Annotated in this window: 58 protein-coding genes, 3 tRNA genes and 1 pseudogene (1 of these 62 running past the window's edge); 15 read left to right on the top strand and 47 right to left on the bottom strand. The window is 40.4% G+C overall.

The genetic code is table 11. The features are described from left to right. From C3007_RS10605 to C3007_RS10555, 11 genes are all read right to left on the bottom strand, one after another. Positions 1-1888, bottom strand: partial view of a DNA primase family protein gene (locus C3007_RS10605; protein ID WP_243397694.1) — the 5' portion only. The gene continues 14 nt to the left of window position 1, outside the view; 1888 of the gene's 1902 nt are visible here — the first part of the coding sequence; the start codon lies at positions 1886-1888; its stop codon lies off the left edge, out of view. After that, complete coding sequence (locus tag C3007_RS10600) at positions 1885-2136, bottom strand: hypothetical protein (protein ID WP_103854394.1); 252 nt, start codon at positions 2134-2136, stop codon at positions 1885-1887. The genes C3007_RS10605 and C3007_RS10600 overlap by 4 nt, the downstream gene beginning before the upstream one ends. Next, entirely contained in the window at positions 2133-2489 is a 357-nt protein-coding gene (locus C3007_RS10595) for a hypothetical protein (RefSeq protein WP_123772549.1), read from the bottom strand. The genes C3007_RS10600 and C3007_RS10595 overlap by 4 nt, the downstream gene beginning before the upstream one ends. Positions 2490-2652: 163 nt before the next feature. Further along, positions 2653-3099 (bottom strand): ash family protein, encoded by a 447-nt coding sequence (locus C3007_RS10590; protein WP_165779991.1) that lies wholly within the window; start codon positions 3097-3099, stop codon positions 2653-2655. 197 nt (positions 3100-3296) lie between these two features. Then, positions 3297-3506 carry a transposase gene (locus tag C3007_RS10585; RefSeq protein ID WP_103854391.1) on the bottom strand — a complete coding sequence of 70 codons (210 nt, stop codon included), beginning with the start codon at positions 3504-3506 and terminating at the stop codon, positions 3297-3299. Continuing rightward, on the bottom strand, positions 3503-3727 hold the full coding sequence (locus tag C3007_RS10580) for a hypothetical protein (protein ID WP_103854390.1): 225 nt from the start codon (positions 3725-3727) through the stop codon (positions 3503-3505). The genes C3007_RS10585 and C3007_RS10580 overlap by 4 nt, the downstream gene beginning before the upstream one ends. Further along, on the bottom strand, positions 3724-3909 hold the full coding sequence (locus tag C3007_RS10575) for a helix-turn-helix transcriptional regulator (RefSeq protein WP_103854389.1): 186 nt from the start codon (positions 3907-3909) through the stop codon (positions 3724-3726). Before C3007_RS10575 ends, C3007_RS10580 begins: the two co-directional genes overlap by 4 nt. Before the next feature lie 52 nt (positions 3910-3961). Continuing rightward, positions 3962-4951: a phage major capsid protein, P2 family gene (locus C3007_RS10570; protein WP_103854388.1), complete on the bottom strand. Its 990-nt coding sequence runs from the start codon at positions 4949-4951 to the stop codon at positions 3962-3964. A gap of 246 nt (positions 4952-5197) precedes the next feature. Further along, positions 5198-6298 carry a hypothetical protein gene (locus C3007_RS10565; RefSeq protein WP_103854387.1) on the bottom strand — a complete coding sequence of 367 codons (1101 nt, stop codon included), beginning with the start codon at positions 6296-6298 and terminating at the stop codon, positions 5198-5200. Positions 6299-6443: 145 nt separating this feature from the next. Beyond that, positions 6444-7124, bottom strand: coding sequence for a hypothetical protein (locus tag C3007_RS10560; RefSeq protein WP_103854386.1), 681 nt, complete (start codon positions 7122-7124; stop codon positions 6444-6446). 419 nt (positions 7125-7543) lie between these two features. Further along, positions 7544-7741 carry a helix-turn-helix transcriptional regulator gene (locus tag C3007_RS10555; protein WP_103854385.1) on the bottom strand — a complete coding sequence of 66 codons (198 nt, stop codon included), beginning with the start codon at positions 7739-7741 and terminating at the stop codon, positions 7544-7546. 475 nt (positions 7742-8216) lie between these two features. On the opposite strand from C3007_RS10555, the gene C3007_RS10550 reads away from it, so the two are divergent. Next, positions 8217-8450 (top strand): ogr/Delta-like zinc finger family protein, encoded by a 234-nt coding sequence (locus tag C3007_RS10550; protein WP_103854384.1) that lies wholly within the window; start codon positions 8217-8219, stop codon positions 8448-8450. 53 nt (positions 8451-8503) lie between these two features. Here C3007_RS10550 and C3007_RS10545 read toward each other — a convergent pair whose 3' ends face one another. The 9 genes from C3007_RS10545 to hflD all read right to left on the bottom strand — a co-directional run bounded on the left by C3007_RS10545 (position 8504) and on the right by hflD (position 15087). After that, positions 8504-9712, bottom strand: coding sequence for a tyrosine-type recombinase/integrase (locus C3007_RS10545; RefSeq protein ID WP_103854383.1), 1209 nt, complete (start codon positions 9710-9712; stop codon positions 8504-8506). Positions 9713-9924: 212 nt separating this feature from the next. After that, positions 9925-10001, bottom strand: a tRNA-Arg gene (locus C3007_RS10540). A 163-nt stretch (positions 10002-10164) separates the two neighbouring features. Beyond that, positions 10165-10240, bottom strand: a tRNA-Asn gene (locus C3007_RS10535). A 4-nt stretch (positions 10241-10244) separates the two neighbouring features. Beyond that, positions 10245-10320, bottom strand: a tRNA-Phe gene (locus C3007_RS10530). A 155-nt stretch (positions 10321-10475) separates the two neighbouring features. After that, a complete protein-coding gene (gene mltC, locus C3007_RS10525; protein WP_103854408.1) occupies positions 10476-11549 on the bottom strand; it encodes a membrane-bound lytic murein transglycosylase MltC in 1074 nt (357 codons plus the stop codon). Beyond that, positions 11549-11827, bottom strand: coding sequence for an oxidative damage protection protein (locus C3007_RS10520; protein ID WP_103854382.1), 279 nt, complete (start codon positions 11825-11827; stop codon positions 11549-11551). Before C3007_RS10520 ends, mltC begins: the two co-directional genes overlap by 1 nt. Beyond that, complete coding sequence (gene mutY, locus C3007_RS10515; RefSeq protein WP_103854381.1) at positions 11827-12945, bottom strand: A/G-specific adenine glycosylase; 1119 nt, start codon at positions 12943-12945, stop codon at positions 11827-11829. The genes C3007_RS10520 and mutY overlap by 1 nt, the downstream gene beginning before the upstream one ends. A 150-nt stretch (positions 12946-13095) precedes the next feature. Then, positions 13096-14463, bottom strand: coding sequence for an adenylosuccinate lyase (purB, locus tag C3007_RS10510; RefSeq protein ID WP_103854380.1), 1368 nt, complete (start codon positions 14461-14463; stop codon positions 13096-13098). A gap of 12 nt (positions 14464-14475) precedes the next feature. Next, positions 14476-15087 carry a high frequency lysogenization protein HflD gene (gene hflD / locus C3007_RS10505; RefSeq protein ID WP_103854379.1) on the bottom strand — a complete coding sequence of 204 codons (612 nt, stop codon included), beginning with the start codon at positions 15085-15087 and terminating at the stop codon, positions 14476-14478. 280 nt (positions 15088-15367) lie between these two features. On the opposite strand from hflD, the gene C3007_RS10500 reads away from it, so the two are divergent. Beyond that, positions 15368-15778 carry a copper chaperone PCu(A)C gene (locus tag C3007_RS10500; RefSeq protein WP_103854378.1) on the top strand — a complete coding sequence of 137 codons (411 nt, stop codon included), beginning with the start codon at positions 15368-15370 and terminating at the stop codon, positions 15776-15778. A gap of 132 nt (positions 15779-15910) precedes the next feature. Then, on the top strand, positions 15911-17218 hold the full coding sequence (locus C3007_RS10495) for an ATP-binding protein (RefSeq protein WP_103854377.1): 1308 nt from the start codon (positions 15911-15913) through the stop codon (positions 17216-17218). A 47-nt stretch (positions 17219-17265) separates the two neighbouring features. Here C3007_RS10495 and C3007_RS10490 read toward each other — a convergent pair whose 3' ends face one another. Beyond that, the gene (locus tag C3007_RS10490; protein WP_103854376.1) at positions 17266-19137 is read right to left on the bottom strand and encodes a monovalent cation:proton antiporter-2 (CPA2) family protein; all 1872 of its coding nucleotides are present in this window, start codon (positions 19135-19137) and stop codon (positions 17266-17268) included. A 276-nt stretch (positions 19138-19413) separates the two neighbouring features. Here C3007_RS10490 and cpdB point away from each other — a divergent pair, with 276 nt between their 5' ends. The 5 genes from cpdB (at position 19414) to C3007_RS10470 (ending at position 25832) form a co-directional block, all read left to right on the top strand. After that, positions 19414-21387 carry a 2',3'-cyclic-nucleotide 2'-phosphodiesterase gene (gene cpdB / locus C3007_RS10485; protein ID WP_103854375.1) on the top strand — a complete coding sequence of 658 codons (1974 nt, stop codon included), beginning with the start codon at positions 19414-19416 and terminating at the stop codon, positions 21385-21387. 90 nt (positions 21388-21477) lie between these two features. Continuing rightward, a complete protein-coding gene (locus C3007_RS10480) occupies positions 21478-22566 on the top strand; it encodes a 5-methyltetrahydropteroyltriglutamate--homocysteine S-methyltransferase (protein ID WP_103854374.1) in 1089 nt (362 codons plus the stop codon). Between the two features lie 181 nt (positions 22567-22747). Then, positions 22748-24211, top strand: a complete 1464-nt coding sequence (locus tag C3007_RS10475; RefSeq protein WP_103854373.1) for a sodium:solute symporter family protein — start codon at positions 22748-22750, stop codon at positions 24209-24211. Positions 24212-24220: 9 nt separating this feature from the next. Further along, a complete protein-coding gene (locus C3007_RS11620) occupies positions 24221-24364 on the top strand; it encodes a hypothetical protein (RefSeq protein ID WP_017806322.1) in 144 nt (47 codons plus the stop codon). Continuing rightward, a complete protein-coding gene (locus C3007_RS10470) occupies positions 24351-25832 on the top strand; it encodes a sulfatase family protein (RefSeq protein WP_172459844.1) in 1482 nt (493 codons plus the stop codon). The genes C3007_RS11620 and C3007_RS10470 overlap by 14 nt, the downstream gene beginning before the upstream one ends. Before the next feature lie 66 nt (positions 25833-25898). On the opposite strand, the gene C3007_RS10465 is transcribed toward C3007_RS10470, so the two are convergent. Further along, a complete protein-coding gene (locus C3007_RS10465) occupies positions 25899-26864 on the bottom strand; it encodes an ROK family protein (RefSeq protein ID WP_103854371.1) in 966 nt (321 codons plus the stop codon). A 185-nt stretch (positions 26865-27049) separates the two neighbouring features. Then, positions 27050-27817 (bottom strand): triose-phosphate isomerase, encoded by a 768-nt coding sequence (tpiA, locus tag C3007_RS10460; protein WP_103854370.1) that lies wholly within the window; start codon positions 27815-27817, stop codon positions 27050-27052. A 167-nt stretch (positions 27818-27984) separates the two neighbouring features. Here tpiA and C3007_RS10455 point away from each other — a divergent pair, with 167 nt between their 5' ends. Both C3007_RS10455 and C3007_RS10450 read left to right on the top strand, forming a co-directional pair. After that, positions 27985-28419 carry a GNAT family N-acetyltransferase gene (locus C3007_RS10455; RefSeq protein ID WP_103854369.1) on the top strand — a complete coding sequence of 145 codons (435 nt, stop codon included), beginning with the start codon at positions 27985-27987 and terminating at the stop codon, positions 28417-28419. 49 nt (positions 28420-28468) lie between these two features. After that, positions 28469-28849, top strand: coding sequence for a hypothetical protein (locus C3007_RS10450; RefSeq protein ID WP_103854368.1), 381 nt, complete (start codon positions 28469-28471; stop codon positions 28847-28849). 80 nt (positions 28850-28929) lie between these two features. Here C3007_RS10450 and C3007_RS10445 read toward each other — a convergent pair whose 3' ends face one another. The 4 genes from C3007_RS10445 to C3007_RS10430 are packed head-to-tail and all read right to left on the bottom strand — an operon-like array spanning position 28930 to position 31866. Beyond that, complete coding sequence (locus C3007_RS10445; protein WP_103854367.1) at positions 28930-29772, bottom strand: cysteine ABC transporter substrate-binding protein; 843 nt, start codon at positions 29770-29772, stop codon at positions 28930-28932. Next, positions 29756-30520 (bottom strand): amino acid ABC transporter ATP-binding protein, encoded by a 765-nt coding sequence (locus tag C3007_RS10440; RefSeq protein ID WP_103854366.1) that lies wholly within the window; start codon positions 30518-30520, stop codon positions 29756-29758. Before C3007_RS10440 ends, C3007_RS10445 begins: the two co-directional genes overlap by 17 nt. A gap of 12 nt (positions 30521-30532) precedes the next feature. Beyond that, positions 30533-31201, bottom strand: a complete 669-nt coding sequence (locus C3007_RS10435; RefSeq protein WP_103854365.1) for an amino acid ABC transporter permease — start codon at positions 31199-31201, stop codon at positions 30533-30535. A gap of 2 nt (positions 31202-31203) precedes the next feature. Next, positions 31204-31866: an amino acid ABC transporter permease gene (locus C3007_RS10430; protein WP_103854364.1), complete on the bottom strand. Its 663-nt coding sequence runs from the start codon at positions 31864-31866 to the stop codon at positions 31204-31206. Between the two features lie 331 nt (positions 31867-32197). Between C3007_RS10430 and C3007_RS10425 the strand changes: the two genes are divergently transcribed. Next, positions 32198-35602, top strand: coding sequence for a polysaccharide lyase 8 family protein (locus tag C3007_RS10425; protein WP_103854363.1), 3405 nt, complete (start codon positions 32198-32200; stop codon positions 35600-35602). 36 nt (positions 35603-35638) lie between these two features. Here C3007_RS10425 and yggU read toward each other — a convergent pair whose 3' ends face one another. The 7 genes from yggU to srmB form a co-directional block, all read right to left on the bottom strand. Next, positions 35639-35929, bottom strand: a complete 291-nt coding sequence (yggU, locus tag C3007_RS10420) for a DUF167 family protein YggU (RefSeq protein ID WP_103854362.1) — start codon at positions 35927-35929, stop codon at positions 35639-35641. After that, positions 35929-36492 (bottom strand): YggT family protein, encoded by a 564-nt coding sequence (locus C3007_RS10415; RefSeq protein ID WP_103854361.1) that lies wholly within the window; start codon positions 36490-36492, stop codon positions 35929-35931. Before C3007_RS10415 ends, yggU begins: the two co-directional genes overlap by 1 nt. A gap of 17 nt (positions 36493-36509) precedes the next feature. Continuing rightward, a complete protein-coding gene (corA, locus tag C3007_RS10410; RefSeq protein WP_103854360.1) occupies positions 36510-37457 on the bottom strand; it encodes a magnesium/cobalt transporter CorA in 948 nt (315 codons plus the stop codon). 245 nt (positions 37458-37702) lie between these two features. Next, positions 37703-37831 (bottom strand): hypothetical protein, encoded by a 129-nt coding sequence (locus C3007_RS11805; RefSeq protein WP_279325041.1) that lies wholly within the window; start codon positions 37829-37831, stop codon positions 37703-37705. After that, the gene (locus C3007_RS10405; RefSeq protein WP_103854359.1) at positions 37807-38028 is read right to left on the bottom strand and encodes a sulfurtransferase TusA family protein; all 222 of its coding nucleotides are present in this window, start codon (positions 38026-38028) and stop codon (positions 37807-37809) included. Before C3007_RS10405 ends, C3007_RS11805 begins: the two co-directional genes overlap by 25 nt. Before the next feature lie 27 nt (positions 38029-38055). After that, positions 38056-39111: a YeeE/YedE family protein gene (locus tag C3007_RS10400; RefSeq protein ID WP_103854358.1), complete on the bottom strand. Its 1056-nt coding sequence runs from the start codon at positions 39109-39111 to the stop codon at positions 38056-38058. Positions 39112-39279: 168 nt separating this feature from the next. After that, a complete protein-coding gene (gene srmB, locus C3007_RS10395) occupies positions 39280-40599 on the bottom strand; it encodes an ATP-dependent RNA helicase SrmB (RefSeq protein ID WP_103854357.1) in 1320 nt (439 codons plus the stop codon). Positions 40600-40681: 82 nt separating this feature from the next. On the opposite strand from srmB, the gene C3007_RS10390 reads away from it, so the two are divergent. After that, positions 40682-41395, top strand: a complete 714-nt coding sequence (locus tag C3007_RS10390) for a tRNA1(Val) (adenine(37)-N6)-methyltransferase (RefSeq protein ID WP_103854356.1) — start codon at positions 40682-40684, stop codon at positions 41393-41395. Positions 41396-41432: 37 nt separating this feature from the next. Here C3007_RS10390 and C3007_RS10385 read toward each other — a convergent pair whose 3' ends face one another. From C3007_RS10385 to C3007_RS10375, 3 genes are read right to left on the bottom strand one after another with little or no spacing between them, the layout of a single operon-like run. Beyond that, positions 41433-42350: a Dyp-type peroxidase gene (locus C3007_RS10385; protein WP_103854355.1), complete on the bottom strand. Its 918-nt coding sequence runs from the start codon at positions 42348-42350 to the stop codon at positions 41433-41435. Positions 42351-42395: 45 nt separating this feature from the next. Continuing rightward, a complete protein-coding gene (locus C3007_RS10380; RefSeq protein ID WP_103854354.1) occupies positions 42396-43238 on the bottom strand; it encodes a hypothetical protein in 843 nt (280 codons plus the stop codon). A gap of 12 nt (positions 43239-43250) precedes the next feature. Beyond that, entirely contained in the window at positions 43251-44063 is an 813-nt protein-coding gene (locus C3007_RS10375) for a Cof-type HAD-IIB family hydrolase (RefSeq protein WP_103854353.1), read from the bottom strand. 143 nt (positions 44064-44206) lie between these two features. On the opposite strand from C3007_RS10375, the gene C3007_RS10370 reads away from it, so the two are divergent. Next, positions 44207-44896: an amidophosphoribosyltransferase gene (locus C3007_RS10370; protein WP_103854407.1), complete on the top strand. Its 690-nt coding sequence runs from the start codon at positions 44207-44209 to the stop codon at positions 44894-44896. A gap of 108 nt (positions 44897-45004) precedes the next feature. Continuing rightward, positions 45005-45589, top strand: a complete 585-nt coding sequence (gene nfuA, locus C3007_RS10365) for a Fe-S biogenesis protein NfuA (RefSeq protein WP_103854352.1) — start codon at positions 45005-45007, stop codon at positions 45587-45589. A gap of 44 nt (positions 45590-45633) precedes the next feature. On the opposite strand, the gene trmL is transcribed toward nfuA, so the two are convergent. The 7 genes from trmL to uspA form a co-directional block, all read right to left on the bottom strand. Then, positions 45634-46116, bottom strand: a complete 483-nt coding sequence (gene trmL, locus C3007_RS10360; RefSeq protein ID WP_103854351.1) for a tRNA (uridine(34)/cytosine(34)/5-carboxymethylaminomethyluridine(34)-2'-O)-methyltransferase TrmL — start codon at positions 46114-46116, stop codon at positions 45634-45636. A 117-nt stretch (positions 46117-46233) separates the two neighbouring features. Continuing rightward, positions 46234-47535 (bottom strand): branched-chain amino acid transport system II carrier protein, encoded by a 1302-nt coding sequence (gene brnQ / locus C3007_RS10355; protein ID WP_103854350.1) that lies wholly within the window; start codon positions 47533-47535, stop codon positions 46234-46236. A gap of 264 nt (positions 47536-47799) precedes the next feature. After that, on the bottom strand, positions 47800-48687 hold the full coding sequence (gene galU, locus C3007_RS10350; protein ID WP_103854349.1) for a UTP--glucose-1-phosphate uridylyltransferase GalU: 888 nt from the start codon (positions 48685-48687) through the stop codon (positions 47800-47802). Between the two features lie 141 nt (positions 48688-48828). Then, positions 48829-50193, bottom strand: coding sequence for a phosphohexomutase domain-containing protein (locus C3007_RS10345; protein ID WP_103854348.1), 1365 nt, complete (start codon positions 50191-50193; stop codon positions 48829-48831). Positions 50194-50215: 22 nt separating this feature from the next. Continuing rightward, a complete protein-coding gene (gene csrA, locus C3007_RS10340; RefSeq protein WP_103854347.1) occupies positions 50216-50398 on the bottom strand; it encodes a carbon storage regulator CsrA in 183 nt (60 codons plus the stop codon). A gap of 149 nt (positions 50399-50547) precedes the next feature. Next, on the bottom strand, positions 50548-53172 hold the full coding sequence (alaS, locus tag C3007_RS10335; RefSeq protein ID WP_103854346.1) for an alanine--tRNA ligase: 2625 nt from the start codon (positions 53170-53172) through the stop codon (positions 50548-50550). Between the two features lie 180 nt (positions 53173-53352). Next, positions 53353-53778 carry a universal stress protein UspA gene (uspA, locus tag C3007_RS10330; protein ID WP_103854345.1) on the bottom strand — a complete coding sequence of 142 codons (426 nt, stop codon included), beginning with the start codon at positions 53776-53778 and terminating at the stop codon, positions 53353-53355. Positions 53779-54001: 223 nt separating this feature from the next. Here uspA and mazG point away from each other — a divergent pair, with 223 nt between their 5' ends. Beyond that, complete coding sequence (gene mazG / locus C3007_RS10325) at positions 54002-54787, top strand: nucleoside triphosphate pyrophosphohydrolase (protein ID WP_103854344.1); 786 nt, start codon at positions 54002-54004, stop codon at positions 54785-54787. Between the two features lie 170 nt (positions 54788-54957). Here mazG and C3007_RS10320 read toward each other — a convergent pair whose 3' ends face one another. From C3007_RS10320 to C3007_RS10310, 3 genes and pseudogenes are all read right to left on the bottom strand, one after another. Beyond that, positions 54958-55602, bottom strand: a complete 645-nt coding sequence (locus tag C3007_RS10320; RefSeq protein WP_103854343.1) for a tellurite resistance TerB family protein — start codon at positions 55600-55602, stop codon at positions 54958-54960. A gap of 160 nt (positions 55603-55762) precedes the next feature. Then, positions 55763-57244 (bottom strand): ketol-acid reductoisomerase, encoded by a 1482-nt coding sequence (gene ilvC, locus C3007_RS10315; protein ID WP_103854342.1) that lies wholly within the window; start codon positions 57242-57244, stop codon positions 55763-55765. A gap of 215 nt (positions 57245-57459) precedes the next feature. Further along, positions 57460-57671: pseudogene (locus tag C3007_RS10310) on the bottom strand (IS110 family transposase); the annotation flags it as partial.

Genomic DNA, 57671 nt, shown 5'->3' with positions numbered 1-57671 from the left:
ATTTTTCTATTGTTTTCTGCTTGTCTTTGAATGTGGCATTTGTGTAGTTGTACCCGCCTTTTAGCTGCTTATTAGTGAATTTGATTTTATAGCCAGCGGTTTTAAATGCTTGTTGCATTTCGGCGAGTAAATCTTTTGGTTTTAACCTTGCTTTATCTGTTCGCCCTAAGATGTCGCAAAAAAACAAATAGCACCAATAAAGGCGATCAAAAACAAAAGAGCTTTCAATGCTTGGCATTCCTTTCATACTTCCTAGAATTAAACCTTTATTGCTGACTTCGGGCAATAAATCGAACTCTTCGATAAATTCTAAAATATGATCGTTTTCGGTTTTCATCGCTAAGGCTTCTTTACTCTTTTGCTGTCGTAGTAAGGCTTGTTTAGCTTCTTCTGGTTGTTTAAATTCATCATAAAGTTTGCGGATTATCCCGCCTAATTCTTGTTGAATTTTCTCAAATAGCTGATCATCTCTTTCGCTATCTTCAACGGCTTTATAGAATGGAAATAGCACGCGTCTTCTTTCCATTCCGCCGCCGTCATTTTTATAAATTGGCAAGGTATTAGAACAGATAGCAATAATTGCGTTTACTTTACTACTAAATGATTTTTTATTTTTGGGGTTGAAAGAAATATCATCACCGCCAGAAATTGCTTTAATAATTGAAGCATCGCCAATGTAGCGGGATTGATCAGGTGAAAATAAAAACGTTTTATTTAAGATAATATCTCGCGCCTTATCGTCTTTTAAAAGCTCTAAATCTATCGCGGTATAATTTCCCTCGCCACTAATTAATTTTGCTACTTCTAGAAATGTACTTTTACCGCTTCCCGCTTCGCCTATTAATTCTAAGGTTAATTGCCAGTCATAACGATTATTTAAAATCATATAAAGAGCAGCTAATAAAGATTTTTTCCGCTCAATACTGTCATAGCTGATAAAATTGATCCATTTATCAAAATTAGGCGTAGGGGTTTGCGTTTCCAAATAATCGCAGGGGTTAACGCCTGTTAAATAGTAGTCTTTACTATGTGGCATAAATTGCAACGTATTTTTATTTAGTACGCCATTTTTAAAAGCTAAGAGTTTCACATCAGTTTGCATAAATAGCGGTAAATCTACATTAAGGCATTTGATAATATTGTTTAAACTCTCAACGCTTCCGTATTTTGTGCCGTATTCCTCAAAAAACTGCTTAATTTGACGTTGTAATTCATTTTCTTGGATTATTTCCCAAATAATACCGTTGTAACGGTAAATTATCCCTTGATCCGCGTGATAAGCTAAGGGAATTTTTAGCCATTTGTAAAAATATTCTGCTTTTTCAGCTGGGCTAAGTTTTTTCAGGGTTTCCGCGTCAAGCTCAATTAATTCAGGTGTTGCCGCTTCTAGGCTTGCTTCATTGTTACGAATGCGGGAAATATAGCCGCTTAAATCTTCTAAAAGCTCGCCAATATTGTTTCTTAACGTTAAATGCTGAATAGCTGTTGTTTTAGTTAAATGCGTGCATAAATCTGTTAGAACTTGCTGATTTTCTCTAATTGTGATGCCGTCAACACTTGTTTTAACTTTAAAAAACTCATCTGTATCAATAATGCTTGCAACTTGATGTTCTAACGGCAAAATATCCAGCTTATAAAGTTCTGATAGATTTGTATTGTCTAAAATAATTGGAATTTCTTCATAACGTTTAGCATTATCCGCATCAGTTAAATCTGCTAGCATTTTCCAGCCTGTGCCAAGCCCATTTGTTTTTAAATCTTTAGGATCTGAACGATAAAAATTCCAAACATTATCACCGATTAAAATAAATATTTCTTTTTGGCTATTGGGAGTAGTTTTCAATAATGCCCCTAAGTTAGGGGCTTTTTTTCTCTTTCCGTTCATCATAACTTAACCTCTGATGTAACCAATTCACTTAATTTAGAATGTATTTCCTCTTGCAGGCTTTCTAAGTGTTTTAGGTAAACTTGTTCTATCTGTGCCATTGCATTTACTCGCTCTAATTTTTCGCGAATGTCTTCACCTAAGTTGAACGCTGCTAAAGTTTCATAAAAATAGGGGAATGTTGCTAAGTTTCCTAATTCAGCGCTAAATTGCTCATTCAGAGCTTGAATGTGGTGTAATTTATTTTTCATTCTAGCCCCCTATTTTGGCTAATTTGAGTGGGTAAGCCGTTGATAATGGCTTGCAATGAATGTGTTACGCCACGCAAATTTCCATTATGTAAATACACTTTAGCGGCATTGAAGAAGTGTTCTACAAAGTGAACGCCTAGTTGGGCTTGCTCATCTGTTAATATCTCATCGATATAAAACTTTGCTTCTGTATTTTGTGCATAAGTTGGGATATATGCCGTTAATTCCACGCTTTTTAAGCAATGTTTTGCCTCTTCTAACTGGTTAGCTTTTAGCGCTTTCTTTGTTTCTGCGAGAAAGTGTTCAATGATTTTTACTTTTTCTGTAAGGTTTTCAGGGGAAAATTTAATCATTTTGTGCCACCTTTTATGCTTTGTTACCATACTTTGAATTTGATTATTATTGCCCTCAATCACTTGATGAATATTGTTATCATTGGAATAAATATTAATGGTTATATTTAAATGCGTTATAGCGTTGTTTTTAGTAAGTTCACAGAGAAAATCAAAAGTGGAGTTACGCATAGCGCACCCCCTTAATGCGGGCAAAACAAATCGCCTCTTGTGGGGTGAGGTTTAGGAATTGGCGCGCGTGCGCTTCGCTTTTGGCATAGGTTGAAACGTGTAGGCGAGAGCCGACTAATTGGAATTTGTAGATCATTGCTGATAGTCCTTTTCTAAATTGTTCAAGGGCTATCGCTAAACTTGTCACGGATTGGCGATAGCGTGTAGCAGGGTGACAAACTGGATAGAAAAGGGAATCCAGCCAGCCTAAAGGCTGCCCACTACACGCCATCATAGAGAGAATCACCGCTGAGCGGTTTTCTTTGGGTGTGTGAAATCTACGAACAAAAAAAGCACGTTTTGGCGTGCTGTTCGCCTCTTCTATATTCAGCTTGTCACGGCTGGCTTTCGATTTTGCGAAAGCGGGGAAAGCATAATTTGAAGCTTGGTCATTTGTCAATAAATATGCGTGAATAATTGAAAATAAGTTGTTATTTTTTCTTTTTAGTGTAATATTACTCATTGATTTATGGTTATTTTTAATCATAATGAAACAATACTTCATAAATCCTTACCTTGTTGGTTATTAAGGGGAACTTAAAGCGCACGATTGGCAGATCACAGGTGCGCTTTTTCTTTGCCTGAATTTTGCCCCGTTCATTTGGGATCTTGTTGCCATTTATGGCTGGGCGTTACAGGCTTAAATACGCCTTTTTTAATGTCGCTTAATTGGGCGGTGATTGTGCCTTTAATATCGCATTCCACGCAGTAAACAAGGGCTTGTGTTACGCACGCGCTAGGGCGTTCTGATGTGCGGATATTCAATGCTTTTCCACATTCTGGGCATTGAATTTTTAAACCTTTCATTTTTTTCCTGCCATTTCTTGCTTGCACATTTCAATTAATTGCTTTTTCTGTGCCGTGGTGAAGCCATTCATTAATTTGAAAAGGTGGGCTCTGAAAGATGCTGGATTTTTTAGCGTATCCTCTCTTTGAATATCCATATAAAGAAAAAACATTACAATTAATTGTTCCTCCATTCCCAAATGAATAAATGCACGAATAAATTCGATTTGTTCTTTTTTCATTGCGGTGTTTCCTTGTTTGGGTTGTTGTGATCTAACCACGCTTGCACGTCTTCTAATTGCCATAAGCTACGTTTGCCAATTTTGATCGGCTTTGGAAAATCGCCTGATTTGACGAGATGATAGATTTTTGTTCTGCCGCCGATTTTCATTGCTTGTAATTCTTTTAAGGTTAAAAGCGTCATTGTGTTTACTCCTTTAAAATTGGCGTAACCTTGAGCGGTTACGCCACTAGAATTAGCCTAAAATCACCATTGCGGGATCAATAGCTGCCATTAAGCCTAAATCTTCAACTACATAGCATTCAAAGCGCCAATAGCTCACGACTTCCCGCTTTCTTTCGTCATCTTGTCGGATTGAATAGCGCCCACTGCGGTTATGCGTGTAAAGGCTTAAATTCTGTAATGTCGTGACTACTGCGCCATAAAGTGGAAATTGTGGCGGGGTGAGGGTTTTCATTCCGCCGAATTGGTTAGTAATATAGTGATTTTGCAAACCTACTTTATCCTGCTCTGCTGGGGTTGCGCTGGTGATCGGCTGCTCTTCCCGTGCCAATAACCCAGCGCCCACTAAAAAGACAAGATCGTTGCGGTTTCTGTGGTGTTCATCTAATTGATTTCTTAGGGCAATGGCTAAGGCATCTAAATTGGCATAATCAGCATTTTCACCAAAGATTTTTAGTTTGCCGTTTTTGCCCGTGGCTTTCATATTTTCGGGCTTTTGCTCGGCAAGCAAAGCTAGCCAGCCTTTATTTACGTCAGAAAGATCAACAGCGGCCGTATTTTGCGCAACGCTTTTACCCGCCCAGCCGATTTGCATAATATTGGCCGCGATTTGATCTAAAACAAATTCATCAATCAACTGATCAAATTTTTCTGGGTAAAGATTGAAAAGATCTAGCATTCCCCATTTCAATGTAATGCCGCTATCTGTTTCATACACTTGATAGCCGTCTTCGTGATCAGATTGTTCAATGATATGGCGTTCTAGGTATTGCCGCCCTGTGATATTGGGCTTGAGTGGCCCGAAAATTTTCCGCCCTTGCTCGTTATGAACGGGGATTGCATTAATGGCTTTGAGGAAATCAGAACGCTGGGTAATTTTTTCAAGCATTGCTTGAACTTCGTATTTCTCTAGCGCGAAAGCGTCTCTATTGTACTTATCTTCGGCATTAAACTGCTTTGCCTTGTTTTTTCTGTATTGGTGAAGTGCGGTTAAAAAATCCATTGTTTTTCTCCTATGTGTGGTTGGTGTCAAAAAATCAAAAAAGTGTTTTTTCTACGCTCGCCAAAGCCGAAAACTGCTTTTTTTGTTTGCGGGGGGAATGGTAGGAGAAAAGAAATTTCAATGGTGAAAACTTGCCAAAAATCGCCATTATTTTTCATAACATATTGATATATAATTTAAAAATTTTTATTTTTGGCAAGTTTCTGTATGAATTACAAGATTTTTATGGCAATAAAAAAGCAAGGCCTAATTTGCCTTGCTTTTGGTGATTTTACTAAAATGATTTCTGATAGTGCGGTTGCTCACTTTTTTAATCTCTTCAGGGCTTAGTATTTTTAAGCATTTCTCAACATCATTAGCTAGTTTATTTTTGCTTAATTTCCCGCTTTTGGTTAAATAACGCCTATCTATAGGGCGACTAGGATCGATAATGCAGAGAAGCCCTGCAATAATACTTTTCAATGTATTGATTTCTGTTGGGTTGCCATCGTAAGCTAGTTTGTTTTTTAGACTGATAATTTGTGTTTTGAGTTGTTTATTCTTGTTATATTCCTTTAATATAGGACTTGTTATTTCCCCATTTTTAATTATTTCCTCAATATCTTTTCTATGAATATATAAATTATCTATAACATTAAGATTTCCTTTTGAAAATTTCTTTATATCAATAAAAATAGTGGCAATATCAACTGTAAGATATAAACAAATAAAGTGCTCTATTATATCAATATTTTCAATTATCTCTTTGTTGTAGTCTCCTTTCAATAAATCAATAAAAAATCCATATGTTAAATTTCTTGCCGATGTCAAAGCATCCTTGCTTTCAAGTATTCCTTTATATAACTTTACTATTTCTTCAAATTCAACAATAAAAGGGAAATATCCATTAAATTTAAAGCTATTACTTATTCTTATGGCTTTTTCTGCAAAGTAAATTGGCTTTTTTGTCCTATTATCAATGATTTGAAAAAGTGGTATTCCTCCTTTGTTTAGATTTATTCTCCCTTTTTCTATTAACTCTAATGTAATAGAGCTAAATTCATTTTTCAAAACCTTTTTGCTATCTTCTATTATTTCTCTATCAATTATTTCTTCTTTATCATCATACTTAATAAAATAGTACTCATCAATCTCACCACGTACGCTTAAAAAAGGTTCTTCCTCAATAATCTCCTTGCCAATAAAGAACATTTCTTGATTTCCTGATATATGTATATATAACTTAATCTTTTTAAAGAATATTAAGTAAGCTAATTCTTCGCAGCTAATCTCTTTGCCAAAAAGATCTAAAGATGTATTTATAAAGGTACGCAATGGAATAAAATCTTGATCTTTAAAAATGTCCATAGAACAAATCCTCTAGTCTGTTTTTATTTACAGAATTATACTGTTTATTATTACAGTTGTGAAGTGCTATATCGTGCTAGGCGGTGTAAGTTGGAATACGTAAAGAGAGAAAAGAAAAGCCGCACAAGGCGGCTTAATGGGTGAATTATTGTTTTTCTTTGAGTTCTTGCAAGCGGCGGCGGGCAAAGAAGCCTGTGCCTAGAGTCTGATATAGAATTTTAGGCTTCTCTATTCCTAAAGGGTGTTTTTCTGGATTCTTAATAGATGGCCTTACCTGCTTGCTGAAATCTTCTAAAAATACTTGTTCTACAACCATATTGAGTTGCATTAATGTGTTTTTCTCTCTCATATCTAAACATTCTACATAAAGACCGCATAGAAAATTTAGCTTTTGTATAAGCTCTTCATCTTGAATAAATTCTTGCGTAAGCTCAAAAACATATTTATTTAGCTGATTATATTTTAATTCTGCTTCTGAAGCTGCTTTGCTGTATTCTTCAAGTTTGAAGATTTCAATTTTATTTTCTGTTTCCTTATTCAGTTTTTCTAATAAGGTGATTTTTCTTGTATTTGAATTAAGTTGATCGGAAAGTTTATCAAATTCAACAAAGTCTAGATCAGCGCTTTCTACATCTAATGAGCCGTCTAATTTCTTTTCAAGTTCAAGATTTTCAGCTTGCAATGCTTGAATAATTGCATTATTGCGATTAATAATTTCTTGTTTCTTTGCGATTTCATCATTCGCTTTGTTTAATGCTTCTAGCGCCGCTTCGTATTCCGCTTTTTTCTGAATAAAGGTTTCGTTTTGGGTTATGGTATTTAGCATAGTTTTTTCTCCGTCCTATTATTTCTCTGGGGATGGCTGGTTTTTATCACTTGAGAAAATAGAAGATATTTTCTCTAATCCTTTTTTGGCTGCTCCTTTAAAATCGCCTTGATTTAAACGGCCTGAAAGGCTAGGATCTTTTTCTGTGCCATCAATTTTTTCTTCAGCTTTATTTGGTTTAGCCTGTGTAGGCTGTGCTTTAGGGTGGTTTTCTTTTTGTTTCAGTTTTTTCAGTTGTTTCAGGCATTTTATTTTTCCTTTTTTGTTGGTATAATATTTGCGTTTAATTTAAAACTTTAGATTAAACAAGGGTTCTTGAAATATTCTTATACTTCAAGAAAATAACTATATTAAACTACATTTCGTTTTTTGTTTTCGTGAGCACATAGCCCTAGGTAATAAAATTTATCTAGGGCTATTTATTTCACTCTTCTTCTTAACTTTTCTTCAATCCAGCTATCCACTTCACTTTCTAACCATACAACACGATTACTTGCAATCATAATACTTTTAGGGAATTTCCCCCCGCGCATATAGTTATAAATGGTAGATTTGCTAAGGCTTGTTCTTGTAATAACTTCATCTAGTGAAATAAAGCGTTCTTTTTTCTCTTTCATTTATACTCCTATAATTTGAACGGCTATAAATGCTATAGCACTTAATTACATAGATAAATATTAGGGGATTTAATAGAGGGATTAAATGAATTTGCCTTGTGATATTAATTATCACAATAACAAGATGAACAAATTAATTAAAATGGCTAGAAAGTTTCCATTGTACGGGTAAAATCCTACGTCATGTCATACGGCACGAAAAAAGCACTCTCCCACCCGCGTTTTTTGTGTCAAAAATTGCCATTTTTTCAGTTAATTTTCAGTATAGTTTTTATTTAATTTATTGAAAATAAAGGAAATATACTCAATTTTGTTAGTTTCCTTAACTGAAAAAATTACAGTTAATTTCAGTGAATTTCAGTTAAGAAAAAGCACTAAATAGAATATTAAATAGTTAATTGATTGAAATTAAAGGAAATTTTTAATTTTACGTGAGTGATATGCCAAAAATTTTTTACAGTTAAGAGATTGAACAATGCCAAGAGCCTTTAAAATTTATTGCACAGCTTGCAAAAGCCGAGCAACAATTACAAGAACAGAAAGACCACTTCAAGGCTTTAGCCGTCTTTATTGTTCTTGCAATAATCCAGAATGCTTGCATCGTTTTGTAATGAATTTAGAATTTAGCCATACCACAAGAACAAGCCTACTAGATAAAGACGTTTTTATTAACACACTTATAAGCCAATTTTCGCCAGAAGATGGCTAAAATGCTTGCTGCATTACAAAAAGAAACTAGCCCCAATAAATAGGGGCTAAAAATTAGGCTTTAATGGCTTCTATTTTACATTTCTCCACATAATCCCCCCAAGTTTGCATAATCTCAATTCTTGATTTCCACTTTTTCGATTTATCATAAGCTGCCCGAACCTTGCCTTTATTTTCGTGTGAAAGACATAGTTCAATAGCTTCAGAAGAAAATACATCAAGATCGTGAAGATAGGTACTAGCAATAGAGCGCAAACCGTGGGCGACTAAAAGCCCTTTAAATCCCATTCGCTTTAGCGCCACATTTGCCGCCTGTGTACTCATATGATTAGTGTAAGGTGCGGTATAGGTTGAGAATACATATTTCCTATTTCCATTATATCGCCGCATTTGCTCTAAAATATATAAGGCTTGAGTAGATAAAGGAACGCTATGCGGCCGTTTTCCTCCTTTCATTTTTTCAGCAGGAATATGTAGCACTTTATTTTTGAAATCAATTTCTGACCATTCAACCCGTACCGCTTCCGCAGAACGCAACATTGTTAATAGCTGCCATTCTATTAAAAGTGCGGTGGGGCGCTGAATATTCGCATTTTGCAATACTTTAAATAAATAAGGTAATTCGCTTGGGGGAATTGTTGGCTGATGCACCGCCTGAATGTAATTAAATTCATTATGAATTCCCCTTAATGGATTTTTAATAATTAATTCTTCATCTTCCGCAAGTTGAAATATCTGATTTAAAGAAACATTAATTTTATAAAGTGTATTAGAATGCTTAAGCGGACTAAGTGCAGAAAAAATAGATTTTAAGCTCACTTCTTTAATGTTCATCTCTCCAACAACGGGGAATATATAAACTTCAAGCCGCCGAAAAGCCTCTTTGATAGTTTGCTCTTTTACCTTTCCTTGTTGCAATCGCCGATCTCGCCATTTGATCGCCAACTCCCTTAAAGTCATCATATCATTCTCCAAGCGCTCAAATTGTGCATTTTTATAACCTAACGGATCAATATTCTGCACAAGTAGCGTACGATATTCCTGCGCAATTTCTCTAGCTTTTGCCAAAGATAAATCAGGGAATGCCCCTAAACTAACTTTCTTATGCTTCTTAAAGTATTTATAGGCGAAATACCAAATCTTAGCACCATTAGGCTTTACTCTAATGTAAAGCCCTTGCCCATCAGATTTAATGTATTCTTTCGCCATAGGCTTTAGATTTTGAAGGGTAGTATTGGTTAAAGGTTTAACAATTTTGCTCATATCTCATAACCTTATGAAAAATAAAGGATAATTAACCTTTTAGATCCCTCGTAAGATTCCCTCTAAAGTGAGGGATCTAAACAGGGATCTAAAAAGCACGGATGCAAGCAAACAAAGAAAAACACAAACGAACAAACGCGAACAGCAAGCCGTTGTTTTTGTTACATTTTCTATAAATTTTGAACATTGGCGAACGTAAAAGAACAATAGAATGGCGAACGTGGGCGGAGTCGAACCGCCGACCTGTCCCTTAGGAGGGGACTGCTCTATCCTGCTAAGCTACACGTTCTTTTGCGTTTCAGTTTGACACAAATATGTAATGATGAAAAGCACGGGATAAAAAATAAAGTGCGGTGCGAATTTGGTTAATTTTTTAGTAAAAAAAGAATAAAAAAGAAATAGTATGAGATATGAAAAAAGCCGCTAATTTTCATTAGCGACTCTTAGGAATTTGGCTCCTCCTGCTGGACTTGAACCAGCGACATATGGATTAACAGTCCACCGTTCTACCGACTGAACTAAGGAGGAATAATGGTGCCTCGAGGCGGAATCGAACCACCGACACGGGGATTTTCAATCCCCTGCTCTACCGACTGAGCTATCGAGGCAACGCATCAGTGGTGCGTATTAAACGATTTTTACCGCGTTAAGTCAATCATTAATTTTAACTTTTTTACGTTTTTTGTTTGTTTGAATATTTAACAAGCGAAACGCATAGAAATACGGCAAAAATCGCATAAAAAACCAAAGCTACTTCTAATTTTTACCGTCTAACGCGATAACTTTTTTGAGCCTTATCCACCTTAATTAAATAATTTCTTGCTTGTGAAGATGGGTGTGCCGTGGTCAAAATTCGGTACACTTGCTCAGGATATAAGCGGTTGATTTGTTCAATCGCCATATCTTTATCTTCGTGGAACACGCGCAACACCGCACCGGCACCGCTGTTATACGCAGAAATCATCGCAAAACGCTTAGATGTAGGGTTAGTAATGCCATCTAAATATTTATTTTGTAATAGCCATAAATACGATGCGCCTGCATCAATATTTTTTTCAGGATCAAACAAATAGCTTTTTGACGGCTGACCACCACGTCCTTTCATTTGGAACACATCTCGCCCTGCCGTATGCGGCACCACTTGCATTAAGCCAATGGCATTAGCATAGCTAATGGCATAAGGGTTGAAGCTGGATTCCGTTTGCATAATGCCTAAAATCAAACTTTCATCAAGGTTGTAGCGTCTAGCGGCGCGGCGCACCATTGGTAGGTATTTTTGCGCACGCACGGCAACGTGATTAGCAATCATTGGGATCACCACAAACTGCACCATTCTGCCGTTACTTAAACGGCGTGTTTGCAATTTATTTTGCACCAGATAATCAGCAAAATTGCCTGCGATAAACTCGTTGGTAATTTGCTGCCCCGCATTATCCACCACTTGTCCCACTAAGAAAGGACGAGAACTTATCGGCACATCGCCAGAAGCAAATAAATCAATGCCTTTCGCATCTGAGCCCATTAATAACGTATGCACGATAGCATTGTGCAGGCGGTTCAAATCTTGCTGTGTTTCAACCGTGATAACCCCTTCATCAAAGCTCACGTGGCTACGAGTGTAATAACTATCGGTGTATTTCACATAGTCTTTACGGCTTGCCACCAACAACTCATTCACGCCCCAAATTTGATCGATATTATGGGAAAATTGCCCCGTCAAAATATCTAACCCCTGCGTATCTTTCGCAAAGGCTTCATCATAATTTATTCCTTTATGGCTTGAGCCACTACAAGCAAACAAAAAAGGAATAATCAAAGCAACAACATATTTCTTCATCATTCTTTTTCCGCTAGCGGAACATAGCCTTCAATATGAACATCTTTGCCTTCAAATAAAAAATTCACCATTTCTTGTTCTAATAATTGGCGATGCTCGGCATTCATCATATTCAATTTTTTTTCATTAACCAGCATTGTTTGTTTTTTCATCCACTCGCCCCAAGCCTGTTTGCTGATATTATCAAAAATACGTTTGCCTAATTCGCCTGGATAAAGTTGAAAATCTAGCCCGTCCGCCTCTTGTTTTAAATAGGCACAAAATACCGTTCTTGCCATTATTCTTTTCCTTTTGCTAACTGTAATAAAAGATTTTTGACTGGCGTTGCCAGCCCAATTTGATCAGGATTTTGCGGATCATACCAATATTTGACCGCACTTTGTATAGAAGATTCATACTTGCCGTGATTTTCACCCACCTTTTTCCAATCTGAGCGATTAGCGTCCTCACCGTGATATTCCTGTTTCACATAAATCGGGTGAATCATTAAATGAAAATGGCTAAACGTATGGCGAAAAGCTGGCCATTCCTGATAAAAATCCACGTTTTGACGCGCCAAATAAGCCAGTAAATCCTGCTTGCTGTCAAATTGTGGAAAACAATACAAACCGCCCCACAAGCCCGCATTTTCACGCTGTTCTAATGCCACCTTGCCTTGTTGCTGCCAAATTAAGAAATAACTTTGTCGCTCGGGTAAGGTTTTCTTTGGCTTCTTCGCAGGATAATCTTGCCAATTTTGTTGCAAATTTGCACCGCACTTTTCAGATAGGGGACAAAGCGTGCATTTCGGTTTTGTGCGTGTACATACCATCGCACCAATATCCATCATCGCTTGATTAAAATCTGCCACACGCTGTGTTGGCGTAACTTCTGCACTTAACTGCCAAAGCTGATTTTCTACTTTTTTCTCGCCCGACCAGCCTTCAACCGTAAAATAACGGGACAGCACACGTTTCACATTGCCATCTAAAATAGGATAAGGGGCATTTAAGCAAGAAGACAGAATTGCCCCCGCCGTGCTTCGACCAATGCCTTTTAACGCCTGTACTTGCTCAAATTCAGTGGGGAAATTGCCCTGATACTGATCGCGAATAATTTGTGCCGATTGGTGCAAATTTCTTGCCCGCGCGTAATAGCCCAAGCCCGTCCACAAATGCAGCACTTCATCAAGGGGCGCATCGGCAAGATCAATGATGGTAGGAAACCTTTGCATAAAGCGTTCAAAATAAGGAATCACCGTGGCAACTTGAGTTTGTTGCAACATTACCTCGGACAGCCAAACGCCATAAAGGGTTTTATTTTGCTGCCAAGGCAAATGCTTGCGTCCAAATTGATCGTACCAAGCTAGAACAGATTTTGCGAAAGGCGCAGTGGCGGAAGATTGAGCTAATAGCATAAATACAATAGATAAAAGAATGAAAAAATGAAGTGTATCATAGGCAAAATTTATCTTGCAAAAGAATTGCGAAAGGAAATGCCATAAGGGCAAAAACAACAGTGCGGTGAAAAATTTAGAGATTTTCCACCGCACTTATTTTTTAGCCCATTAAAGTTTTTCCACTAACGCCACCGCTGCGCCAATATAAGTGGCAGGGGTGAGTTGTTGTAGGCGCTGTTTTTCGTGCGCTGGAATGGCTAACTTCTCAATAAACTCTCGCATTGCTTGCTCATCAACGCGTTTTCCGCGTGTCAGTTCTTTCAATTTTTCGTAAGGTTTTTCAATGCCATAACGACGCATTACGGTTTGAATTGGCTCAGCCAGCACTTCCCAGTTTTGGTTGAGTTCATCACGCAAATGCTGCTCGTTCACTTCAAGTTTGCTAATGCCTTTTCTGGTGGCGGCATAGGCGATTAAACAATAGCCCAAGCCCACGCCCAGATTACGCAACACGGTGGAATCCGTTAAATCACGCTGCCAGCGAGAAATTGGCAATTTCGCCCCTAAATGCCCCATTACTGCGTTCGCAATGCCTAAATTGCCTTCTGAGTTTTCAAAATCAATCGGGTTCACTTTGTGTGGCATTGTTGATGAACCAATTTCCCCTGCAATAGTGCGTTGTTTGAAGTGATTTAAGGCAATATAGCCCCATAAATCGCGATCAAAATCAATAATAATGGTGTTGAAACGCGCAACGTTATCAAACAATTCGGCAATATAGTCGTGCGGCTCAATTTGGGTGGTGTAAGGGTTCCATTTAATGCCGAGCGAAGTAACAAATTCTTCGCTAAATTGATGCCAATCTACATCAGGATAGGCGGATAAATGGGCATTGTAGTTTCCCACTGCACCGTTGATTTTGCCAAGAATTTCAATCTCTTGTAGTTGTTTAAACTGACGTTTTAAGCGATACACCACATTCGCCATTTCTTTCCCAACGGTGGACGGAGAAGCTGGCTGTCCGTGAGTGCGCGAAAGCAACGGGATCGCTTTGTATTCGTGTGCGAGGCGCTCAATTTCAGCAATCAATTTCTGCCATTCAGGCAAAATCACCTCTTCACGCGCCGTTTTCAGCATTAAGGCGTGAGAAAGGTTGTTAATATCTTCAGAAGTACAAGCAAAATGGATAAACTCACTCACTGCGGCTAATTCTTCAAGTGCGGTGGTTTTTTCTTTCAAAAAATATTCCACCGCTTTCACATCGTGGTTGGTGGTTTTTTCAATTTCTTTGATACGCTGCGCGTCCGCTAAACTGAAATTCTCCACAATTTCATCAAGGTAATCGTTTGCTTTTTGCGACAAAGAAGGAACTTCTTGAATTTGTGCAGTCGCCGCCAATTTTTGTAGCCAACGAACTTCGACTGTAACACGGAATTTGAGCAAGCCAAATTCGCTAAAAATAGCACGCAAAGCCGTTGTTTTGTCTTGATAACGACCATCAATCGGGGAAATCGCGGTAAGTGCGTTTAATTCCATAAGAAAGAACTCCTAAAGGGTTGAGTAAATTTGTTGTGCCGTTGTGGCGATTTTGCCACGGGAAAAAAGAAACTGGTATTTTTTGCCGCCCACTTGACGCCATAGCACCGCCGAGCGAATGCCTGCTAACAGACTTGCGCGAATACGGTGCTGAATGCCTTGTTGTTGCAAATAATCTGGCGCGCCAAGCACCTGAATACGGCTACCGAGCGGGCTGATGACGTCCACATAAATGCTGGCAAGATTGCTTATCATCTGCTCGTCAAGTAAATCATAAAAATTGAGCTGTGAAGGCAAATAGGCGATGCGTTGTGCCAATTCCGCCTTTGCTTTTGGCGATTTACTCAACTTGCCTTCCAACGCCAGCAAGCTCACCCAGTAGCGCGTTAGCTCTGCATCTCTGCCATTGAGCTGTTCCATCAAGGTTTGCAAGCCTAATTTTAAGTTTGCCGCATTGCCACCATAAACTGCTAAGGTATTTTCAGGCGAAGTTTGTAATAAGCTTTGTAGGCTGGCGTTGAAAGCCGAATTGTCGGCACTGCCGTGATGAGCGAATTGTTTCACTAGCGCAGCCGCTTGGCATACACCAGCAAGGGCAAGGGTGATGTCGTAATAATCTGCCATTTTGCTATGAATGTTGTATGAAAATCATTATGTGGGCGAGAATCTCTCAAAAACTGGGGCAATATAGCATTTTTCGCCTTGCTTTAAAAGGCAAACAACAAATGAAAGCAAAATGACAAATTCTTGCTAGGGTCTGTTGATAATTTATTTTGTATTTGAGCTGGCGGCTAGTTTTTGTGAGAAAAAGGTGAATGTGGTAAAGTTTAGTTATTCTAAACAAGCCACAGCTCTGCACTGTGGCGATTTTATTGCAATCTATTTTAATAAAAAGGAGACCCCAATGAACGCGATGAAAAAAATCGGCTTAATTTGCACCGCACTTTTCCCACTCGTTGCCCAAGCGGAAATTGTTGTGAGCCAAGCTACCATCTTCCCCACGGAAAAAGCAGGACAACCAAGCGCTATCTTTATGCAGCTGCAAAATACCGGCAATGAAACCATCAATCTGCTTTTCGCCGAAAGCCAACAGCCCGCGCGTCTAGAATTACACGGAATGCACAACGGCAAAATGCACGCACTCAACGGCATTGAAATCCCCGCCAAGCAAAGCATCAGCCTAAAACGCGGTGGCTTACACATTATGGTTTTTGATCTCACCCAACCAATCCAACAAGGCGAAACTTTCCCAATCAAGCTGTTTTTTGATGATGGGGAAGTGGTGGAAATAAATGCAGAGGCCGCGACTAAATAACCACATATTTCTTTATAAAAATGTAGTTTAATTACACTTTTTTATTAGAAAAAGTGTTTTTCTGCTTCTTTTTTCCTTGTAAAAAATCATAACCTACTTAAAATAGCCTATCTTGCTAGGGAGAAAATTTTAATGAAACGCACAATTTTACAAGCCTTAGAAAAATGGAAAGCGAAAACCAACAGAAAGCCTTTAATTATTCAAGGCGCTCGCCAAGTGGGCAAAACTTGGGCAATGAAATATTTTGGTAAACATTATTTTAGCAAAGTAGCTTATGTAAACTTTGATAACAATCCAAGAATGAAAACCCTGTTTTCTAGTGATTTTGATATTAACCGATTGATTTTAGGTTTAAAAATCGAAACTGGTGTTGATATTCAAGCAGAAGATACATTGCTCATTTTTGATGAAATCCAAGAAGTCCCGCAAGCGTTGGCATCGCTCAAATATTTTTATGAAAATGCACCGCACTTTTATATTATCGCGGCAGGCTCATTGCTTGGCGTATCCTTACATCATCAAGTTTCTTTCCCTGTGGGGAAAGTGGATTTTATGCCAATGTATCCTATGCACTTTAGCGAATTTTTGTTGGCATTGGGGCAAGATGATCTTGTTACGTTACTCAAAACTCAAGATTGGGCATTAATTTCTGCAATGAAAAGTCGGTATATTGAACTATTACGACAATATTACTTTATTGGTGGAATGCCTGAAGCTGTGCAAACTTTTATTGATACACAAAATTTTGATGCTGTAAGGGAAGTGCAACGTAATTTGCTGATCGCCTATGAGCAAGATTTTTCTAAACATATTCAAGGCGGCTATACGGTACAAAAAGTGCGGTCTATTTGGGCATCAATTCCAGAACAATTAGCAAAGGAAAATAAAAAGTTTTTTTATGCCAATCTACAAAAAGGAGCAAGAAGCAAAGATTACGAAATTGCGTTACAGTGGCTAAAAGATAGCGGATTAGTACATTGTGTACAGCGAATTAAAAAGCCACATTTACCGCTTTCAGCCTATCAAGATAATGCATTCAAACTATACGGCTTAGATGTTGGCTTGCTAGCTGCGCAAAGCCATTTAGATATCAGTACCTTACTTGAAGGCAATCGCATTTTCAGTGAGTTCAAAGGGGCATTGACCGAACAATATGTATTACAGCAGCTCATTGCTCAGCAGGATAATCCTGTATGCTATTGGGCAACCGAGAAGGGAACGGCGGAGGTCGATTTTGTAATACAGCTGCAACAATCGATCATTCCGATTGAAGTAAAAGCGGAAGAAAATTTGAAGGCAAAAAGCCTACGCGTTTATGTAGAGCAATATAATCCTAAACAGGCTTTGCGCTTTTCTATGGCGGATTATCGCCATCAAGATTGGCTAATCAATATTCCTTTGTATGCCGCACAAGAAAGTTTAAATTTACATACGGCATAACCTTTTTGCTATCAATAAAGCCGCCAAGCAATATTGGCGGCTTTAACTTACTCCCCCGAGCGATTCTCTTCCCCTGGTTGCCAATCAACCTTGCCGCCTGCGAGCAGGGTGAGCATCATTGATTTGGTTTCTTGTTCGAGTTCTTTGGCGCGGGCGATCATTCGTTCGTTGCTAAATACGGAAATTTCAGGATCGTAAAGGCTTGCCATTTCCGCTAAGCCGTGGCGATCGCGGTGGTAGTAAAATTCTGCGATTTGTTTGGCTTTTTCTTTGTCCATTCCAAGCTGTTCTAAGGCTAAACGGCCACTTCGGATCGCGGAGTCGAAAGTTTCTCGCACAATATTTCTTGCCCCAGCACGGTATAAATCATAAACGTGCAGACGATCATAAGCACGGGTGATAATCGGTAAATTTGGGTAAAAGTGATGCGCAAAATGGGCGATTTGTATGGCTTGTTCTTTGTCATCAAGGGCAATCACTAATAATTTGGCTTTCGCAATGCCCGCAGTTTCTAACAAGTCAGAACGTGAACCGTCGCCAAAATAGGTTTTTAAACCGAAGCGCGATAAGCCTTCCACCAAGGTGGCATCGTAGTCAATAACCGTAGGCTTGTAGCCGCAACTCATTAACATTCCGCTGATAATTTGTCCGTAACGTCCGTGGCCGATAATAAGGACGTCATTTTGATCTTCAATGGTGTCGTTTTCACGCTGTTGTTGGTGGCTTGCACGCGGTACGATCAGTTTATCGTAAGCAATAAATAAGAAAGGCGTGAGCAACATTGAAATAGCCACGGCAAGCAAGAGTTTGTCGGTGATTTCTCTTGGTAGAATGCCATTCTGTTGGCTGAAAGAAAGTAGCACAAAGCCAAATTCTCCCGCCGGTGCTAGGCTTAGGGCGAATAAATTACGGTTAAGACGATCCAAGCGGAATATTAAGCCCAGCCCCCATAAGACAATGGCTTTTATGAGAATAAATAATAGCGTGATGCCTAAAATCACCGTGAAGTCATTGAATAATAAGCTGAAATTAATATCTGCGCCTACGGTAATGAAAAACAAACCAAGCAATAAGCCTTTGAACGGTTCAAGATTGCTTTCTAGTTCGTGGCGATATTCACTATTTGCTAATACCACGCCCGCCAAGAATGTGCCTAAGGCAGGCGAAAGGCCGATAGCCGACATCATCGCTGCAATGCCGATCACCAATGCTAAGGCAAATGCGGTGAAAATTTCACGGGTTCTTGATGCGGCAATATAGCGGAAAATCGGGCGCGCGAGAAAATAGCCACCAAAGATGATTGAGCCAATCACGCTAAAGGTGATCAGGGTTTTGACATAATTATTCACCCCGTCTAATAAATTGTCTGAATGTTGCTCCGCGCTATGCAGACTATCAATCAATTCAGGCGAAGCAAGCATTGGTAAGAAGGCTAAAATAGGAATGATGGCAATATCTTGGAATAACAGCACGGAAAAACTGCTTTGCCCCCCGGGGCTATTCAGCAAATGCTTTTCCCCCAAGGTTTGCAACACAATCGCGGTGGACGACACCGCCAACACACAACCAATGGCAATGCTCATTTCCCAGCTAAAATTAAGCAAATGGGTAACACCTGCAATCGCGCCAATGGATAGAATGACCTGCAAGCCCCCCAAGCCGAGCAACTTAGTGCGTAGCGCCCATAGCATTTTAGGATCAAGCTCTAAACCGATTAAAAATAACATCATCACCACGCCAAATTCAGCAACGTGCTGCACGCGTTCGGTTTCCTGTCCGACTAAGCCTAAAATTGGCCCAATCGCCACCCCTGCCAACAAATAGCCCAGCACTGAACCTAATCCCAAACGTTTAGAAACTGGCACGGCCACCACGGCGGCAAAGAGATAGATAAACGCGGAAGTCAGTAATGATGTCATAAGCAAACCTATTGTCTATGGATAGTCTTAATATTGTACTTGATCTAGCGATAAATCCTAAACGCAAGTGCGGTGCTTTTTCCGTAAAAAATAAAGGCTGTCTTGCTGCTCGCCTTTTTAACTTATTGATTATGCCAAGAAAATTAACCTGCAAAAAATTTCATAAAAAAACACCGCACTTGATTTTTATCATAAATATTGGCTAGAGCCCTGTGCAAAAACAACGTAAAATCATCGTGTCTTTGTCATCATTTATAGAACCTAAAAGGAGAAAATATGGATAGAAGAAAATTCCTGCGTCTTGGCGCATTAAGTTTATTCAGTGTAAACAGCTTATCGCTCAATGCGGCGGAGCAAAATACTGCGGTAGCGTTACGCATTATTGCCACCACGGATATTCACGGTTTTTTGACGGATTTTGATTATTACAAAGATGCGCCTACGGATAAATTTGGTTTTACCCGTGCAGCAAGCCTGATTGCAAGCGCACGTCAAGAAGTGAAAAACTCGGTGTTAGTGGATAATGGCGATTTAATTCAAGGCAACCCGATTGCCGATTATCAAGCCGCCAAAGGGGATAAAGAAGGCAAACCAAATCCGTCTATTTTAGCCCTAAATGCAATGCACTATGATGTGGGAACGATCGGCAACCACGAGTTCAACTATGGCTTAGATTATTTAGATCGTGCCATTAAGCAAGCCGACTTCCCTATTATCAACGCCAATGTGGTGAAAGCCAGTGATGATCAGCCTTATTTCCAACCTTATTTTATTCAAGAAAAAAGCGTAACAGACAATGCGGGCAACACGCATCAAATCAAAATTGGTTATATTGGCTTTGTGCCGCCACAAGTGATGGTTTGGGATAAAGCCAATTTAGAAGGCAAAGTGAAAGCCTACGATATTAAGAAAACCGCAGAAAAATATGTGCCCATTGTGAAGGCTCAAGGGGCAGATATTATTGTTGCACTGGCGCACACTGGCCCTTCGGACGAACCTTATAAAGAAGGTGAAGAAAATGCCGCATTCCATTTAGCTGACGTAAAAGGCATTGATGCCGTGATCTTCGGCCATTCACACCGCTTATTCCCAAATAAAGAATTTGCTAACAGCAAAGGGGCGGATATTGAAAAAGGCACAATGAACGGTGTACCAGAAAGTATGGCTGGCTATTGGGCAAATAACATCAGCGTGGTGGATCTCACTTTAAATCAACATAACGGCAAATGGTTTGTAACTGACGGCCGTGCAGCCTTGCATCCGATTTATGATGCAGATAAGAAAAAAGCCCTTGTGGGCAATCACCCTGAAGTTGCGGCATTGCTTGCGCCAATCCATGAAGCCACTCGTGCCTTTGTAGCACAGCCGATTGGAAAAGCCTCTGACAATATGTATAGCTTCCTTGCATTGTTCCAAGATGATCCAACGGTGCAAATCGTAAACCAAGCGCAACAAGCTTACGCCGAAAACGTGGTGAAAAATCTGCCTGAGCTAGCGGGTATTCCTGTGTTGAGTGCCGCTGCGCCATTTAAAGTCGGTGGACGTAAAAACGATCCAAGCGCTTATGTAGAAGTGGATAAAGGCGATCTCACCTTCCGCAATGCGGCAGATCTCTATCTCTACCCAAATACCTTGGTGATTGTCAAAGTGAGCGGTGCAGAACTCAAACAATGGCTTGAGTGCAGTGCGGGAATGTTTAACCAAATCGATCCAAATAGCGACAAACCACAATCCTTGTTAAATTGGAGCGGTTTCCGTACTTACAATTTCGATGTGATTGACGGGGTGAACTATGAAATTGATGTTACCCAGCCTGCCCGTTATGACGGTGAATGCAAGCTCATTAATGACAAGGCATCTCGTATTGTTAATCTCACCTATCAAGGCAAGCCAGTACAAGATAGCGATCAATTCTTAATTGCGACCAATAATTATCGCGCTTATTCGGGCAAATTCCCTGGCACGGGTGATGCACACATCGTCTTTGCTTCCCCTGATGAAAATCGTCAAATTTTGGCGAACTACATCAGCCAAACCACCAAAGAAAAAGGCGAAGTGATCCCTTCTGCGGATAATAACTGGAAACTGGCCCCAATCGCCACTACTCAGCCATTGAAAGTACAAGTGGAAACGTCCCCAAGTGATAAAGCAAAAGCCTTCATTAAGGAAAAAGCGCAATATCCAATGGATTACGTTGGGCAAGATGAACTTGGTTTTGCGGTTTACCAAATAAATTTAAACAAAAAATAGACCGCACTTTCATTTTTACACTATGGCTTTACACTATGGCGATGCTAACCCATCGCCATTTTTCACAATGATGCTATTTAAGGAGTGAATATGACATTATCAACATTACCTTTGCACGCTGACACTGTGGGCAGTTATTTACGCAGTGCGGTGCTGAAACAAGCCCGTGAACAATTCAACGCTGGCGAAATTGATCGTGCCACCTTAACCCGTATTGAAGATCAAGAAATTGAAAAATTAGTCCAAGCACAGTTAGATGCCGGTTTAAAAGTGCTTACTGATGGCGAATATCGCCGCTCATTTTGGCACATTGATTTTCTTGAAAATTTAAACGGCATTGAAGGCTATGAGCCTGAACACGGTTATAAATTTAATGGCGTTGAAACCCGAGCTTATAACACACGCTGTTGTGGCAAAGTGTCGTGGAATCCTAATCACCCTTTTATTGAGCATTTCAAAAAACTCAATGCCATTGTGGCTGGGCGTGGCATTGTGAAATACACCATTCCAAGCCCAAACCAGTTAATGTACCCCGTTCAATGGGATCACGGTGTGTATGCCAGCCGTGCAGAATTTGCCAAAGACGTACAACAAACCTATAAAGATGCCATTCAAGCCTTTTATCAAGCAGGTTGCCGTTATTTACAATTTGATGATGTTTATTGGGGCTCTTTGTGCAACAATCACGACAAACCTGAATTTGCCGCAGATAAAGCCCAAGCCTTGGAAAATATTCAAGTGGTACTTGCTGATAAACCCAAAGATATGATCATCACAACCCACGTTTGCCGTGGCAACTTCCGTTCAACTTATTTATTAAGTGGCGCTTATGATCCTGTTGCCCCTGAGCTATTCGGTCAAACACAATATGACGGCTATTTCCTTGAATATGATGATGAACGCTCTGGTGGATTTGAGCCCTTAAAATATTTCGCTGGCAATAAAGGACGTGTTGTACTTGGCTTAATCAGTTCTAAATTTCCAACCTTAGAAGACCCTGCCACAGTAAAAGCTCGCATTGCCGAAGCCGCTCAATATGTGCCACTTGAGCAACTCTGCCTTAGTCCACAATGCGGTTTTGCCTCCACCGAAGAAGGCAATATTATGACAGAGCAAGAACAATGGGCGAAAGTGCGTTTAGTTGAGCAAATTGCCGCTGACGTTTGGGGCGAAGACTAATCTTTACGATAAACGCTTCTTTTCAAAAGTGCGGTGAAAAAACACCGCACTTTTTCTTTTACCAATTTCTTAATCTGTGATCTTGCTCACGCGGGGTTTATGATTTTTGTCATATCTGCCTTTAACGCTCTCCTTTAAACTGCGAGTAACTATTTATTCATACCAATATTGGGAGGAAAATATGCAGTTTAACTGGAGCGTAGATGGCAGTATTGTCGGGCTTTATATTTTGTTAAGCCTTGTTGTCGGCATTATTGTGCGGAAATATGTAAAGAATGTGAATGATTTCTTGGTTGCTGGCAGAAATGTGGATTTGCACGTTGGGATTGCCTCTTTAGCCGCCACTGAGTTTGGCATTATAACCTGTATGGCGGCAGCACAGCTTGGCTATAAATACGGTTTTGCGGGAGCCACAGTGGGGTTAATTATGACCATTGTAATGTTCACCGTAGGGAAAACAGGATTTTGTATTGAACCTTTACGCAAAGCTGGCGTGGTAACTATTCCAGAGTTTTTTGAACATAAATTTGGTAAAAAAGTCCGCTGGGCTGCTGGTGTGGTCATTGTGCTTGGTGGCTTGCTGAATATGGGCGTTTTCTTACGCACCGGTGGTGAATTTTTAGTTGCTGTGGCGGGGCTTAAACCAGAATATTTAGAAATCACGATGACAATTTTATTGCTTGTGGTGGCGTTATATACCATTTTAGGCGGAATGCTCTCCGTTCTGGTTACCGATTATATGCAGTTTATTTTAATGAGTGTTGGCTTGGTGCTAACCACTTGTACGATTTTCTATCAGGTGGGCTGGGATACGTTATTTGATACTGCAATTTCTAACTATGGTGCTGGTGGTATTAATCCTTTTGTTAATCCTAATCTTGGTTGGCAATATGTGCTTTACACTGCTTTAGTGCTTACTGCGACAGTGCTAACTTGGCAAACAATGGTTTCTCGTGTGTTGTCAGCAAAAGATGCGAATGTTGCGAAAAAAATGTACACACGCACCAGTTTATTTTATATCGTACGTTCATTAATCCCTGTTATGTGGGGTGTTGCCGCGTTAGCTTTCGTGAGTTTAGAAAGTGTGGGCGGAAAACCAATCCAAGCAATGCCAACAATGCTTTCTATTGTGCTTCCAACAGGGATCATTGGTTTACTTGTCGCGGCTATGTTGGCGGCAGATATGTCCACAAACTCCTCTTATTTATTAGGTTGGGCAAGTGTTATTTACAATGACGTATTGATTATTTTCCATAAAAATAAATGGTCAGAACGTAAATCTATTGCAGTTAATCGCGTATTAGTGGCATTAATTGGGGTTTTCTTACTGTTCTATGGGTTGTGGTATCCATTAAAAAGCGACTTGTGGGTATATATGACACTCACAGCAACCATTTATTCCGTTGCTGTTTCCACCCTGTTAATTTCAGCTTGTTATTTCAAAAAAGCCAATAACTGGGGGGCTTATGCCACCATCGTTGTAGGTGCTTTAACGCCACTTTCTTACTTAATCGCCCAACAGATTCCTGCACTTGAACCCATTGCGGCAAAAATTGGCCCTTATTATTCGGGTATTGCTGCGTTTGTGTTTGCTTGGATTGCAATGATTGTGGGTTCATTATTAAAAAATGTGTTACGCAAATAAGGGGGAAATATGACAGATTTAATCATTCTCTTTTGGAAAGGACTCATCTTATTCGGGCTAAGTTGGTATATTTGCACAATTTTTATTGTTGGTTTTAAAGGCTTTCAAAATATCAAAACGATGTTAGGAGTAGGCAATAATGAAAAAAACTAACGTGGTTTTAATTGTTGCCGATGATTTAGGTTATTGGGCGCTTGGTTGCTATGGGAATAAAGAGGCGATTACGCCCAATATTGATAAATTAGCGCAACAAGGTAAAAAATTTAACCATTTCTTTTGTGTTTCTCCTGTTTGCTCCCCAGCGAGAGCTTCAATTTTTACGGGTAGAATTCCTTCTCAACACGGAATTCACGACTGGCTGGAAGAATGGGAAAATGGTGCGACTACAGAGCATTATTTAAAAGGGCAATCGACTTTTGTGGATCGCTTAAAACAGCATAATTATCTTTGTGCAATGAGTGGCAAGTGGCATTTAGGTATGGCTGACACGCCACAATGCGGTTTTGATTATTGGTATTCCCATCAGCGTGGCGGTGGCCCTTACTTCAATGCACCAATGTATCGAGATGGCATATTAATTGAAGAGCCCGACTACATTACAGATAAAATCACCGATTATGGGCTAGACTTTATTGAGAAAGTACATAATGCCGATCAACCATTTTTTCTCAATCTAAGTTATACCGCCCCACATTCCCCTTGGGATCGAAAAAACCACCCACAGGAAATACTGGATCTTTATGAAAATTGTCAATTTGAATCTTGCCCACGAGATCCTTATCATCCTTGGAAAATTTATGAAACCTTTGAAGGTGATGAACAAGAACGATTAGAAGTGTTAAGGGGATATTTCGCAGCCTTAACCGCGATGGATTTTAATATTGGAAGAATTATCACCGCACTTGAGGAAAAAGGCATTTTAGAAAACACGCTAATCATTTTCACCAGTGATAACGGTATGAATATGGGGCATCACGGTATTTTTGGTAAAGGGAATGGTACAAGCCCTGTGAATATGTTCGACACGTCGGTAAAAGTGCCGTTTATTCTTTATCACAAAAATCATTTATCAACAGGTGAAATAGATAACCTGTTGAGCCATTATGATTTCCGCCATACCTTGTTGGAATACCTCAATATCAGTGATGAAGATCAGGCACAGGTGCGTTATCCAGGAAAAAGTTTTGCTACTTTATTAAAACAAGATCCCGCAGATTCACGAGAAGAAAATCATCTTGTGATCTTTGATGAATATGGCCCAACTCGAATGATCCGCAATCGATCTTTTAAATATATTCATCGCTATCCTGATGGGCCTTATGAATTTTATGATCTGCGTAACGATCCTGATGAGCACCATAACCAAATTGATAACCCTGATTATCAACAGCAGATAGCCCAAATGCGGCGTGAGTTAAACCTGTGGTTTAATCAATATATCAATAAAGAAATTGATGGTGCAACCTTGCCTGTTTACGGCGGCGGACAGCGTACGCTTGCGGGACAATGGGGTGGCTATGCAGAAAACACGTTCAACAAATATACAAGCGATTTTGTTTTTTCCGCAGACGGAAAACTACAGCAAAAATCTGATGTAAAAGTGAAAGAAAAAATTCAGTAAAGCAGTAACATAAACGCAAAAGATAAAAAGTAGGAAACCATTTCCTACTTTTTTATTGCCTTGCAATTATTTTATCACTAACGCTGCAGCGCCTTTTACGCCAGCGGAATCAAGCAGTTGGCTTGGTTTGATTTGCAGGTTTTGTAGGGATACGCCTAAGGCATAGTGCGGTAGGAATTTTTGTACTTTTTCGATGATGAAATCGGCGGATTTTGCGACTCCACCAGCCAATACAATAAGTTCAGGATTAAAAATATTAATCAGCACGCCTAAGCCGTAAGCCAAATATTTTGCGAAGTTATCCACCACTTGCAGCGCGAGATGATCGCCTTTTTTGGCGTATTCAAAAATATGATGGGCTTGCAGAGAGTCTAAATCCGTGGAAAAACGTTGGAAAAATTCACCGCACTTTTGTTTATCCGTTTCAGGTGCGGAAAGAAGTTTTTTGGCTTCTCGCACTAGCCCTGGGGCGGAAGTATAAGTTTCCAAGCAGCCTGTTAAACCGCAGCCGCACTTCATTCCTTGTTCGTTCACCATAATATGGCCAAATTCGCCCGCGCAGCCGCCCGAACCAGACAACACCTTGCCGTTTAGCAAAATTCCTGAAGCAATGCCCGTGCCAATCGGCACAACGATGAGATTTGCTACGCCTTGCCCCGCGCCGAATAAATGTTCGCCCAAGGTAATGGCTCGCACATCGTTTTCCACCACCACATTTTTATGAGAGATTTCTTCCATTAATTGCTTGGCATTGAAATCATTACCCCAAGAAAAATTGGCCGCAATTTTAACGATCGCTTGATCCACCACTGGACCAGGAATTCCCAAGCCAATGCCTGCTAATTGTGATTCTGAAAGCTGATGTTGCGCAAGCAAATCTAAAATGCTCTGCCAAATGCGAGAAAAAGTGGTTCTTGCCCCTTGATGAGATAAAGTTGGAATGCTCTGTTCTGCGAGAATATTAAAATGGTTGTCTAAAATGCCGATTTTTGTGTTTGTGCCGCCAATATCTACGCCTGCGTAATATTTCATTATCAACTCCATTTATTTTGCTAATCTTAAATTTCAACATAACTGATTTAGCCAATGCAGACTATGATAAATATCATAGTCTTGCCGTGATGAAGATCACAATTTAATAAAATAGGAAGTGGATTAAAATTTAGGCATAAAAAATCTGCCCATAATGAGCAGATTTTATAGGAATAGAGCTAAAATTAGTTTTTCGCTACTGCAGCTGCTTTAACAATCACGGCAAAAGCTGGCGCTTTTAATGAAGCACCGCCCACTAATGCGCCGTCAATGTCTGGCTGGGTGAATAATTCTGCAGCGTTGGCATCATTTACTGAACCGCCGTATTGAATGATCACTTGATCTGCCACTGCTTGAGATTTTGCTGCGATATGGCCACGAATAAAGGCGTGAACCGCTTGCGCTTGCGCTGGAGTTGCTGATTTGCCTGTGCCGATCGCCCAAATTGGCTCATAAGCAATGACTGCGCCATTGAATGCTTCTACGCCTAATGCGTTGATCACGGCATCAATTTGGCGAGCGCACACTTCTTCGGTTTTGCCTGCTTCGTTTTCCGCTTCAGATTCACCAATACATAACACTGGCACTAAGCCTGCTTCTTTCAGTGCGGCAAATTTTTTCGCAATAAATTCATCGCTTTCTTTGTGATAAGTACGGCGTTCAGAATGGCCGATGATGATGTATTTCGCACCAAAATCTTTTAACATTGCAGTTGAAATATCACCGGTAAACGCACCTTGCACGTTCACATCAACATTTTGCGCGCCTAAGGCAATTTGGCTGCCTGCAAGTGCGGCTTCAGCTTCGGCTAAATACATCACTGGCGGTGCGATTGCCACATCACAACCGTTTACGCCTGCTAATTCTGCTTTTAAGCCTTCGATTAGCTCTTTGGTAAACGCTTTGCTACCGTTTAACTTCCAGTTACCCATAACTAAAGGACGACGTGCCATAATTTTTCTCCATAGTAATTAACAAAAAATAACCGCATTACTATATCAAATTTTTTCTGCGCTTCCGTTGATTTTAGGCAAATTTGAAAAAATTTTTTGTGAAAAGATGATTATTGTGCATTAAAAAGCTACAATCTACTGTATGGATTTCACAAAAAATCATCAATATGAAAATTTTTAAAGCTGAACAATGGAATTTAGAGCTGTTGCTGCCCCTTTTTGAGCAATATCGACTTTCACAAGGTATGGCGGAAAATCCTGACCGTACCTTAACCTTTCTCACCAACCGTATTCGCTTTAGTGAAAGCATTTTCTTCCTTGCGGTGGACAACCAAAACCAAGCGCTTGGTTTTATTCAGCTTTATCCTCGCCTTTCTTCCTTACAACTGCAACGCTATTGGCAACTGACGGATATTTTTGTGCTACCACAACAAAATTCTACGGAAATTTACACCGCACTTATCGCCAAAGCCAAAGAATTTGTGCGTTACACACAATCTACACGTTTGGTGGTGGAGCAAGATCCGCAGCAGCAATCCTTGCTAGAAATGGCGGGCTTTCGTGCCAATCCCGAAAAACAGATTTTTGAACTTCGGCTGTAATCAAAGGTCTAATTTTCACCTTAATCACAATCCAATTTGGAGAACTATTATGAAATCAGTAAAACACATTCTTTCTGCCTTAGTGGTTGGCTCAGCGGTGTTAGCTAGCGTGCCAAGCTATGCGGCAGACTGCGCAGTCACTAACGTAAAATTTAAAAAAGGCGCATCATCAGCCAATTACAGCGGTAAAATCAAAGGCTGGCAATGTCGTAGCTATGCGTTTTATGCCAAAGAAGGACAAACCTTAACCGTAAACTTAAGAGCCAAAGGGGCAGCGGAAGCCATTATCTACGGCGAAGATGATTTCGCACCAAACACGCCATATATTTTACCAAGAACAGGGCGCTATGAAGTGCGCGTGCTACAACCGAAAGCACAATCCATCAAAAAACTTACATCAAGCTATAAGATGAATATTAAAATTCAATAAGCTAATGCTCTAAAAAGAAAAAGTGCGGTGGAAATTTGTTAAATTTTTTCACCGCACTTTTTTATTTCTTCAATTTAAACTTAATAAGCCACTAACACTTCTTTTTCGCTGATAGTGTCGCCGTAAACAGGCAATAAGGTTTTGTCGTAAGCTTGTTTTAACACGCCTTCTTTAGCTAATTTTTCAATTTCTTGATCTAACCACGCGAGCAATTCGGTATCGCCTTTTTTCACTGCTGGCGCGATGAAATCTTGATCGCCAAGGGTTTTAATACCAACGGTAAAACCTGGGTTTTCTTTTGCCCAAGCAAACAACAAGGTGTTGTCATGGGCGAGTGCATCACCGCGTCCATCTCTTAAGGCTTCAAAGGTTTCCGTGTTTTGTTCAAATTTTAATAATTTGATGTTCGGATAATGTTTGCTGAAATAAGCATCTGCCGTCGTGCCTTTGTTCACCAATAATGTTTTGCCTTCTAACTGATTGATGTCGGTAATAACCGCGCCATCTTTTGACACCACACCCAACGCCACTTGCATATAAGGCTTGGCGAAATCCACCACTTCTTTGCGCGCTGGGGTAACGGTGAAGTTGGCGAGAATAATATCCACTTTGTTCGATTGTAAATATTCCACGCGGTTTGCGGCTTCCACCAAGACATATTGCACTTTGTTTTCATCACCCAGCAAATCTTTACCAATGGCTTTTGCAATTTCTACGTCAAAACCTTGGCTTTTGCCTTGGTTATCCACATAGCCAAAAGGCGGTTTATCGCTAAAAACGCCAATGCGCACGCTATCGGCTTTTTGTAGCTGTTGCAGACGATTTTGCGCGCTATTGCTTTCGTTGTCATTGCACGCCGTTAGGCTTGCAGCAAGCAGGGTGGTAGCAAAAAGTGCGGTGATTTTTTTAAATGTTTTCTTCATAGTCTATTCCTCTTGGTTCATAGTTTAAGATGTTTAAGAATGTTTTTGCCCGATCAGAATTCGGGTTGGTAAAAAAGCGATCTGGCGTGTTTTCCTCCACGATTTTTCCTGCGTCCATAAAAATAATGCGATCTGCCACTTGGCGCGCAAAGGCCATTTCGTGGGTTACAATCAACATTGTCATTCCCTCTTTGGCAAGCTCTAAAATCACATCTAGCACTTCGCGCACCATTTCAGGATCAAGGGCTGCGGTAACTTCATCAAACAGCATAATTTCTGGGTTCATACACAAAGAACGAACAATAGCGATACGCTGTTTCTGGCCGCCTGAAAGCTCGCGTGGATAGGCATTTTTGCGATCCAGTAAACCCACACGTTTAAGTAATTCATCGGCTTGCTTTTCCACTTCCGCACGGGAACGCTTTTGCACTTTCATTGGGCCAAGCAAAATATTGTCGATCACCGGAAGATGCGAAAATAATTCATAGCTTTGAAAAACCATTCCAATATGTTGGCGTGCTTGCACCCAAGGCACTTGCTTGCCTAATACGCCTTGATCTTGCAAGATGATTTCACCTCCTTGAATGGATTCCAGCCCGTTAATGCAACGCAACAAGGTGCTTTTCCCGCAGCCTGAAGGCCCAAGCAACACCACGACCTCGCCTTTTTTTATGGCTAAATCAATGCCTTGAAGTGCGGTGTTTTTTTCGTATTTTTTTACCAGTTGGTTAATTTCTAATAGTGCCATTTTGATTTCCTTTTATTGCTCCCAACGATTTTCCACATAGCGAGAAAAAATAGACAAGGGATAACAAATTGCGAAATATAAAAGAAAAATAAGTCCATAAATCCAAAATGCCGCAGAAGGATCGGTAAATAACGAGGTTTCAATAATTTGTTGCCCCACTTTCACCACTTCTAACACGCCAATTAACATTGCCAATGAACTGGTTTTAATCATTCGAGTAAATAAATTAATCGCACTTGGTGTAACGCGCTTTAAACTTTGTGGTAACAGCACATATAAAAAGGTTTGTGTGCTATTTAATCCCAAGGCATAAGCAGATTCCCGTTGATGTTTTTCAATGGAATTTAATGCGCTGCGCATTAAATCGCCCATTTCAGCCGTCCCCCAAAAAATAAAGACGAAAATACATACTGCAATGCCGTTTAAATGAATATTCAACCACTTAGCCAAGCCAAAATAGGCAATAAATAACCACACTAGTAAAGGAATAATTCGCACCATTTCTAAATATAAACGACAAATCCCTTGGATTATTTTATTTCGGCTGGTCATTGCAATGCCAAGCAATATTCCTAACAGGCAAGAGAATAATACGGAAATAAATGCAATTTCAGCCGTAACCGCTAAGCCATTTAATAATCGTAGTAAATTATTTCCTTCTAATAAAATAGTTAATCCCATTATTAAACGCTCCCATATTTCGCATAACGGCTACGTTTCTCTAAATAATGAATAAGAAACGAAACTGGCAATAAAATAATGAGATAAAACACTACCAATAAAAATAATGCCTCGTTAGTTTTATAATCTAGGCCAATTAATTCTTTCGCCATAAACATTAATTCCGCAATAGCAATCGCGCTGGCGATAGAGGTTTCTTTCATTAAAAACAGACAATTTGCACCAATGGCAGGCAGGGAAAGGCTCAAGGCTTGTGGCGCAATCACATAAATAAAGGCTTGTATGGGTGTTAATCCTAAGCTCAGGGCTGATTCCACTTGCCCTTTTGAAACGCTCTCAATCCCAGCTCGAATCGCCTCAGCCATATAACTTCCCCCAAGAAAACTTAAACCAATAATGGCACAAGTAAATCCATCTAACTTAATTCCCAATTTGGATAAACCAAAATAGAGAAAGAAAAGTTGGATCAACAAAGGCGTATTGCGAGAAAGTTCAATATAGGCTTTGGCGAGCGAATTAAAAAAACGAATGTTGTAGCTGGTAGCCACCGCACACAAAAGTCCAATAATGAGAGAAAACACAATACTCCAAAACGAGAGCTGCAAAGTAATAATGCTGGCATCAATAAATTTCGGAATATTGTCAAAGACATACTGCCAATTCATTTTCCTTCCCTGTTGAAGTCATAAACTGGCAATCATTCTAAAGAACAGAATAGTAGATTGAAAAAGAATAAAAATTTATTGGTTAGATGATTTGGTTATATTAAAACAAAAAGTGCGGTGGAAAATACCGCACTTTTTATCTAGTAAACAACAACCTTTTCTTACCTTAATCCGTTAATAAATCCCACGCATAAACCCTACAAAGCAAAAAATAAAACAATTTTTCATTTTTATTGTGATCTTGTTCATATTTTTGAAACGTGGAAATTGAGTTCTCTTTTTTCACCAGCGTAGCATACGTGCGTTATCACTATTATTTAAGGAGAGAAAAATGCCCCGATTTCGTTTATCAAAAGTGATGTGTATGCTAGCGCCTGTGATGTTAGCCAGCATTCCTACTTTACCTGTTTATGCTGAAACAAATTCTGTTGTAGCTGTGGAACACGCCAAAACACAGAATGCCTATGATCAAATATTACAAAATTGGAAAAACCACCTTACAGGTATATCGTTAGACACCACAAATAATATGGCGAACAATGCGAAACAAGCGTTGTTAAGTAACGATACTTTTGATTTTAGTGAACAAAAAACAGCTGGGGCAAAAATTCGCTCAACCGTGAATACAATCAGAGATTTAGCTGTAGGATATAATAAATCGGGTTCGCAATTTTATCAAAACCAAGACGCTAAGCAGCTAATCGTTTCTTCTTTGGAAAAAATTCATAGCGGCGGCTACCAAGTGGGTGGCAAAGAATATGGCAATTGGTGGAACTGGGAAATTGGTGTTCCAAAATCGTTGAATGATGTACTCATTTTAATGGGTGATGAATTACCTAATGAATTAAAAGAAAAGCTCATTGCAGCTACAACGTACTTCCAGCCAGATCCCACAACAAGTGGGGCAAATTCCGAAGCCGCACAATATTCTACGTCAAAAGATAAAAGAACAAGCACTGGCGGAAACCGTACAGATACCTCTACCGTTTCACTTGCGCGTGGTCTATTAACGCGTAATGATGATGAGGTTCAACGCGCAATCCGTGCTATTTATGATGTAGGAGAACTCAAAAGCGGTATTCGTGATACAAATGATGCCACGCTAAATGATGGATTCTATACTGATGGTTCATTTATTCAACATTCTTCCGTAGCTTATAATGGTACTTATGCTTCAGTTCTCATTGAAGGGTTGGGGCTTTTTGCATATATGCTGAAAGATTCACCAAACTTTGTGTTTAGTGATCCTAAAATGGACAATATTTATGAGTCAATTCTTAAGGGATATAGCTGGTTATTAGTAAATGGTGGAATGAATGATTCAGTAAATGGGCGCGCGATTACTCGACCAAATAGCAGCGATGTTACACGCGCAAAACGATTTATTAGTGATATTTCCTTATTGATTGATAGCGCACCAGCAACATACAAGCCGGCATTACAAGGGTTGTTAAAACGTACATTACTTGAACAACATTATTCTCTTGATGATGCGCCAAATGATACGGTGCGGAATATCTTAAAAAATATTCTTGATAACCCAAATATTAAGCCAACAGAAACCGTTGGTGTAAAACGTTTTTCTTTTATGGATCGCGCTGTACAAAAAAGTCCTAAAGGAACAGTTGTTATTGCAATGCATTCAAATCGTACTGCTGCCTATGAAAGTATGAATGGCGAGAATCCTCAAGGTTGGTACACTGGCGATGGAATGACTTATATCTATGATAACAAAAGTACCGATTTATTTACGAATTATTGGCATAATGTTGATTCCTATATGCTACCGGGAACAACCGAAAGCACCGCTATTCGGAAAGATGGTTCAAAGCAACGCCGATACTTAAAAGATCGCAGCAGCAAAACATTTGTGGGTGGTGTAGATAATGGCATTAAGGCAGATGGTTCACAAGGTAATGCCACTAAAGCCATTATTGCAATGGATTTCACATCTTATAATGATAAAACTACAGCGAAGAAATCTTGGATAATGCTAGGTGATGTGGTACTCGCGCTAGGCTCGAATATTGCTAGCACAGATAAAGGCGAAGTATTAACAACCATTGATAATAGAGTGATTAATGGAAAACAAACCTTATCTCACGTTGGTGATACAATTTATTTTACTGTTCCTGCTACACAGCAGACTATAAGCTATAAAATTCTTGATAATCAGCAACCTTATACTGTTATTGAGAAAGGTAAAGATGGTTCAACAGAATTTGCTAAAATTTGGTTAAATCACGGGAAAAAACCTAAAGAGGCGAGCTATGCTTATCTCATTATGCCGGGTTATAGTGCTGACGAAGTAAACCATTTTGATACAAATACCATTCAAATTCTGCAACAAAATGCTCAACAACACGCAGTAAAAGTAGGCAATAGTCTTTTTGTCAATTTCTTTGAAGCGGGAGAAGTAGATGGTTTAGCGGTGAATCACCCTCTTTCCGTAATTAAAACAGAAGGAAATGGACACCTAGACGTTTATGTTGCCGATCCAACGCTGATGCTTGACGATGAAATTAATTTGTCTGTGCTTGGTAAATATATCTTACAAGTTGGTAATGATGTAACAGCTACGATTTCAGGAGAAAAAACAGAATTTACCTTTAAACTTGATGATCATCAGAAATATTTCTCCGCGATTGAGGAAAGCCAGTACAAGGAAGATAGCTCAACTAGCACGCAGCCGCAGACAACCAACTCTGATAGTAATAATGCAGAAACACCTGATGGCTTAGATAAACCTAACACAGATAATTCTGAACAAAATCCAGCAACAGAAACCTCATCTGAAAATGCTGAAGATAGTCCAACAATAACACCAGATAAAGGTGTAGATACATCAGACAATGTGGCTGAATCTAATGGGAATAGCAATGACGAAAGCAGTTCAACGTCAACTACTCAAACAACCCAAGCTGAGGACAGTAATCGCACTGTAGCCATAGAAGAAACGGTGGAATCTAATGATGAAGAAGAAAATCTTACTGATCAAACTTCCTCTGAACAGGTTGCGTTTAGCCAAGATTATCTTGATAAATATGCGAAAACCCTAAGAAATCTAACCGATGTAGATGTTTCTATCATTGATAACTTCAACTATGATCATTATTTCACAGCGACATTAAGTGAAAGCAATAAACAGGGGTTAGGTGGAAAGTTCCAAACAGGGTTTAACCAATTCTTAAATGATCATACGAAAGTCGGGGCATTTGCTGAATATCGTTATAATGATATTCACCAGTTGGGCATTGGTGCTAATGCAAAATGGTATGATTTTTCTAGCTTTGTTCGTTATCGCCACGTTTTTGATAGCGCAGTACACGCAGATTATCTCGACCTTTACCTTGGTTATGACAAAACCTTTACCTTTAACCAATTTACCATTCAACCACGCATTGGAGTGCTAGGTTCTTATCTGCTAGATAGCAAGCTGCCAGATAATGGTAAACTCGCTCATCATTTTGCCGTCCAAACACAGCTATCAAGTAAATTTAGCTATCATATCGGCGGCATAGCCCTTTATCTTGAGCCGACTTGGAAAGTGAACTTAGACGATCCATATCGCCTTCAATTAAATGGGCAAGAATACAAGCTCGATCGCTCGAAGCAAGAATGGATAGGTAAAGTGGGAATTGCCAAAAATATCGGTAATTACACTTTTGATTTCAGTGTTCAGACCAACAATCATCAAGAACGCAAAATGATAGCCACCTTTAATTATCAATTCTAAAAAGCAAAATGCTCTCGCTAATTGAGAGCATTTTTCTTATCCCAACAACTCCAAAACCTGTTCAGGAATCACTTTCGGTGTAGGAATAAAAATTTGTTTATGGCGGTTAAGTTCGCCTTTTTCGATGAGAATACTGCTTTTTGGCACTTTAAAGGTTTTGCTTAAGAATTTAAGCAAATGGGCGTTGGCTTGGCCATCAATAGGTGGGGCGGTGATGGTGATTTTTAGCTCGTTGTCGTGCAAGCCAACAATTTGATCTTTACTGGCTTTCGGTTGCAGAAAAATCCGCAACCGAAGTCCTTGCGTGCATTGTTCGATCGCATTCATTAGGCAAATTGCCATAAGATAGGCGCAATGTCGTACATTACACGGTTGGCGTAAAATAACAGAAATGCCAATAACATCGGCGAGAAATCAATCATTCCCGTGTTCGGTAAAATACGGCGAATTGGGTTGAGCAAAGGTTGCGTGAGCTGATAAAGGGTATATTGCAACGGATTTTGCCCACGGTTAAACCAGCTTAAAATGGCTTGGAAAAACAACACATAAATCACCGCTTCCCCCATAGTGCGCAAGGTATGCAATAACCCGATGTAAAGATAAAGCAAAGGATTTGCCGCCACTTGCGCTGATCCTAATAAATCTAGCAAAGGATATTTTGCCACGCCTAATGCCACACACAACGCCAATGCCGCGGTATTTAAGCCTTTCACCGTAGGTAAAAACTTTTGCAATGGCGCAAGCACAGGCTGGGTGAATTTCACTAAGGTTTGCGAAAAAGGATTATAAAAATCCACGCGGCTATATTGAAACCACGCACGCAAAATTAGCACGAAACTAAAAACATTAATCAGGGTATAAACTAAAAATTGAAGGGAATTTAAGCCCATTATTTTCTCCTTAAAAATTACAACCAGCCTTTGCGTTTAAAATAAATATAAGGCGTCAGTGCCGCAACGATCATCAAACCAATCGCCATAGGATAGCCATATTTTAAATGCAATTCTGGCATAAATTCAAAGTTCATTCCGTAGGTGGACGCCACCAAGGTTGCAGGCAGGAACATCACCGACACTACGGAGAAAAATTTCATAATTTTATTCTGCTCAATATTGATATAACCCATTGCCGCTTGCATTAAGAAATTCACTTTTTGGAATAAGGATTCATTATGCGGTTGCAGAGATTCAATATCGCGTAAAATATCGCGCGCTTGCTCTAACTGATTGGCAGGCAGACGTGTTTTGCGCACCAAAAAGCTTAATGCGCGTTGCGTATCCATCAAACATAAACGCACTTTGGAACTGGCATCTTCTTGCTCTGTGAGTGTGGCAAGGGCTTTATCAAAGGCTTCGCCCTGCTTGCCCTCCAAAATAACGTGACTTAATTTTTCCAAATCTGCGTAAGCATTTTCGATTACATCGGCGAGCTGCTCGATTTTGGTTTCAAATAAATCTAACAGCACTTCATAAGCGTTACATTCCACCAATCGTTGGCTGCGCGAACGCATTCGATAAAGGCGAAACGCTGGCAATTCGCGATCACGCAGGGTGAACAAACGCCCATCACGCAAGGTAAACGCCACGCTGGCAATATCGGCATAATCATTTTCATCTTCACAATAGAAAAAAGAGTGCAAATGCAAGCCATCTTCGTCTTCAAAGAAACGCGCGGACGCTTCAATATCTTCCAATTCTAAGAAAGATGCCAAACTTTGCCCCAAGCCCTGTTGCAACATTTCACGTTCTTCGCTTGACGGCTCAAGCAAATCAATCCAAATGGCGGCGTTGAGATTTTCATCACCTTCATCTAGCCGAATTAAACGCGCATTTTCCAGTGCAAAAGCATTAATCATTTTGTCATACTCCTTGAGGGATTATGAACAAACCCGATGAACAAAAGAAAACTAAATAATCAGCACAAAAGTGCGGTGCAAAATTTTCGATTATTTAATTAAAGATACCTAATAATTGAGGTAATGAAACTTACCTGCGAAATCTCGCCGATAAGTGGAGGACGAGATTTAGATCAACGATGAATTGGGTATCGACTATGACTGTCCAAAGTGTGTGTCCTCTTGTTGCTAAATCGTGCGGAATGTTACGCTTCAATGGGGTGTTCGTCAAGGGGATCTGTAGGAAAAGAAAGCGATAAAAAGTGCGGTGCAAAAATTCTGATTTTTTCCACCGCACTTAAAAGAAAGGCTATTTCACTACCGTGATTGTCCATTTCGCCTCGCCAATTTGGTCAAAATGGGTAACTTCATAGCCTTCTTCTGCCGCCCAGTTAGGAATGGCCTCTGTGGCTTGCGTGCAATCAAATTCAATTTCAATGCCATCACCTGCGTTTAATTTTGCCATTGCGGCTTTTGCTTCTTCTAATGGGAATGGGCAGACCAGCCCCGCGGTTTCTAATTTTACGATCATCTTAATTTCCTTCTATGTGAATAAATCTTATGCTGAAGCGTTCGCTAACGCCAATCTGCGTGGACGAATAAATAAGACGTGTGCCATTGTCCATACTCCAAGAATCGTGAAAGCAAGGGCAATCCAGCCTTTAGAACTCATCACTGCTGTGGCCGTTAAACCATTTCCGATGGTGCAACCGCCTGCCAATGATGCCCCCACGCCCATCGCAAATCCACCAATCACACTGTGGTAAAGAGTTTTCGTGTCGGGTAAGCGCCATCTAAACTCACGGCTACCTTTCGCGGCAAGATAAGAACCAATAAAAATCCCGATCACCAAAAACACGCCCCAATTTAACCGCTTTTCATCGCCTGTTACTAAAAAATGAATAAGATTTGCAGAAGGTGTTGTGATCCCCAAACCACCAGCGCGCCCCGTGCTTTCACTGGCAGGCCAAGCAACCAGTGCAATAATGCCAATAGCTAGCGCTGCTACAAAAGGGTGATAGCGCTTTTCAAACAACCAATGGCGTAACCCTTGATATTTTTGCGGCAATGTTGCCACTTTATTTTTAGGGCGTTTACTTAGCGTGCGAGAGATTCCAAACCCTACTGCTATCGCCAATAATCCTACAAGCCACCAAACGGAAATTCCTAGTTGTGCCGCAAGATTATCATTCATTCTGGTATAGCTAGTTACCGTGTTTTTGAATTCCACCAACACACCATATTTCATCATTGCGGCACTTAGCATATACATTGCCAACGCCAGCCAACTTCCGATCAATCCCTCACCTGCACGATACCACGTCCCCGTTGCACAACCGCTAGCAAGCACAATACCAATACCGAATAGGTAAGAGCCAAAAACCGTGCCAACCAAAGAAAAATCTTCATAAGGTGATGAAATATAACCCAACTCAACAAGCGTCAGCACCCCTACGCTTTGAATTAAAATGGCCAGTAAAAAAGCATAAAACATTTTATTATTTTTCGCCGTGTACATATCACGAAACCCACCCGTCATACAAAAATGGGTACGCTGCAATACAAAACCAAAAATCACACCGAGAACACCGCCCGAAATTATTGTCCAAACCATAAATTTCTCCTCTAACGTACTGATTAAGTGCGGTTATTATGCGAGAGATTTTTTATAGCTATCCAATAATTAATTGAAAGGATATATTTCTTTTGGTTATAAAGAGAAGGTGTGCAAAATTTTGCTATAGAAAAGAAAAATGAAAAAAGATTGGTAGAGAAAGGGGGATTACCCCTCTCCCCCACTCGGTTTACGGCGTTTGCCGATGTTTTTTGTGTCTTTATGACGGAGTTTAGTTTTTTTCTGCTGTTCTGATTTTTTCTTTTCTGCCCGCTTTTGTTTAATGCGCGCTTTTTGTTTTTTGCTAACGCTTTTGACTTCGCCGTCTTTCGGTGCTTTAGTACGCGGTTCTAAGCCTTCGATAATGCGTGGTTTGAGCAGCTCTTCGGTGTAACGTTTAATTTTGCCGAGCAGTTTATAATCGTGGGCTTCTACGAAAGACACCGCCACCCCTTTTTTACCTGCGCGGGCGGTGCGTCCGATGCGGTGTAAATAAGTGTCTGCGCTGTAAGGCAAATCCATATTCATCACGTGGCTGATGTCATCAATATCAATCCCTCGCGCCGCCACATCGGTGGCAACTAGTACGGTTACCACGCCGTTTTTGAGTTTATCAATGGCATTATTGCGTTGCGTTTGCGCCATTTCCCCTTCTAAATAGGTGCTGCGAATGCCACGTTTACGCAAGGTGTCGGAAAGCTCTCGCACGGTTTCACGGCGGCGAACGAAAATAATGCCCTTGCTTACCTTTTCCTGCTCAATAAAACGAGCAAGCAATTTCACTTTATGCTCATCGCTGTCTGCGTGATAGTACCATTGTTGGATTTTTTTACGCTCACGGCGACTTGGCTCCGCATCAATTTGCACAGGGTCATTGAGTAGCCGCCCTGCAAAATCCATTAGCAGTTCCCCTTCCAACGTAGCGGAAAACAGCAAGGTTTGTTTACGCCAGCGAGTTTCGGCAGCGATTTTTTCCGCATCTTGCCCAAAGCCCATTTGCAACATTCTATCCGCTTCGTCAAAAATCAGAATTTCTACCGCGCGACAATCAAAATTTTCTTCTTGGATATATTGCAGCAAACGCCCCGGCGTGGCGACCACCAAATCTTGGTTGCTGTTAAACACTTCACCGTGGTTTTGATACGCCACACCGCCTGTGATGGTGGTAATATCAAGGTTGGTAAATTGCGCTAATTGCTCCGCTTGCTCCGCCACTTGCATCGCTAACTCACGGGTTGGGGTGAGAACCAACACCCTTGGCGTACCGGGTTTACGGCGTGGATTATCCAGCAAATGTTGCAAGGCGGGCAATAAGAAAGCAGCGGTTTTCCCCGTGCCAGTCGGGGCTGAACCTAGCACATCTCGCTCCGCCATTGCCGCTGGAATACTTTCCAACTGAATGGCAGTGGGGCGTTGGTAGCCTTTTTTCGCTAAGGCTTTTAATAATTCTGGGGCGAGATCCAATTCTTCAAATTGTGCTAAGTTCATATTTATTGTTACTATTAGGAAAAAATTAGTGCAGATTATACCGCACTTTGGAGGCAAAGTGCGGTCAATTTTTGGGAAGTTTATGGCAACGAAAAATCAAGGTTTTCGCTTTAAGCAGTTTCAGGTTAATCATCATCGCTGTGCGATGAAAGTGGGAACAGACGGCATTTTGCTTGGCGCTTGGGCAGATATTCAAGGGGCAAAAAACCTTTTGGATCTCGGCACAGGTACGGGATTAATTGCATTAATGTTGGCACAACGCACGGCACAAGATTGCCATATTAGTGCGGTGGAGATTGATAATGCGGCGGCAGAACAGGCACAAGAAAATATTCAGGCTTCCCCTTGGGCTGAGAAAATCTCGCTATATCAAATGGATATTGCAAAATTCGCACAAAATCCACCGCACTTTTTTGATTTAATTGTATCTAATCCGCCCTATTTTGAACCTGCACAGGCTTGCAAAAACGCACAACGTGATCTTGCGCGCTATACCCTTGAACAAAGCCATAATGACTGGCTCAATGTGGCAGCACAATGCTTAAATGAACAGGGGAAAATTCAATTTATCCTGCCCTATGAAGCAGGAAAAATCTTACAAAAAAGCACCGCACTTTATTGCACAGAACAATGTGATGTGATCACCAAAATCGGCAAGCCCGCGCAACGCCTGCTGCTTACTTTCCGCAAACAGCCCGCGCCAATGCAACATTCACAACTGATTATTTATGACGAAAACAATCGATACCACCCTGACTTTGTGGCACTGACGAAAGGGTTTTATTTGAAATTTTGAATAAAAAACCTAGCACAAAAGTGCTAGGTTGGTGAGATTACCCCGCAAATTCGTCCAACATATCTAAGGTTGGGACGAAGAAAAGCGTGCCTGTGCGGGTGCGGCTGAAATCAAGCAAGCGGTCGTAATTGCCTGCTGGATTGCCGATAAACATATTGTTTAACATTGCTTGCACAGTGCTGAAGGTGTTGGCATAAGCAATGAAATAAGTTCCCACTTCGCCATTCGCGGAAAATGGCATATTGTCGCGAATGACTTTGCGATCATCGCCCACGTTAGCTAATGCGCTGTGGCTGTTAGCTGGTTTGGTATCATCATCCATTTCAATGTCATCTGCTTTAGAGCGGCCGAACACTTTTTCTTGCTCGCTTAATGGCAGCGCACGCCACGCTTGCATATCGTGAACATATTTTTGTACGAATAAATAGCTACCGCCTTGGTAAGCTGGGTCTTCTTCCCCTACGGTGCCGAATAAGATGCGGTCTTCTGGATCGTGTGGGTTTTCTGTGCCGTCCACAAAGCCAAGAATACTGCGTCCGTCCCAATAGCGGAAGCCTTGAATATCCACCACGCATTTTGCCACATCGTGTAATACATCGGTGATGTTTTGTGCAATATCAAAGCAGTAGCTTGGTTGATCACAACGGATATGGAAATGCAAATCACCACGAGTTGCCACGGCAGTATATTTCGTACCTTTAATTGGCTCAAAAGGGACAAGCTCTTTTGGCAACGGCTGTGGTAAATCAAGGCGTAGCCACGCATCGTATCCAATGCCCATTACTACGCTGGCTTTGGCATCAGGAAAACGGGTTTTCGCTGAATTATTCAGATTGCCAATTAATCCGCAAAGTTGTTGGAACGCGGGTTTTACGTCCACATCATCGTGAAAATTCCACACCATAAAAATGGTGTTTTTGTTTGGTTCATCAAGAACATTTTGTAAAGCAGCCATAATATTTCCTTTCGTTAGAGGCACTTTAATAAGTGCGGTTGTTTTTTATTTCGTTTTTAAATATTGCAAGCCGTCCACGCTCATCATTTTCCCTGCTGGTGCACCAATGGCGTTCGGCAAGTTATGAATAAGTGAATTGGCAAAATCACCTGTATATAATTTCGCCCCTTGGTGAGTGAGGTTAGATTGGCAATCAATATAAACTTTACCGCCCATTTTACGCCATAAATAGCAAAATCCGTAATCTTCAGAAAGATAGCGGTTGGTCTGCGGGTCGATCATTACGTCAAAAAAACGATAATGTAGCCCTAAATCTTGGTAACCAATACTGTCTGGCACATATTGCAATTCAGGATAATGCGCCATCATTTTTTCAAACACTTCGCGTTTAATGCACATAAACCCTGTTGGTGCTTCGTCCATTTCCATAAAGCCGTCTGGTTGAATGGCTAATTGCACTTTATCGCCTTCTACACGCCCTGTGTTTACCGTATATCTCGTGCTGGCAGATTCAAATTCTTGCTTTGTCATTCCAGCCGGAATTTCACTGGGAAATTGTTCGTATTTTAAGGGATAAACCCCTGCGGCGATGTCATAATCTGACAATAATAAACGCAAGGCGGCATCAACGGAGAAGCCAATATCGGAGTCAATCCAAAATAAATGTGTCCATTGTTTATTAGCTAAAAATTCTGCCACGGCATTATTTCTTGCTCGTGTAATTAGGCTTTCACCACGCTGTAAAGACACCTGTAAACGAAAACCAAGATTCGCTGCCGAATTTGTTAAATTAAGTAATGAAATCACATAATTATGAAAATATTTCCCGTCGTGGCTTGGCGTCATTATGACAGGGTACATGGTTTTTAATGCGTCAAGATTTAACATTGAGTTTCCTTATTATTCGATTAAACCTGATTTTACAAGAAAATTGTACACGCCATCTTCTTCAATATGATCCGTAACGTGATTAGCGAGAGCTTTCAAGGTATCGTGTCCGTTTCCCATTGCCACGCCAACCCCCACCAAGCTAAGCATTTCGATGTCATTTAAACCATCACCAAACGCCATCACATTTTCCATTGAAAAACCAAGATGACGTGCAATCGCGGCAATGCCTCTTGCTTTTGAGCCTTCAGCATCAAAAATATCCACTGAATTTTCGTGCCAACGTACCGTTTTCAGATCGTCTAAAATATGTGCTTGTGCAACCAATTCATCTTTATCTTCGGCATAAAATGCTAACACTTGGTACACATCATTTTGTTGATAATAGGTTTTATCAACTTGATAATCTGTGGTGATCGGATCAAGCGCGTGCTTTAACATTGGCGTAATTTCAGAAACACGAATTTTATCATTAGAAACAAAGGCATAGGCAATATTATGAAGATCGAAGAAATCCACTAACCGCTGAATTTTTTCTGTTGGAATCGGGTGCTTCTCAATCACCTCACCGTTATGTACGGCAAATTGTCCATTGGTAGTAACAAAGGTACGAATGCCTTCTTGCTCTACCATTTCATTAATTTTAGCCGGAAAACAGCAACGTGCGCGCCCTGTTGCAATTCCAACTAAAATGCCATTCACTTGCAATTTTTGAATAGCAAGTCTAGCGCTTTCTGGAAAATGTACTTTATTTTTCACAAATAAAGTTTCATCAATATCAAAAAAAACCGCTTTAATTTGCTTGCGATAATTCGGTACTGTCATTTTTATCCTCTTCTTATCTAAATTTTGAGCAAATATTACCATTTTTTGCGATCAAGATCGTAAAATTGATCAGAAAAAGTTTTTTTCTCAGAGAAATCAATTATAGTGAGTTCAACCAAAAGAGAAGTGCGGTGGAAAAATTGGTGAATTTTTTCGGTTTTCGTTGTGTATTATGCCAACAAGTTTTATCACAAGAGAAACAGGGTATATGCACAACTTGCAATAAAGCAATGAAACGTTACATCTATTGTGGTTGTTGCGGAATGCCAACCCCAAGTTACGTTAAACGTTGTGGACATTGCACAACAGTTACTCCTCGCTGGGATCAAATAGTTATCATAAGCAAATATGATCCTCCTATATCGGAATTAATTCAGCAATTCAAATTCCACCATCTCTTTTGGTTAGACAAAACCTTAGCACGCTTGCTTCTATTAGCGGTTTATGAAGCAAGAAGACAACATTCCCTACACTTTCCACAAGCGATTTTTCCCGTGCCATTGCACCATTTTCGTCAATGGAGGCGAGGTTATAATCAAGCTGATTTAATCGCTAAACATTTATCCAAATGGCTGAATATTCCTTGCCATTCGCACTTTATTCAACGGATAAAACGAACACCGCCTCAGCTTGGTTTAAACGCTAAGGCGCGCAGGCAAAATTTAAAACACGCCTTTAAGTTTGCTAATCAAGAGATAAATTATCGTTCCATTGCGTTAGTTGATGATGTAATCACCACAGGCTCAACCTTAAACGAAATTGCTAAACATTTTCGTCAATTAGGGGTGGAAAATATTCAAGTTTGGGGGCTCGCTCGGGCTTTCCATACTTAGCAATTCCTTGATTATAGAAAACACCGAATAAAAGAAAAGGTGGAAAAAAAGTCTATCTAGCGGTATGATGCCTGACTATCTAGCTCAAGTATTACTGAGGAATAAATAATGCAACAAATTACGATTTCTGACGCGGCACAAGCACATTTTCGCCGTTTATTAGATCAGCAAGAAGAAGGCACAAATATCCGCATTTTTGTGGTGAACCCCGGCACGCCAAGTGCGGAATGTGGGGTATCTTACTGTCCACCAAACAGTGTGGAAGCCACCGATACAGAAATGAAATATGATACGTTCTCCGCCTTTGTTGATGAAGTGAGCTTGCCATTTTTGGAAGACGCGGAAATTGATTATGTTACGGAAGAACTAGGCTCGCAGCTTACCCTTAAAGCGCCGAATGCGAAAATGCGTAAAGTGGCAGATGATGCACCTTTAATTGAGCGCGTGGAATATGTCATTCAAACCCAAATTAATCCGCAACTAGCAGGCCACGGTGGACATATCACCTTAATTGATCTGACTGAAGATGGCTATGCAATTTTACAATTTGGCGGCGGCTGTAACGGTTGTTCAATGGTCGATGTGACGCTAAAAGATGGTATTGAAAAACAACTGGTGAGTTTGTTCCCCGATGAATTAAAAGGGGCGAAAGACGTAACCGAACATCAACGCGGTGAACATTCTTATTATTAATCGTAAAACAACAAAAAGGCACGGATTATCCCGTGCCTTATTTGTTATAACTCTGGGTCAAAATTAATCGCCCCTGCATAATTAAGTTGTCGCCACGCTTCATAAACAGCCACTGCAACAGAATTAGATAAATTCATACTACGGCTATTTTCTGTCATTGGAATGCGAATTTTCTGTTCCATTGGCATTTCGTCTAAAATCGCCATTGGAATACCGCGGGTTTCCGGCCCAAACATCAAATAATCCCCTGCTTGAAAGGAAACTTGGCTATGTGCTAGCCGCCCTTTGGTTGTCATCGCAAACAAGCGTTTAGGCTGTTCTGCCGCAAGAAAATCGGCAAAGGTTTTGTGCTTTTTAATTTCTGCAAATTCGTGATAATCCAATCCTGAACGGCGTAACCGTTTGTCGTCCCAAGTAAAGCCAAGTGGCTCAATTAAATGTAAACGAAAGCCTGTATTTGCACAAAGACGGATAATATTCCCTGTATTTTGCGGAATTTCTGGCTCATATAGCACAATATCTAACATAATTTTTTCTCATTCAATTTCGGTGTGCGAATTTTACCGCTGAATAATGAAAGATCAAAATAATAAAAAAAACCACCGCACTTTAAAATTAAGCCCTCACAATGGAGGGCTTGGAAATTAGTCGGAAACTTTTTTTGCTTTAAACAAGGTGCATAACACAACCATTAGCAATGTTGGCAGTAACCAGGTTAAACCCTCTTGATGTAATGGCACTTTTTCTAATAGGCTTTGAATAAAGTGCGGTAATAATTCCATATTTTTTAGGCTATCTGTAATACTAAACAAGGCGGTAATTCCAATAATTAAGTTATAACCTGTGCGGCTAATGCCTAATTTTTCGCGTAACAGTTGCATTGCAACGAGCATAATGGCGATAGGGTAGATCAGCAATAACGCAGGAATTGTAACGCGTAATAAGGTGTTTAGCCCTGTTTCAGAAATAATAATGGTGCTGATGGTAAATAACACCACGAAGAACGTGTAATTTAAACGTGGGTGGAATTTTGAGAAATAGTCCGCACAAGCACTGGTTACGCCCACAAGGGTGGTTAAATTGGCTAAAAGCACGATACCGCTCATAATCCAAGAGCCTTCACGTCCAAACAATACGTTCACATATTGAGCGAAAAGCTGTCCGCCATTGCTTGAGGTTTTTGCAACTTGATCCCCTGTTGCACCTAAATAGAATAGGCACAAATAAAGCAAACTGAGTAGCACAACGGAAACCGTGCCTGCAATCAGCGTGTAGCGCACAATCGCTTTTTTATCTGACACGCCTTTCACTGCCAAAGCACGCGCCACAATACCACCAAATGCCATTGCAGAAAGTACGTCCATCGTTTGATAACCGCCGATCAAACCTGTGGCAACTGCTGAATGATCTTGATAAGCGCCACTTGGCTCAACGATCGGAGAAAGCGGATAATTGACCACTTCAAAGGCAACAATCACCAATAAAACAAGTAACGCTGGCGCCATAAATTTCCCAATACTGGAAATCATTGTGCTGCGCCCAAGCATAAATCCCATACCAATCAAATTAAAAATCGTTACAAAAATAATATGGGAATATTCGCCAGAGAATAAATTCAACGGCTGCCAAGCCATTTCATAAGCCACATTGGTTACCCTTGGCATTGCAAAGGTTGAACCAATCACTAAATACAAAATTGTCCAGAATGTAACGTGCGCCCATTTTGGCAAATCAACCGATAGCGCCTCACCACGCCCTTTTAAGGTAACAACAATCAAGGTGATGAAAGGCATTAACACACCGGTTAATAGAAAACCTAACGCGCCCCAAAACCATACATTCCCTGCGTGATAGCCTTCCATTGGTGGAAAAATAATGTTTCCTGCCCCTAAAAATAGGGAGAAAATCATCATTCCCAAAATAGCAATATCTTTTCCAGATAACATTTTATTAACCTCTAAAAATCAAGTATTTAATTTTATATGAATGAATAAACCAAATGATTTTTCACTAGAAAACCGAGAAGTTATAGGGTTTTATGATTTTTTTGTCAAGGTAGATTTAATTTTTTCAGGAATTATCGCAGAAAATCTGAAAATCACTTAAAAATAAGGGGAAAAATTGGACAATATTTAAAAATTTATCCATCACACAAGAAAAGTAAAAAAGGAATTATGTTTAACCATAATTCCTTTACTGAATAGAAAATATCAAAGGGTTTTCACAAATTTCTTCAAATAAGCACGAAACTCACTGCCCAGTTTAGGGTGATTTACGCCATATTCCACAAAGGCTTGCATATAGCCTAATTTGTCCCCACAATCAAAATTGCCACCTGTTTGGTAGAAGGCTTCAACGGTTTCTTTTTCAATTAACATATCAATGGCATCGGTGAGCTGAATTTCATCGCCCACGCCCACTGGCGTTTTTGCCAATAGATCCCAAATGCTTGCGGAGAACACATAGCGCCCCACTACAGCAAGATTAGACGGCGCATCTTCCACCGCTGGTTTTTCTACGATGCGTTTAATCTTCGCGCTTTCACCTGGGTTAAACTCCACGCCTTCGCAATCGACAATACCATAACTACTGATGTCTTGCTCAGATACTGGCTCAACCAAGATTTGGCTGGCATTGGTTTCTTTAAAGCGTTTGATCATTGCCGCCAAATTTTCTTTACGCTGATCAGCACTGAAATCGGTGAGTAACACATCAGGCAGCACCACCGCAAAAGGCTCTTTGCCCACAACAGGCAAGGCACATAGCACCGCGTGCCCTAAGCCTTTAGCATTACCCTGACGAACGTGCATAATGGTTACGTCTTTCGGGCAAATAGAACGCACTTCTTCTAATAATTGGCGTTTTACCCGCTTTTCCAACATTGTTTCCAATTCAAAAGAGGTATCAAAATGGTTTTCAATGGCATTTTTTGAAGAGTGGGTAACAAGGACAATTTCTTTTACCCCTGCTGCCGCGCACTCATTCACCACATACTGGATCAATGGCTTATCCACAAGGGTTAGCATTTCTTTAGGAATGGCTTTTGTCGCAGGTAACATTCGCGTCCCAAGACCTGCAACAGGAATAATGACTTTCATTGGTTTTCCTTTTGTAAAAATTTCTAAAAAAACAACCGCACTTTAATAATGGGGTCGTTGCAAAAATAGCAAAGCGGCTATCTCAGATAGCCACTTTGATAAGCGATGCCGCAAACAAAAGTGCGGTGCTTTTTTCGCAAATTATTGACGTAATAATGCCAGAATTTCTTCTGTTTTTTCCGCCATTAACTCTTTATCGCCACGCGTTTCAAGGTTTAAACGTACCACAGGTTCAGTGTTTGATGTACGCAAATTGAAACGCCAATTTGGATATTCAATGCTGATACCATCAATTTCATCTACTGAAATCGCCTCTTTTTCATAGGCGGCACGAACACGGGCGATTGCCGCTTTGGCATCGGTTAATTTACTATTAATTTCGCCCGGAGATGGGAAAGTATTAATACTTTCATTAACTAATTCGCCTAATGATTTGCCTGTGGTACACACAAGTTCCATCACTAATAACCAAGGGATCATTCCACTGTCGCAGTAGAAGAAATCACGGAAATAGTGGTGTGCGCTCATTTCCCCACCATAAATGGCATCAACGGCACGCATTTTTTCTTTAATGAAAGAGTGGCCTGATTTCGACATTACTGCCTCACCGCCATTTTCTTCCACCAATTTAACCGTATTCCAAATTAAACGTGGATCATAAATGATTTTCGCCCCTTTATTTTTTTGCAAGAAGGCTTGACCAAGTAACCCAACAATGTAGTAACCCTCAATAAAGTTACCATTTTCATCGAATAAGAAACAGCGGTCAAAATCACCGTCAAAGGCAATGCCCATATCCGCTTTATGCTCAAGTACGGCATCAATGGTATCTTGACGATTTTCGTGCAAGATTGGGTTTGGAATCCCATTTGGGAATGTACCATCTGGATTGTTATGCACTTTAATAAATTCCACCGGCACACGTTTTGCTCGGAATTGCGCTTCAATGGCATCAATAACGTGCCCTGCTGCGCCATTTCCTGAGTTAATCACCAATTTCATTGGTTTTAAATTATCTAAATTGATATAAGATAATAAATGCTCAACGTAATCACCTAACACGGAAAGTTGCTTATATTCACCACGTTGCGTAACAGGTGGAAAATTATTTTCCTCTGCTAAGCGTTGAATATCAGCAAGCCCAGTATCCGCACTAATTGGACGTGAACCCTCACGCACCAATTTTAAGCCATTGTAATCCATCGGATTATGGCTTGCGGTTACTTCAATTCCGCCATCGGCTTTAAGAAAAGAAGTGGCGAAGTAAACTTCCTCGGTTCCCGTTTCGCCTAAATCAATCACGTTTACCCCAGAGTCTAATAGACCGTTTGTTACGGCACTTTTTAATTCTTTACTGGTTAAACGCACATCACCACCAACAACGATAGTTTTAGGCTTTAAAAACTGTCCAAATGCTCGACCAATGCGATAGACAATATCCACATTCAATTCATCGCCCAAACGACCACGAATATCATACGCTTTAAAACAAGTTAATTTACCCATAACATCCACTTCCTTTTCTTAATTAAGATGATTGCTCATCTTTTGCTTCTCTAATACGTTGGTAAATTTCTTCTCGATAGACAGACACTTCTTTTGGGGCATTCACACCCACTTTGATCTGATTACCACGAACACTTAATATCGTAATAGAAATCTCATCACCAATGAGTAAGCTTTCGCCAACTTTTCTGGTTAAGATTAGCATACAACCTCCTCATTTCCTTTATTCGACATCCCTATCGATCATTTACCCCTTATATCCAAGGGTACATCACCCCTAAATATTACCGTACTTAAGCTCACAACGTGATGACTGAAATGCAAAGTTGTGAGCTACGGCACAAAATTTTTATTTTATAAGTGAGAATTTAACCAGTCAGCGCAAACGGCAAGGGCTTTTTCGACATTCTCAGGTTGTGAACCGCCTGCCATTGCCATATCAGGACGACCACCGCCTTTTCCGCCTACTTGCTGAGCCATCAGATTAACAAGCTCACCTGCTTTGACTTTTGCAGTTAAATCAGCAGTTATGCCTACCACTAAATTTACTTTACCTTCAAATACAGAAACAAAGGCAATCACCGCAGAGCCAAGTTGATTTTTCAAATCATCAACCATTACACGCAGCGATTTTGTTTCCACACCGTCAAGTTGCTGTAATACCACGGAAACACCGTTAATTTTCACCGCACTTTTTGCAATATCCGATCCAGCTTGCATCGCAGCTTTCTCTTTGAGTTGTTGCAATTCTTTTTCTGCTTTCTTCGCTTTGTCTTGTAATTGTTGGATTTTATCCGTCAGCGAAGAAACATCAGATTTTAATAAGTCTGCGCTTTGATTTAGCGCACCAAGCTGTTGGTGAAGCCAATCAATGGCAGTTTCGCCCGTTACTGCTTCAATACGGCGAATACCCGCCGCAATGGCGCTTTCACTGATGATTTTGAATAAACCAATCTCACCCGTATATTGGGCGTGAATTCCGCCACAAAGTTCAATGGAAAAGTCGCCCATTGTTAAAACTCGCACCTGTTCGGCGTATTTTTCACCAAATAATGCCATTGCGCCTTTTGCTTTCGCGGCATCTAAATCCATAATTTCTGTTTGAATAGGGTGATTAGCACGCACTTGTTGGTTGACTAATTTTTCCACTTCAAATAGTTGTTCTTTAGAAATGGCTTCAGGTTGTGCAAAGTCAAAACGCAATAAATTGTCTGATACCAATGAACCTTTTTGCGCAACGTGCTTGCCTAGCACTTGGCGTAATGCGGCGTGTAGCAAGTGCGTTGCACTGTGATTTAAGGAAATTTGTTTACGGCGTGCCACATCAACAACGGCATTCACCGATTGTCCAACACTTAATGTGCCTTCTGCAAGCGCACCAATATGCCCAAATACTTGACCATATTTTTGCGTATCGGTAACGTTGAACAAGAAGTTTTGCCCTTCTAAACGCCCTGTATCCCCCACTTGACCACCAGACTCCGCATAGAACGGCGTATTTTCCAAAATTACCACCGCACTTTGCCCTGCGCTGATTTGTTCTACCGGTTTGCCCTCATAGAAAAGTGCGGTGATTTTTGCGATACTTTCTGACTCGCTATAACCTTCAAATGCGGTTGAACCGTCCACACGAATGACATTGTTATAATCCATACCAAACTGGCTGGCTGATTGCGCGCGCTGGCGTTGCGCTTCCATTTCACGCTCAAAGCCTGCTTCATCAATAGTGATGCCACGTTCACGGCACACATCGGCAGTAAGATCCAGTGGGAAACCAAAGGTATCATAAAGTTTGAATGCCACTTCGCCAGAAAGCACGCCGTCTTTCACTTGGCTTAAGGCGTCATCTAATAGCGCTAAACCACGCTCTAAAGTGCGCGCAAATTGCTCTTCTTCTAAGCGTAAGATTTTTTCAATATGCGCTTGGTTTTCTTTGATCTCTTGACCAGCTTCCGCCATCACTTCTGCAAGGGTTGGCACAAGTTTGTAGAAAAAGGCTTCTTTCGCACCAAGTAAATGTCCGTGGCGTACGGCACGGCGGATAATACGGCGCAATACATAACCGCGCCCTTCGTTAGATGGCAATACGCCGTCTGCGATCAAATAGGCACAGGAACGAATATGGTCTGCAATTACACGCAAAGATTTATTGCCTAAATCTTTCTCGCCTGTTAATTCTGCTGCTTTTGCGATAAGTGTTTTAAAAATATCAATATCGTAGTTGGAATTAACGTGCTGTAACACAGCGGTGATACGCTCTAAGCCCATTCCCGTATCCACAGACGGTTTTGGTAATTTTTCCATTGTGCCATCTGCTTGGCGGTTGAACTGCATAAATACGATATTCCAGATCTCAATATAGCGATCGCCATCTTCTTCTGGTGAACCTGGTGGGCCGCCCCAAATATGATCGCCGTGATCATAGAAAATTTCGGTACAAGGACCACACGGGCCAGTATCACCCATTTGCCAGAAATTATCTGACGCATAAGGCGCGCCTTTATTATCGCCAATGCGAATAATGCGTTCTGCTGGCACGCCAACTTGGTTGTGCCAAATATCGTAGGCTTCATCATCAGTTTCATACACAGTTACCCAAAGTTTCTCTTTTGGTAAACCTAACCACGCATCGGATGTGAGATATTCCCACGCAAAATGAATGGCATCTTGTTTAAAATAATCACCAAAGCTGAAATTACCGAGCATTTCAAAGAAGGTGTGATGACGCGCGGTATAGCCCACATTTTCTAAATCGTTGTGTTTGCCGCCGGCACGAACGCAACGCTGTGCAGTGGTAGCACGGCTGTAAGAACGCTTGTCTAAACCAAGAAAAACATCTTTAAATTGGTTCATTCCCGCGTTGGTGAACAATAATGTTGGATCATTTTCAGGGACAAGCGAACTGCTTGGGACAATTTGGTGTCCTTTACTATGGAAAAAATCGAGAAAAGATTTTCTAATTTCTGCGGTTGTTTTCATTAAATTTTGCCTTATTCTATCTTCATTAAATTCGTTGTGAATTGTGCTATTTTGGCACATTTTTTGCAATTTAGAAAAAACATTTTTCAATCCTAAAAACAAAAAGGACCTGCACTTTTAGTGATGAAATTCTTCATCGCCAAAGTACAGATCACAAGTGAGAATAAATCAGCTAAATTGCTATTCTTCGCGTAATGGAACAACTAACATATCAACATTAATAGTATTCATTACTTGGCGAGTAGAAGACATCAATTTGCTCCAGAAATCTTGGTGGTGACCAGTTACTAATAAATCCACATCATATTTATCAATAGCGTCAGCCAAAACCTGTCCTAAATCACCGCTACCACTTAATTTCTCTGAAACAGGATAACTAGATTGCTCCGCTAATTGCACCAACGCTTGGTGAGTTTCAGTGGAAATACGATCTTGCATTGAAGACATATTCACATCAATTAACCCCGTATAAAGATCAGAGAAATTTACATCAACGTGGATAATGGATAATCTTGCCTCATTGCGTTTTGCAACACCCGCCGCTTTTTCCACTAAGAATGCACTTTCTTCAGAAAGATCAACAGCAACTAAAATGTGTTTGTACATAACTAACTCCTTATCTTTTTGAGAGGTTAATCAACTTCTTTTGTGGTAATACTAACACTAGTGCTATAAAAAAAATATGCACTGGATCACGTTTTAGAAAAAACATTTATTTTTATTTGTAAAAAAATAGCAATCCGCCATAAATTTTTACTCAAGCCCACTAAACATTATGCTATTATCGCCCCACTTCTTGCACGCCAACCGCAACAAATAAAGGATCAAAATGAACCATTCTATTCAAGATTTTGTACAACTCATTGCCAAGCTGCGCGATCCAAATGGAGGCTGTCCTTGGGATCTAGAGCAAACTTATCAATCAATGATCCCTTGCTTATTAGAAGAAAGCTATGAAGTGGTCGAAGCCATCGAACAGCAAAACACGGAAAATTTACGCGAAGAACTGGGCGACTTACTGCTCCAAGTGGTCTTTTTCAGCCAACTAGCCAAAGAAGATAACTTGTTCACCTTTGATGATGTGGTTAATGAAGTGGCAGAAAAAATTCTGCGCCGCCACCCACACGTTTTTGGTGAAGAAAAAGCACACAACGAACAAGAAGCGCTCAGCCATTGGAACAAGGTTAAAGCGGAAGAAAATAAAACCCGTCAATCCATTTTAGACAACATTCCCCACGCTTTCCCAGCCTTAATGCGCGCAGAAAAATTACAAAAACGCTGTGCCAAAGTGGGGTTTGATTGGGATAACGTGCAACCTGTAATCGCCAAAGTGCAAGAAGAATTACAAGAAGTGCAAGCTGAGCTTGCTCGCCCACAACAAGATCAAACAAAAATTGAAGAAGAAATCGGTGATTTGCTTTTTTCTGTCGTTAATTTAAGCCGACATTTAAAAACTGCGCCAGAAGAAGCCTTACGCAAAGCCAATCAAAAATTTGAACGCCGTTTTCGTCAACTAGAAACCTTAGCAAAACAGCAAGGAAAATCTTTACAAACCAGCACACTAGCAGAACTTGATCTATTGTGGGACGAAGTGAAAAAACAAGAAAATAAGTAAAAATTCCACCGCACTTTAATTTTTCTTCGTTCTTCTTTAATCTCCCGCTAACTTCCCTTTACAAAAACGGGAGATTATTTCTTTATTACATCAATCCTACAGATCATAAAAATAAAAAACGGCGTGTTGTTGAAACACACCGTTTATTTCAAACGCAATTCTTAAAGAAATTAGAAGCCGGCTTGTTTTTCTAATTGTTCAACTAAAGCATCATCAAGATTTAACGCCGTGGCAAGATTAGCAAGAAAAACAATTTCTTTACGATCTAACTCACCGCACACCACACGAGCCGCCAAATAAACTTGTGAAGCCAAGGCTGTGTCGTTGCCTACTTGTTGTGCAATTTGTGCGATAGAAATAGGTTGCTCAATTTGTTGCTGCAACCAGTGATAGACTTCAGGATCATTGCCCGCTTCAGTGATGATGAGTTGTTTTTCCTCATCGGTAATCGCCCCATCAGCAGCCGCCGCTGCAATCATCGTTTGCAAAATTAACTGCCCTGATGTTGGTTTTTCTGCGGTATCCACAAAGGTTTCTTCGCTAAGCGTGGAATCAAGTGCGGTAGAATTTTGTGAATTTTTTTGCTGATATTGTTGATAAGCCTGATAGGCTAAGCTACCTAGTGCCGCAAGAGAACCTAACTTTGTCAGACTTGCTCCACCGTTACGTCCAAAAATCATTGAAAGTAATCCAATCGCTGCCGCACCGCCACCTACTTTGGTAATTTTATCCGCGGTGGAATTGCCGTTCATTGTTTTGCCAAATTGATCTTTAGCCACGTTGAATACTTGATTTAAAATTTGATTAAAATCCATAGAAGTTTCCTCTCGTTATCATCTTTCTTAATATTGTCAATTTATTCACCAATTAGTTCATTTTATTTTGCCCATTAGAGAAAGTGCGGTGCATTTTTTGCAAATTTTTTATCAACAAAAAAGCCAGCAGTTATGCTGGCTTTCTATTTAAAACAAGTAATTAGCCTTGTGAAGAAATGCGTTTCATATCTGTCATATAACCACGCAATTCTTGACCGATTAGCTCAATTGGGTGGTTGCGGATTGCATCATTCACATCGCGTAAGGTGATGTTGTCTATTTCCACCGTTGGTGTTGGTTCACCTAAATCGCCGCGTTGTAAATGTTGCATTACCGTTTTGGCTAAAATTGGGGTTGCTACATTAGCGAATAAATAGTTACCGTATTCCGCTGTGTCTGAAATTACCACGTTCATTTCGTATAAGCGTTTACGCGCAATGGTGTTGGCGATTAATGGTAATTCATGTAAGGATTCATAATAAGCAGATTCTTCAAAAATACCTGCTGAAACCATTGTATCGAACGCCAATTCCACACCAGCTTTTACCATTGCCACCATTAATACGCCGTTATCAAAATATTCTTGTTCGCTGATTTTGATTCCGTCTGCTTTTGGGGCATTTTCAAAGCCAGTTTTGCCCGTTTCTTCACGCCATTTTAATAGGTTTGCATCGCCGTTTGCCCAGTCTTCCATCATCACACGAGAAAACTCGCCGCTGATAATGTCGTCCATATGTTTTTTGAATAAGAAGTCTAATTCTTGCTTAATTTCTTCCGCAAGTTCAAAGGCACGCAATTTTGCACTGTTAGATAAGCGATCCATCATTAACGTGATACCACCTTGTTTAAGCGCTTCGGTGATAGTTTCCCAACCGTATTGCACTAATTTTCCAGCATAAGCTGGGTCTTTGCCGTCTGCGACTAATTTGTCATAGCAAAGGATTGAACCTGCTTGCAACATACCACAAAGAATGGTTTGTTCACCCATTAAGTCAGATTTTACTTCTGCCACGAATGAAGACTCTAACACGCCGGCACGGTGTCCGCCTGTGGCTGCCGCCCAAGCCTTAGCAATCGCCATACCTTCGCCTTTCGGATCATTTTCAGGGTGAACCGCGATAAGCGTTGGCACACCAAAACCACGTTTATATTCTTCACGCACTTCTGTCCCTGGACATTTTGGCGCAACCATCACAACGGTAATATCAGGACGAATTTGCTCGCCAACTTCAACGATGTTTAAACCGTGCGAATAGCCCAACGCCGCCCCTTCTTTCATCAACCCCATCACATCAGCGATCACTTTGCTGTGCTGTTTATCTGGCGTTAAGTTAATCACCAAATCCGCAGTGGGGATTAATTCTTGATAAGTACCCACTTTGAAGCCATTTTCAGTAGCACGTTGGAAAGACGCACGTTTTTCTGCAATGGCTTCTGGGCGTAGCGCATAGCTGATGTCTAAGCCTGAATCACGCATATTTAAGCCTTGGTTTAATCCCTGAGCTCCACAGCCCACAATCACAATTTTTTTGCCTTTTAAGAAATTCGCTTCATCAGAAAACTCTTCACGATCCATAAAACGACAGCGACCTAATTGGTCTAACTGTTGGCGTAAATTTAATGTATTGAAATAATTAGCCATTTTTTTATCCTTTTGGTTAAGTTGGTTTACAAAATAATCAACGACAGATTATACCTTTCTAAAGATTGCGTAAATTGATATTATTGGAACTTAATGTTGCGTTTTTTGCAATTAAAATCTCCCCTAACTCCTCTTTACAAAAGATATGGGGTAATTTTTTACGAATTTTTGCAGCAACTGTATTCCGCTAAAAAGCAAAAATACAAATTCGTTAATTAAAGCGCGTGAGCATCCCATTGCGAGCCATCGCGGACAATCGCATTTAAAATGGTTAGAAGCTTACGCATACAGGCGTTAATCGCCACGTTGAACGCCTTACCATTAGCGCGTAAGCGTTCGTAAAATTGTTTGAGCTTAGGCTCAAAACGCACGCAAACAAATGTAGCCATATACAGTGCATTTCGCACGGCTTTGCGACCACCTGAAC

This window comes from Avibacterium gallinarum (genome assembly GCF_002921135.1).
GTDB lineage: Bacteria > Pseudomonadota > Gammaproteobacteria > Enterobacterales > Pasteurellaceae > Avibacterium > Avibacterium gallinarum.
This window is presented reverse-complemented; position numbering and strand designations above follow the sequence as displayed.

Excerpts from the sequence above, each read along its gene's own strand:
- trmL (WP_103854351.1), bottom strand. The coding sequence starts at position 46,116 with ATGTTAGATATTGTGCTATATGAGCCAGAAATTCCGCAAAATACAGGG.
- ilvC (WP_103854342.1), bottom strand. The coding sequence starts at position 57,244 with ATGGCTAATTATTTCAATACATTAAATTTACGCCAACAGTTAGACCAA.
- C3007_RS10495 (WP_103854377.1), top strand. The coding sequence starts at position 15,911 with ATGAAACGCACAATTTTACAAGCCTTAGAAAAATGGAAAGCGAAAACC.
- C3007_RS10390 (WP_103854356.1), top strand. The coding sequence starts at position 40,682 with ATGGCAACGAAAAATCAAGGTTTTCGCTTTAAGCAGTTTCAGGTTAAT.
- C3007_RS10585 (WP_103854391.1), bottom strand. The coding sequence starts at position 3,506 with ATGAAAGGTTTAAAAATTCAATGCCCAGAATGTGGAAAAGCATTGAAT.
- C3007_RS10320 (WP_103854343.1), bottom strand. The coding sequence starts at position 55,602 with ATGGATTTTAATCAAATTTTAAATCAAGTATTCAACGTGGCTAAAGAT.
- C3007_RS10380 (WP_103854354.1), bottom strand. The coding sequence starts at position 43,238 with ATGTTAAATCTTGACGCATTAAAAACCATGTACCCTGTCATAATGACG.
- C3007_RS10570 (WP_103854388.1), bottom strand. The coding sequence starts at position 4,951 with ATGGATTTTTTAACCGCACTTCACCAATACAGAAAAAACAAGGCAAAG.
- C3007_RS10475 (WP_103854373.1), top strand. The coding sequence starts at position 22,748 with ATGCAGTTTAACTGGAGCGTAGATGGCAGTATTGTCGGGCTTTATATT.
- uspA (WP_103854345.1), bottom strand. The coding sequence starts at position 53,778 with ATGTACAAACACATTTTAGTTGCTGTTGATCTTTCTGAAGAAAGTGCA.
- C3007_RS10565 (WP_103854387.1), bottom strand. The coding sequence starts at position 6,298 with ATGGACATTTTTAAAGATCAAGATTTTATTCCATTGCGTACCTTTATA.
- mutY (WP_103854381.1), bottom strand. The coding sequence starts at position 12,945 with ATGCTATTAGCTCAATCTTCCGCCACTGCGCCTTTCGCAAAATCTGTT.
- C3007_RS10500 (WP_103854378.1), top strand. The coding sequence starts at position 15,368 with ATGAACGCGATGAAAAAAATCGGCTTAATTTGCACCGCACTTTTCCCA.
- C3007_RS10400 (WP_103854358.1), bottom strand. The coding sequence starts at position 39,111 with ATGGTTTGGACAATAATTTCGGGCGGTGTTCTCGGTGTGATTTTTGGT.
- C3007_RS10385 (WP_103854355.1), bottom strand. The coding sequence starts at position 42,350 with ATGGCTGCTTTACAAAATGTTCTTGATGAACCAAACAAAAACACCATT.
- C3007_RS10440 (WP_103854366.1), bottom strand. The coding sequence starts at position 30,520 with ATGGCACTATTAGAAATTAACCAACTGGTAAAAAAATACGAAAAAAAC.
- corA (WP_103854360.1), bottom strand. The coding sequence starts at position 37,457 with ATGATTAATGCTTTTGCACTGGAAAATGCGCGTTTAATTCGGCTAGAT.
- purB (WP_103854380.1), bottom strand. The coding sequence starts at position 14,463 with ATGGAATTAAACGCACTTACCGCGATTTCCCCGATTGATGGTCGTTAT.
- nfuA (WP_103854352.1), top strand. The coding sequence starts at position 45,005 with ATGCAACAAATTACGATTTCTGACGCGGCACAAGCACATTTTCGCCGT.
- C3007_RS10550 (WP_103854384.1), top strand. The coding sequence starts at position 8,217 with ATGCCAAGAGCCTTTAAAATTTATTGCACAGCTTGCAAAAGCCGAGCA.
- C3007_RS10470 (WP_172459844.1), top strand. The coding sequence starts at position 24,351 with ATGAAAAAAACTAACGTGGTTTTAATTGTTGCCGATGATTTAGGTTAT.
- C3007_RS10375 (WP_103854353.1), bottom strand. The coding sequence starts at position 44,063 with ATGACAGTACCGAATTATCGCAAGCAAATTAAAGCGGTTTTTTTTGAT.
- C3007_RS10445 (WP_103854367.1), bottom strand. The coding sequence starts at position 29,772 with ATGAAGAAAACATTTAAAAAAATCACCGCACTTTTTGCTACCACCCTG.
- C3007_RS11805 (WP_279325041.1), bottom strand. The coding sequence starts at position 37,831 with ATGGACAATCACGGTAGTGAAATAGCCTTTCTTTTAAGTGCGGTGGAA.
- C3007_RS10595 (WP_123772549.1), bottom strand. The coding sequence starts at position 2,489 with ATGATTAAATTTTCCCCTGAAAACCTTACAGAAAAAGTAAAAATCATT.
- C3007_RS10435 (WP_103854365.1), bottom strand. The coding sequence starts at position 31,201 with ATGGGATTAACTATTTTATTAGAAGGAAATAATTTACTACGATTATTA.
- C3007_RS10450 (WP_103854368.1), top strand. The coding sequence starts at position 28,469 with ATGAAATCAGTAAAACACATTCTTTCTGCCTTAGTGGTTGGCTCAGCG.
- mltC (WP_103854408.1), bottom strand. The coding sequence starts at position 11,549 with ATGAAGAAATATGTTGTTGCTTTGATTATTCCTTTTTTGTTTGCTTGT.
- C3007_RS10415 (WP_103854361.1), bottom strand. The coding sequence starts at position 36,492 with ATGGGCTTAAATTCCCTTCAATTTTTAGTTTATACCCTGATTAATGTT.
- C3007_RS10430 (WP_103854364.1), bottom strand. The coding sequence starts at position 31,866 with ATGAATTGGCAGTATGTCTTTGACAATATTCCGAAATTTATTGATGCC.
- srmB (WP_103854357.1), bottom strand. The coding sequence starts at position 40,599 with ATGAACTTAGCACAATTTGAAGAATTGGATCTCGCCCCAGAATTATTA.
- C3007_RS10545 (WP_103854383.1), bottom strand. The coding sequence starts at position 9,712 with ATGAGCAAAATTGTTAAACCTTTAACCAATACTACCCTTCAAAATCTA.
- C3007_RS11620 (WP_017806322.1), top strand. The coding sequence starts at position 24,221 with ATGACAGATTTAATCATTCTCTTTTGGAAAGGACTCATCTTATTCGGG.
- C3007_RS10465 (WP_103854371.1), bottom strand. The coding sequence starts at position 26,864 with ATGAAATATTACGCAGGCGTAGATATTGGCGGCACAAACACAAAAATC.
- C3007_RS10580 (WP_103854390.1), bottom strand. The coding sequence starts at position 3,727 with ATGAAAAAAGAACAAATCGAATTTATTCGTGCATTTATTCATTTGGGA.
- C3007_RS10455 (WP_103854369.1), top strand. The coding sequence starts at position 27,985 with ATGAAAATTTTTAAAGCTGAACAATGGAATTTAGAGCTGTTGCTGCCC.
- C3007_RS10575 (WP_103854389.1), bottom strand. The coding sequence starts at position 3,909 with ATGACGCTTTTAACCTTAAAAGAATTACAAGCAATGAAAATCGGCGGC.
- galU (WP_103854349.1), bottom strand. The coding sequence starts at position 48,687 with ATGAAAGTCATTATTCCTGTTGCAGGTCTTGGGACGCGAATGTTACCT.
- C3007_RS10480 (WP_103854374.1), top strand. The coding sequence starts at position 21,478 with ATGACATTATCAACATTACCTTTGCACGCTGACACTGTGGGCAGTTAT.
- alaS (WP_103854346.1), bottom strand. The coding sequence starts at position 53,172 with ATGAAAACAACCGCAGAAATTAGAAAATCTTTTCTCGATTTTTTCCAT.
- C3007_RS10560 (WP_103854386.1), bottom strand. The coding sequence starts at position 7,124 with ATGCTAAATACCATAACCCAAAACGAAACCTTTATTCAGAAAAAAGCG.
- brnQ (WP_103854350.1), bottom strand. The coding sequence starts at position 47,535 with ATGTTATCTGGAAAAGATATTGCTATTTTGGGAATGATGATTTTCTCC.
- C3007_RS10520 (WP_103854382.1), bottom strand. The coding sequence starts at position 11,827 with ATGGCAAGAACGGTATTTTGTGCCTATTTAAAACAAGAGGCGGACGGG.
- C3007_RS10555 (WP_103854385.1), bottom strand. The coding sequence starts at position 7,741 with ATGAAAGAGAAAAAAGAACGCTTTATTTCACTAGATGAAGTTATTACA.
- C3007_RS10600 (WP_103854394.1), bottom strand. The coding sequence starts at position 2,136 with ATGAAAAATAAATTACACCACATTCAAGCTCTGAATGAGCAATTTAGC.
- C3007_RS10425 (WP_103854363.1), top strand. The coding sequence starts at position 32,198 with ATGCCCCGATTTCGTTTATCAAAAGTGATGTGTATGCTAGCGCCTGTG.
- cpdB (WP_103854375.1), top strand. The coding sequence starts at position 19,414 with ATGGATAGAAGAAAATTCCTGCGTCTTGGCGCATTAAGTTTATTCAGT.
- C3007_RS10490 (WP_103854376.1), bottom strand. The coding sequence starts at position 19,137 with ATGACATCATTACTGACTTCCGCGTTTATCTATCTCTTTGCCGCCGTG.
- yggU (WP_103854362.1), bottom strand. The coding sequence starts at position 35,929 with ATGAATGCGATCGAACAATGCACGCAAGGACTTCGGTTGCGGATTTTT.
- C3007_RS10405 (WP_103854359.1), bottom strand. The coding sequence starts at position 38,028 with ATGATCGTAAAATTAGAAACCGCGGGGCTGGTCTGCCCATTCCCATTA.
- C3007_RS10345 (WP_103854348.1), bottom strand. The coding sequence starts at position 50,193 with ATGGGTAAATTAACTTGTTTTAAAGCGTATGATATTCGTGGTCGTTTG.
- hflD (WP_103854379.1), bottom strand. The coding sequence starts at position 15,087 with ATGGCAGATTATTACGACATCACCCTTGCCCTTGCTGGTGTATGCCAA.
- csrA (WP_103854347.1), bottom strand. The coding sequence starts at position 50,398 with ATGCTAATCTTAACCAGAAAAGTTGGCGAAAGCTTACTCATTGGTGAT.
- tpiA (WP_103854370.1), bottom strand. The coding sequence starts at position 27,817 with ATGGCACGTCGTCCTTTAGTTATGGGTAACTGGAAGTTAAACGGTAGC.
- mazG (WP_103854344.1), top strand. The coding sequence starts at position 54,002 with ATGAACCATTCTATTCAAGATTTTGTACAACTCATTGCCAAGCTGCGC.